Source organism: Paenibacillus sp. J45TS6 (assembly GCF_018403285.1).
Taxonomy (GTDB): Bacteria; Bacillota; Bacilli; order Paenibacillales; family Paenibacillaceae; genus Paenibacillus.
On the sequence record NZ_BOSJ01000027.1, the window covers coordinates 1 to 48,985 of the forward strand.

The 48,985-nt window shown below is 44.0% G+C and carries 43 protein-coding genes, 9 tRNA genes, 1 rRNA gene and 1 other RNA gene; 50 read left to right on the forward strand and 4 right to left on the reverse strand.

What is annotated here, in order from left to right:
* The 33 genes from KJS58_RS23145 to KJS58_RS23305 all read left to right on the forward strand — a co-directional run.
* Positions 1-127, forward strand: a 23S ribosomal RNA gene (locus KJS58_RS23145); the annotation flags it as partial.
* A 71-nt stretch (positions 128-198) separates the two neighbouring features.
* A tRNA-Ser gene (locus tag KJS58_RS23150) sits at positions 199-290 on the forward strand.
* Positions 291-358: 68 nt separating this feature from the next.
* A tRNA-Met gene (locus tag KJS58_RS23155) sits at positions 359-435 on the forward strand.
* A 9-nt stretch (positions 436-444) separates the two neighbouring features.
* A tRNA-Val gene (locus KJS58_RS23160) sits at positions 445-520 on the forward strand.
* A gap of 5 nt (positions 521-525) precedes the next feature.
* Positions 526-601: transfer RNA gene (locus tag KJS58_RS23165), tRNA-Thr, on the forward strand.
* Between the two features lie 19 nt (positions 602-620).
* Positions 621-697, forward strand: a tRNA-Asp gene (locus KJS58_RS23170).
* Between the two features lie 88 nt (positions 698-785).
* Positions 786-858, forward strand: a tRNA-Phe gene (locus KJS58_RS23175).
* 11 nt (positions 859-869) lie between these two features.
* A tRNA-Tyr gene (locus KJS58_RS23180) sits at positions 870-955 on the forward strand.
* A gap of 7 nt (positions 956-962) precedes the next feature.
* Positions 963-1,035: transfer RNA gene (locus KJS58_RS23185), tRNA-Lys, on the forward strand.
* A 261-nt stretch (positions 1,036-1,296) separates the two neighbouring features.
* Positions 1,297-2,415 (forward strand): PucR family transcriptional regulator, encoded by a 1,119-nt coding sequence (locus tag KJS58_RS23190; protein WP_213535855.1) that lies wholly within the window; start codon positions 1,297-1,299, stop codon positions 2,413-2,415.
* A gap of 144 nt (positions 2,416-2,559) precedes the next feature.
* Positions 2,560-3,684 (forward strand): ABC transporter ATP-binding protein, encoded by a 1,125-nt coding sequence (locus KJS58_RS23195; RefSeq protein WP_191804797.1) that lies wholly within the window; start codon positions 2,560-2,562, stop codon positions 3,682-3,684.
* Positions 3,685-3,926: 242 nt separating this feature from the next.
* On the forward strand, positions 3,927-4,865 hold the full coding sequence (gene hprK / locus KJS58_RS23200) for an HPr(Ser) kinase/phosphatase (protein ID WP_191804799.1): 939 nt from the start codon (positions 3,927-3,929) through the stop codon (positions 4,863-4,865).
* 103 nt (positions 4,866-4,968) lie between these two features.
* The gene (gene lgt, locus KJS58_RS23205) at positions 4,969-5,991 is read left to right on the forward strand and encodes a prolipoprotein diacylglyceryl transferase (protein WP_213535857.1); all 1,023 of its coding nucleotides are present in this window, start codon (positions 4,969-4,971) and stop codon (positions 5,989-5,991) included.
* 18 nt (positions 5,992-6,009) lie between these two features.
* Entirely contained in the window at positions 6,010-6,651 is a 642-nt protein-coding gene (ppaX, locus tag KJS58_RS23210; RefSeq protein WP_213535860.1) for a pyrophosphatase PpaX, read from the forward strand.
* A gap of 8 nt (positions 6,652-6,659) precedes the next feature.
* Positions 6,660-7,169, forward strand: coding sequence for an acyltransferase (locus KJS58_RS23215; RefSeq protein ID WP_191804804.1), 510 nt, complete (start codon positions 6,660-6,662; stop codon positions 7,167-7,169).
* A gap of 270 nt (positions 7,170-7,439) precedes the next feature.
* Entirely contained in the window at positions 7,440-8,660 is a 1,221-nt protein-coding gene (locus tag KJS58_RS23220; RefSeq protein WP_213535862.1) for an ATP phosphoribosyltransferase regulatory subunit, read from the forward strand.
* A 35-nt stretch (positions 8,661-8,695) separates the two neighbouring features.
* Positions 8,696-9,331 carry an ATP phosphoribosyltransferase gene (gene hisG, locus KJS58_RS23225; RefSeq protein ID WP_213535878.1) on the forward strand — a complete coding sequence of 212 codons (636 nt, stop codon included), beginning with the start codon at positions 8,696-8,698 and terminating at the stop codon, positions 9,329-9,331.
* Positions 9,332-9,531: 200 nt separating this feature from the next.
* Positions 9,532-10,830: a histidinol dehydrogenase gene (gene hisD, locus KJS58_RS23230; RefSeq protein WP_213535880.1), complete on the forward strand. Its 1,299-nt coding sequence runs from the start codon at positions 9,532-9,534 to the stop codon at positions 10,828-10,830.
* 101 nt (positions 10,831-10,931) lie between these two features.
* Positions 10,932-11,549 (forward strand): imidazoleglycerol-phosphate dehydratase HisB, encoded by a 618-nt coding sequence (gene hisB / locus KJS58_RS23235; protein ID WP_213535882.1) that lies wholly within the window; start codon positions 10,932-10,934, stop codon positions 11,547-11,549.
* 3 nt (positions 11,550-11,552) lie between these two features.
* Positions 11,553-12,176: an imidazole glycerol phosphate synthase subunit HisH gene (gene hisH / locus KJS58_RS23240; protein ID WP_213535884.1), complete on the forward strand. Its 624-nt coding sequence runs from the start codon at positions 11,553-11,555 to the stop codon at positions 12,174-12,176.
* Positions 12,177-12,205: 29 nt separating this feature from the next.
* On the forward strand, positions 12,206-12,961 hold the full coding sequence (hisA, locus tag KJS58_RS23245) for a 1-(5-phosphoribosyl)-5-[(5-phosphoribosylamino)methylideneamino]imidazole-4-carboxamide isomerase (protein ID WP_213535885.1): 756 nt from the start codon (positions 12,206-12,208) through the stop codon (positions 12,959-12,961).
* Between the two features lie 68 nt (positions 12,962-13,029).
* Entirely contained in the window at positions 13,030-13,788 is a 759-nt protein-coding gene (hisF, locus tag KJS58_RS23250; protein WP_213535887.1) for an imidazole glycerol phosphate synthase subunit HisF, read from the forward strand.
* Complete coding sequence (gene hisIE / locus KJS58_RS23255; protein WP_213535889.1) at positions 13,785-14,483, forward strand: bifunctional phosphoribosyl-AMP cyclohydrolase/phosphoribosyl-ATP diphosphatase HisIE; 699 nt, start codon at positions 13,785-13,787, stop codon at positions 14,481-14,483. Before hisF ends, hisIE begins: the two co-directional genes overlap by 4 nt.
* Before the next feature lie 18 nt (positions 14,484-14,501).
* Positions 14,502-15,320, forward strand: coding sequence for a histidinol-phosphatase HisJ (hisJ, locus tag KJS58_RS23260; protein ID WP_213535891.1), 819 nt, complete (start codon positions 14,502-14,504; stop codon positions 15,318-15,320).
* Between the two features lie 128 nt (positions 15,321-15,448).
* The gene (locus KJS58_RS23265) at positions 15,449-16,396 is read left to right on the forward strand and encodes a ribose-phosphate diphosphokinase (protein WP_213535892.1); all 948 of its coding nucleotides are present in this window, start codon (positions 15,449-15,451) and stop codon (positions 16,394-16,396) included.
* A gap of 275 nt (positions 16,397-16,671) precedes the next feature.
* A complete protein-coding gene (locus KJS58_RS23270; RefSeq protein WP_213535945.1) occupies positions 16,672-18,462 on the forward strand; it encodes a tetratricopeptide repeat protein in 1,791 nt (596 codons plus the stop codon).
* A gap of 37 nt (positions 18,463-18,499) precedes the next feature.
* Positions 18,500-19,465, forward strand: a complete 966-nt coding sequence (gene trxB, locus KJS58_RS23275; RefSeq protein WP_213535894.1) for a thioredoxin-disulfide reductase — start codon at positions 18,500-18,502, stop codon at positions 19,463-19,465.
* Between the two features lie 171 nt (positions 19,466-19,636).
* Positions 19,637-20,587 (forward strand): ROK family glucokinase, encoded by a 951-nt coding sequence (locus KJS58_RS23280; protein ID WP_213535896.1) that lies wholly within the window; start codon positions 19,637-19,639, stop codon positions 20,585-20,587.
* Between the two features lie 74 nt (positions 20,588-20,661).
* The gene (gene rapZ, locus KJS58_RS23285; RefSeq protein WP_213535898.1) at positions 20,662-21,567 is read left to right on the forward strand and encodes an RNase adapter RapZ; all 906 of its coding nucleotides are present in this window, start codon (positions 20,662-20,664) and stop codon (positions 21,565-21,567) included.
* A gap of 200 nt (positions 21,568-21,767) precedes the next feature.
* Positions 21,768-22,733: a gluconeogenesis factor YvcK family protein gene (locus tag KJS58_RS23290; protein ID WP_160036740.1), complete on the forward strand. Its 966-nt coding sequence runs from the start codon at positions 21,768-21,770 to the stop codon at positions 22,731-22,733.
* A 6-nt stretch (positions 22,734-22,739) separates the two neighbouring features.
* Positions 22,740-23,684, forward strand: a complete 945-nt coding sequence (gene whiA, locus KJS58_RS23295) for a DNA-binding protein WhiA (RefSeq protein WP_160036721.1) — start codon at positions 22,740-22,742, stop codon at positions 23,682-23,684.
* A gap of 117 nt (positions 23,685-23,801) precedes the next feature.
* Entirely contained in the window at positions 23,802-24,071 is a 270-nt protein-coding gene (locus tag KJS58_RS23300; RefSeq protein WP_160036722.1) for an HPr family phosphocarrier protein, read from the forward strand.
* 170 nt (positions 24,072-24,241) lie between these two features.
* On the forward strand, positions 24,242-25,015 hold the full coding sequence (locus tag KJS58_RS23305) for an SIMPL domain-containing protein (RefSeq protein ID WP_213535900.1): 774 nt from the start codon (positions 24,242-24,244) through the stop codon (positions 25,013-25,015).
* A gap of 83 nt (positions 25,016-25,098) precedes the next feature.
* Here KJS58_RS23305 and clpP read toward each other — a convergent pair whose 3' ends face one another.
* The gene (gene clpP, locus KJS58_RS23310; protein ID WP_213535902.1) at positions 25,099-25,695 is read right to left on the reverse strand and encodes an ATP-dependent Clp endopeptidase proteolytic subunit ClpP; all 597 of its coding nucleotides are present in this window, start codon (positions 25,693-25,695) and stop codon (positions 25,099-25,101) included.
* Between the two features lie 196 nt (positions 25,696-25,891).
* Positions 25,892-25,966: transfer RNA gene (locus KJS58_RS23315), tRNA-Arg, on the reverse strand.
* 300 nt (positions 25,967-26,266) lie between these two features.
* On the opposite strand from KJS58_RS23315, the gene KJS58_RS23320 reads away from it, so the two are divergent.
* The 9 genes from KJS58_RS23320 to rnr all read left to right on the forward strand — a co-directional run bounded on the left by KJS58_RS23320 (position 26,267) and on the right by rnr (position 37,132).
* Positions 26,267-27,289, forward strand: coding sequence for a sugar-binding transcriptional regulator (locus KJS58_RS23320; RefSeq protein ID WP_213535947.1), 1,023 nt, complete (start codon positions 26,267-26,269; stop codon positions 27,287-27,289).
* Positions 27,290-27,387: 98 nt separating this feature from the next.
* Positions 27,388-28,392 (forward strand): type I glyceraldehyde-3-phosphate dehydrogenase, encoded by a 1,005-nt coding sequence (gap, locus tag KJS58_RS23325; protein WP_160036724.1) that lies wholly within the window; start codon positions 27,388-27,390, stop codon positions 28,390-28,392.
* Between the two features lie 247 nt (positions 28,393-28,639).
* Positions 28,640-29,821: a phosphoglycerate kinase gene (locus tag KJS58_RS23330; RefSeq protein ID WP_213535904.1), complete on the forward strand. Its 1,182-nt coding sequence runs from the start codon at positions 28,640-28,642 to the stop codon at positions 29,819-29,821.
* A gap of 35 nt (positions 29,822-29,856) precedes the next feature.
* Positions 29,857-30,612, forward strand: a complete 756-nt coding sequence (tpiA, locus tag KJS58_RS23335) for a triose-phosphate isomerase (RefSeq protein ID WP_213535906.1) — start codon at positions 29,857-29,859, stop codon at positions 30,610-30,612.
* Position 30,613: 1 nt separating this feature from the next.
* Positions 30,614-32,158, forward strand: a complete 1,545-nt coding sequence (gene gpmI / locus KJS58_RS23340; RefSeq protein WP_213535908.1) for a 2,3-bisphosphoglycerate-independent phosphoglycerate mutase — start codon at positions 30,614-30,616, stop codon at positions 32,156-32,158.
* Between the two features lie 113 nt (positions 32,159-32,271).
* On the forward strand, positions 32,272-33,558 hold the full coding sequence (eno, locus tag KJS58_RS23345) for a phosphopyruvate hydratase (RefSeq protein WP_213535910.1): 1,287 nt from the start codon (positions 32,272-32,274) through the stop codon (positions 33,556-33,558).
* A 104-nt stretch (positions 33,559-33,662) separates the two neighbouring features.
* Positions 33,663-33,848, forward strand: a complete 186-nt coding sequence (locus KJS58_RS23350; protein WP_213535912.1) for a YjfB family protein — start codon at positions 33,663-33,665, stop codon at positions 33,846-33,848.
* A gap of 92 nt (positions 33,849-33,940) precedes the next feature.
* Complete coding sequence (secG, locus tag KJS58_RS23355; protein ID WP_213535914.1) at positions 33,941-34,171, forward strand: preprotein translocase subunit SecG; 231 nt, start codon at positions 33,941-33,943, stop codon at positions 34,169-34,171.
* Between the two features lie 282 nt (positions 34,172-34,453).
* A complete protein-coding gene (gene rnr, locus KJS58_RS23360) occupies positions 34,454-37,132 on the forward strand; it encodes a ribonuclease R (protein WP_213535922.1) in 2,679 nt (892 codons plus the stop codon).
* Between the two features lie 152 nt (positions 37,133-37,284).
* Here the strand turns inward: rnr and KJS58_RS23365 are convergent, their stop codons facing one another.
* Both KJS58_RS23365 and KJS58_RS23370 read right to left on the reverse strand, forming a co-directional pair.
* Positions 37,285-38,352 (reverse strand): response regulator transcription factor, encoded by a 1,068-nt coding sequence (locus tag KJS58_RS23365; protein WP_213535930.1) that lies wholly within the window; start codon positions 38,350-38,352, stop codon positions 37,285-37,287.
* Between the two features lie 83 nt (positions 38,353-38,435).
* Complete coding sequence (locus tag KJS58_RS23370) at positions 38,436-40,238, reverse strand: histidine kinase (protein WP_213535932.1); 1,803 nt, start codon at positions 40,236-40,238, stop codon at positions 38,436-38,438.
* Positions 40,239-40,373: 135 nt separating this feature from the next.
* Between KJS58_RS23370 and KJS58_RS23375 the strand changes: the two genes are divergently transcribed.
* From KJS58_RS23375 to ssrA, 8 genes are all read left to right on the forward strand, one after another.
* Positions 40,374-41,750 (forward strand): ABC transporter substrate-binding protein, encoded by a 1,377-nt coding sequence (locus tag KJS58_RS23375; protein ID WP_213535934.1) that lies wholly within the window; start codon positions 40,374-40,376, stop codon positions 41,748-41,750.
* Positions 41,751-41,774: 24 nt separating this feature from the next.
* Positions 41,775-42,737 carry a carbohydrate ABC transporter permease gene (locus tag KJS58_RS23380; RefSeq protein WP_213535936.1) on the forward strand — a complete coding sequence of 321 codons (963 nt, stop codon included), beginning with the start codon at positions 41,775-41,777 and terminating at the stop codon, positions 42,735-42,737.
* Between the two features lie 44 nt (positions 42,738-42,781).
* The gene (locus KJS58_RS23385; RefSeq protein WP_213535938.1) at positions 42,782-43,606 is read left to right on the forward strand and encodes a carbohydrate ABC transporter permease; all 825 of its coding nucleotides are present in this window, start codon (positions 42,782-42,784) and stop codon (positions 43,604-43,606) included.
* Positions 43,607-43,710: 104 nt separating this feature from the next.
* Positions 43,711-44,622, forward strand: a complete 912-nt coding sequence (locus KJS58_RS23390) for a sugar phosphate isomerase/epimerase family protein (protein WP_249717838.1) — start codon at positions 43,711-43,713, stop codon at positions 44,620-44,622.
* Positions 44,623-44,720: 98 nt separating this feature from the next.
* Entirely contained in the window at positions 44,721-45,782 is a 1,062-nt protein-coding gene (locus KJS58_RS23395; protein WP_213535940.1) for a Gfo/Idh/MocA family protein, read from the forward strand.
* 66 nt (positions 45,783-45,848) lie between these two features.
* The gene (locus KJS58_RS23400) at positions 45,849-46,877 is read left to right on the forward strand and encodes a Gfo/Idh/MocA family protein (protein ID WP_213535942.1); all 1,029 of its coding nucleotides are present in this window, start codon (positions 45,849-45,851) and stop codon (positions 46,875-46,877) included.
* Between the two features lie 287 nt (positions 46,878-47,164).
* Positions 47,165-47,644: an SsrA-binding protein SmpB gene (gene smpB, locus KJS58_RS23405; RefSeq protein ID WP_213535943.1), complete on the forward strand. Its 480-nt coding sequence runs from the start codon at positions 47,165-47,167 to the stop codon at positions 47,642-47,644.
* Positions 47,645-47,915: 271 nt separating this feature from the next.
* Positions 47,916-48,279: a transfer-messenger RNA gene (gene ssrA, locus KJS58_RS23410) on the forward strand.
* Positions 48,280-48,985 lie beyond the last annotated feature (706 nt).

Consider the following 48,985-nt stretch of genomic DNA (forward strand, 5'->3'; position numbering starts at 1 on the left):
AGCCCACCTCAAGATGAGATTTCCCAATTAGTAAGACCCCTTGAAGACGACGAGGTAGATAGGCTGGAGGTGGAAGTGCAGCAATGCATGGAGCTGACCAGTACTAATCGGTCGAGGGCTTATCCTACAATTAAATTGCAAAGATTGTTTCGTATCTAGTTTTCAGGGAGCAATTCCTTGATATTACACATCTTTTTTGGAGAGATACCCAAGTGGCTATAAGGGGACCCTCTGCTAAGGGGTTAGACTGCGTAAGCGGTGCGAGGGTTCGAATCCCTCTCTCTCCGCCACTAAATTTCTTCTTGATTTTCTGAATCAAGTATGATAATATAGTACAAGTTGTGTGATAAATAATTATGGCGGCGTAGCTCAGCTGGCTAGAGCGTACGGTTCATACCCGTGAGGTCGGGGGTTCGATCCCCTCCGCCGCTACCATAATTCCCTGGAGATTTAGCTCAGCTGGGAGAGCATCTGCCTTACAAGCAGAGGGTCGGGGGTTCGATCCCCTCAATCTCCACCATATACGCCGGTGTAGCTCAACTGGTAGAGCAACTGACTTGTAATCAGTAGGTTGGGGGTTCAAGTCCTCTCGCCGGCACCATCTTTACTTAAATAGTTGTGGAACTGTGGTGTAGAGGCCTAACATGCCTGCCTGTCACGCAGGAGATCGCGGGTTCGAATCCCGTCAGTTCCGCCATTTAACTATTTAATATGAAGATGAGTGATTTTATAAGAAGTGAGAATCAGATTTGTTTTTCACTTTATTATTATGTAACTCAATGTATGGCTCGGTAGCTCAGTCGGTAGAGCAGAGGACTGAAAATCCTCGTGTCGGCGGTTCGATTCCGTCCCGAGCCACTTTTTATTTCGGAGGATTAGCGAAGCGGCCAAACGCATCAGACTGTAAATCTGCTCCCTTACGGGTTCGGTGGTTCGAATCCATCATCCTCCACCAGTTTTACGAGCCATTAGCTCAGTTGGTAGAGCACCTGACTTTTAATCAGGGTGTCGAAGGTTCGAGCCCTTCATGGCTCATACGAAAGTCACCAGTTCATACTGGTGACTTTTTTTGTTGTATATATTTTCTGAATACTCTATAAGAACAAGAAGATAAACTTATGAATGGCATCCTTAGTTCATTTAAATAACCTTTATAGTAGATGAATTTTATCAGTAGATACATAAAGATTTGGTAGAGGTATACTTCCTGTATTATACTATTTTTGTTGGGTTGGTATGAGTGTAAGAAATAGAAGGCATTAGAGTAGACAATAAAGTCGTAAAGTGGTGGTCATCGTGGCGAATTATGAAGTACTGTTGCAAAAACTACAGGATATTCTTAACGTACCATTTCGAATAATTGAGGTTCCCATTAATAAACATACATTTATAAGAAATGATGAACCCTGTCATTCTTTTGAAGAAGGGGATTCATTATATTTTTACCTAGAAGCAGGCAAAGAAGATGGAATTCAGATGCTATTATCTGCACCGTCCCAGCATGTCGAAGCATCTGAAAGAGCACTCATTGAATGGATTATTTCATCACTGCATCAAAATTCAGGTACTACTAAAATTGCGAAAAATAAAGAGGTAAACTCACTAGAACAGCTGGGAAGCTGGATTCAGGAGAGTGTCGATAAGGATAAATCCATTCCTTTCCCTGAAGATCTTAGTGTGTATGAGAAACAGTTTACCAAAGGAATGATTCCTTTTTACCTGACGTATGAGAGAGCCCATGAATCTGGAATCTCTCTTAAAGCTTTAAATAAACTACTTCAATCCTATTTTGATGGAAAGGTGCTCTTAGTACCATTAGAAGAAGATAGATGGTCTATATTAGCTGAATTAGGTTTAGTGTTGGATAATACCGATGATGATATGGACCAAGTGGTTCTGCAGCAAAAAATGCAGCTTTCCATTGAAGAAGAGCTTGCTGCCTTTACGGATGGTCTTCATGAGGTGATTGCAAATGAGTGGGTTGGAGTCTTTCATCTATCCGTAGCTAAACCTCTGTTCAATATTGTCTCCTTACCTCCTACGATCTCGTTTCTTAGAGAAATAACCGAACTCGGTAAAAAATTTAAAGTTGGCGAGCATGTTTATTTTCCATGGCAATTCCATTTCGAACGTTTGATCTATAGTATACCTGAGGAAGAGAGAGCGAATTACCTAAAAGGAATGAGTAACTCTTCGATCCTATTTGAGGATGAGACGATATCTACCTTAGAGACCTTCTTTCAAATGGACTGTAATGTTAGTGAAACGGCAAAACGTCTTTACATTCACCGTAATACTCTAATTTATCGCTTAGATAAGATAAAGCAAGAGACAGGTCTTGATGTACGGACCTTTAAAGATGCAGTTTTGGTTAAGTTGACTCTCTTCATGTACAAAGTGACGAAAACCTCTTAATTTTTTTGTGTGAATTGTGCATAGTCACCACTAGGCTTTCCAGGTTATTATAAGAACAGGAAATGAATTCGATTACATTGTGTTATTATATGTTTGTATTCGCTTTCATTATTAAATCGAAATGATGCTGAGGAGGCAATAATCATGGCTGGTGTACGCTTAGAACATATTTACAAACAATATCCGGGTGCAGATAAAGCGACAGTTGTTGATATTAACTTAGATATTAAAGATAAAGAATTTCTCGTTCTGGTAGGTCCGTCCGGTTGTGGTAAATCTACAACACTTCGGATGATCGCTGGCCTTGAGGAAATCTCCGATGGCAAACTATATATTGGAGATCGCGTTGTAAATGACGTAGCTCCTAAAGATCGTGATATCGCGATGGTATTCCAATCTTACGCTCTTTATCCACATATGAACGTTTATCAAAATATGGCGTTTGGTTTGAAACTTCGTAAAGTGAAAAAAGAAGAAATCGATAAGAGTGTTCGTGAAGCAGCTAGAATTCTTGATATCGAACATTTGCTGGATCGTAAACCAAAAGCTCTTTCCGGTGGTCAACGTCAGCGTGTAGCTTTGGGACGTGCTATCGTTCGTAACCCACAAGTTTTCTTGATGGATGAGCCGCTCTCTAACTTGGATGCGAAACTTCGTGGACAAATGCGTGCGGAAATTACTAAGCTCGCTAAACGTCTTGAAACGACTGTTATCTATGTAACGCATGACCAAATCGAAGCTATGACGATGGGTGACCGTATCGTAGTAATGAAAGACGGATATATTCAACAAGCAGCTTCACCGGAAGAACTATACAATCATCCTACAAACTTGTTTGTAGCTGGTTTCATTGGATCACCTACAATGAACTTTATCACTGGTAAATTGACGCAACAAGGTGAAAGCCTTCGCTTTGCGGCAGCTGGTCTAGATGTAGAAATTCCACAAGGTAAAGCACAAATTCTTAAAAACAAAGGTTATGCTGGCAAAGAAGTGATTTTGGGTGTACGTCCAGAAGATATTCATGAAGAGCCGGTATTCTTGGAAGCTTCTCCACACACTGCTTTCACAGCTAAAGTAGATGTTAGTGAGAACCTTGGTCACGAATTGCTCTTGTACCTGAGCGGTGTAGGTAATGATGTAACGATCGCACGTGTTGATGGACGTTCGAATACTCGCGATGGAAACACCGTTAAAATGGCAATCGATATGAACAAAGTTCATATCTTTGATAAAGAAACAGAAGCAAACGTACTTGTTCTAGATTAATACGAGTATAATGCACCAATAAAAGGGGTTGTCAGGCTTTTCTAAAGCCAGGCAGCCCCTTTTCAACTTCATAGGTACTACCTGTAAGGTAGACCTTACCGAACATTGCAATCGACTTCATTTTCCGATACGATGAGTACAATGACAATCAGGTTAATATAGATAGAGAACTGTACATAATAGTGGCAACACTTTCTCTTAGAATCCGCGTTATATTTGCCGTACCGAAAGGAAGATACAATATGGCTAAAAAAGTAAAAGTATCCCAACTTGTTAATGAATTTCAAATGGAAGTTGTCTCTGGTGAAAATGGTTTGAAAAGACCAATCACTGTAGATGATTTGAACAGACCTGGCCTGGAGATGGCAGGATATTTTGAATATTACCCATCAGAACGGGTACAGTTGCTAGGAAGAACTGAACTCGCTTTTGTTAAGATGTTGCCCGAGAAAGAACGTCGGGAACGCATGGAAGGTTTGTGTCACGAAGAAACACCTTGTATTGTTGTCACTCGTGGACTCGATGTTCCTCAAGAATTAATTGATATCAGTAACGAGAGAGATCTCCCTGTACTGCGTAGTACGATGGCGACGACAATTCTATCAAGCCGTATTACTGGGTTCCTCGAAGGGAAATTGGCTCCAACAACTACGATTCATGGCGTTCTTTGCGACGTATATGGTATCGGTCTATTAATTACGGGAAGCAGTGGAATTGGTAAAAGTGAGGCTGCTTTGGAGCTTGTTAAGCGTGGCCACCGTCTTGTTGCCGATGATGCGGTAGAGATTAGTCAAACATCAGACAATCAATTACACGGGACAGCACCAGAACTCATTCGTCATCTGCTCGAAATCCGAGGTGTCGGAATTATTAATGTTATGACCCTATTTGGAGTAGGTGCCATCCGTAATCATAAAAGAATTACACTCGTTGTCCGCCTAGAAGCTTGGCAACAGGATAAGCAATATGACCGTCTTGGTCTTGATGAAGAGACGACTCGAATTATTGATACAGATGTTCCACTCGTTACCATTCCGGTACGTCCAGGTCGTAACCTTGGGGTTATCATTGAAGTGGCAGCGATGAATTTCCGTCTGAAGCGGATGGGTGTGAATGCTGCGCTGCAATTTACGAATAAGCTGACGGCTACTATTGCTGAAGATAACGATGATATGGACTAAAGCTTTAAGTTAAACTGAGGAACGTAAACAGAGTCTAATCTTTTAATAGAGGATGTAACAAACTAGCTTTGGTTATATTATCAACGAAACAGGGAGTGGGTAGATGGGTACCTTATTACTTGATCCGATTGCATTTTCTATCGGTTCGCTCAGTGTCCATTGGTATGGACTAATCTTGGGGTCTGCAGCCATCGTCGGTCTGCTGCTCGCAATACAGGAGGGGAAACGTTTTGGAATCCCCTCTGATTTTTTCATGGATTTATTGCTTCTCGGTGTTCCTTCTGCTATTATCGGAGCACGAATTTACTATGTAGCATTCACGTGGGATGACTATAAGGATAACTTCTGGGATGTATTTAAAATCTGGAATGGTGGTATTGCCATTTACGGAGCACTAATTGGTGCTATTATCTGTGCTTTTTTCTATTTTAGGCATAAAGGTTATAATTTCTGGCGTATTGTGGATATTTGTGCGCCCTCTCTTATTATTGGACAGGCGATTGGTCGCTGGGGGAACTTCGTCAATCAGGAAGCATACGGCGGACCTGTAGAAGAGTCTTTCCTTAGAAATACACTGCATCTACCCGACTTTATTGTGAACCAAATGAATGTTCAGGGTACTTTTCATCACCCAACATTTTTATATGAATCTCTCTGGAATATCGTAGGACTTATTTTACTTCTCGTTTTACGTCGTCAAAAATTCATGCGTGCAGGGGAGTTATTCCTGTCCTATTTCATATGGTATTCCATCGGTCGCTTTTTTATCGAAGCACTGCGTACAGATAGTCTCGGATTCCAAGGGCCAGAGTGGCTTGCGTCCATCGTAAATACTTTATGGTCCCCTATGACAGCTATGGGCTTTGAACTGGGGTATTTAGACCCTGCTTATGGAAATCTCCGTATATCACAAGTTTTATCAATCTTAATTATTATAGTCGCTATCATCCTCATTGTAGTAAGGCGCATAACAGGCGCTTCAAAAGAACGTTATATGGACCCGATTGTATCCAGTAAGACTCCTACAGATGGTGGTAGTGACAACGTTTCAGAACTAGAACGAAAAAAAGATCGCAGAGATGAGTCATCTTCTATCGGTTCTGGTACTGATCAGAAAAAGGAGTAATAAAGGAGCAATAGTTAAATGATTAAAACGGTTTTATTTGATTTAGATGGCACGATTATCGACACGAATGAGCTGATTATCAGTTCTTTTATCCATGTTTTAAATGAGCTCGGTCCGGGCGCACTCTCTAGAGAAGAAATTATTCCTCATATGGGAGGCACACTTGAGCAGCAAATGCAGGCATTTACCGGCAAACCTGATGTAGCAGAATATGTTACAGGATACCGTGCCTACAACTCCGTTCATCATGATGATATGGTAAAGCCTTTTCCGGGTGTGATGGATGTAGTGAAGAAACTTCACGAGCAAGGGATTCGTATGGGTGTAGTTACGACAAAAATACGACCAAGCACACTTCGAGTATTGGAACAGTTCGACCTTCTGAAATATATGGAGACCATCGTAACTGTATCGGATGTAACTCATCCAAAGCCGCATCCAGAACCGGTTCTTACTGCGGTAGAGCAGCTTCAGGTGAATCCATCGGAGACGCTAATGGTAGGAGATAGTCCAGTGGACATTCAGTCCGCCAAAGCAGCCGGCGTTAAGGCAGCAGGTGTAGCCTGGTCTCTAAAAGGGGAAGCAAAGCTTAGAGAGTATGACCCTGATTATATTTTACATGATATGCATGACATTCTTACTCTGACCAAGAAGGAGTAGTAAATACTGTGAGGAAGCTGGAACGTTATCCCGTTGAAGAGCAGAATGCACTATGGCATATATATCGAACGGTCAGTCCTTTTAAAGGGGTTCGTAACTTCGTTTGGGTGCAGCTAGCAAGATATTGTCCCATCTTACCTTTGAAAAACTGGATTTACAAAAGCCGTCTTCGCATGGAAGTAGGAGATCATACGGCATTTGCACTGATGGTGATGGTTGATGTGTTTTTCCCAGAACGAATCCATGTTGGAACGAATTCGGTTATAGGGTATAATACAACGATTCTGGCGCATGAGTATCTCATTCATGAGTATCGACTGGGTGATGTATGGATTGGCGATAACGTCCTAATTGGTGCGAACACGACGATTTTGCCTGGAATAACCATTGGGGACGGAGCAGTTGTAGCCGCAGGTTCTGTTGTTCATAAAAATGTGGCTGCAGGGGCTTTTGTCGGGGGTAATCCTTTGAGAGAACTCGGTTCTCAACGAGAAAGTGGAAGCAATACATTACACTAAGAGTTCTTCTTTACATCCAAAAAGAATAGAAATCATGGAAGACCGCTAATAGAGCGGTCTTTTTTTGTTATATAACCCTTTTATTCAAATCAATGGGTGTAAATACAGGAGTTTAGAAGAAGACAAAGAATTGACGATAAAAGGGAAAGCATGGTAAGATACCGAATAATACTTTAATTTGTTAGATTGGTAGCACTTTAATGCAATAAAGATTGTGGATGCTAAATCCGGTGTGAAAGTTAGGAACTATAGATGCAGAGGTGAACAGAAATGACCAAACCAAAAGGTTTTGAAAAGCCAGCCGGTGTACGTGATTACCTTCCTCATGTCGTAGATAAGCTGAGACGGATTGAACATAAAGTACTGGAATGTATGAGTAGCTGGGGATATCGTCAAATTATTACCCCTTCAATGGAATATTACGATACCGTAGGCGTAGCCAGCTCAACGTCTGATCGGAAACTGTTTAAGTTGTTAAACAACCGGGGAACGACACTTGTACTCCGTTCGGATATGACAGCACCGATTGCGAGAGTAGTCTCTTCTATGCTAAAGGACGAGAAGTTGCCTTTACGGCTTTCATACCATGCGAATGTATTTCGTGCCATTGAAGAAGAAGCAGGACGTGAAGCAGAGTTCTTTCAAACAGGTGTCGAACTGGTCGGTGATGATTCTCCAGAAGCAGACGCTGAGGTTGTAGCTCTAGCTATCAGTTCGCTTCAGGCAGCCGGAGTTGCGTCTTTTAAAATAGCGATGGGTCATGTTGGTTTCTTGAACGGATTACTCGGTGAGATTATTCCAGAAGAAGTAGATTTACAAGAAGAATTAAAAGCCGTACTACTTAAGCGTGACTATGTAGGTTACCGTGAGAAAATAGAAGGTTTGTCCTTGTCGTCAGAGCAAAAAGAACGACTTGAGTCTATTTTACGTCTGCGGGGCGGAAAAGAAATAGGTGAGCGTGCTGAATCATTGATCTCAAGTGAAGAAGCACGAAATTCAGTGCAACATCTATGCGCGGTGTGGGAAGTACTCGAAGCTTATGGAGTATCAGAACATGTACTGATCGATTTAACGATGCTTGGCGATTTTTCATACTACACAGGAATGACGTTTGAGGGTTATGCATCAGAACTTGGATTCCCGGTATGCAGCGGAGGCAGGTATGACAAGTTGCTGAAACAGTTCGGTAAAGACATCCCCGCGACGGGTTTTGCAATAAAGACAAACCGCATCATTGATGGAGTGCAAGGAATTCGAGCAGAGCAGCCGCTTCCTGTACTTATTGAATATACGAAGGAACACCGAGTAGAAGCTTTGTCTCAAGCATTGCAGCTTCGAACGGAAGGTCGGACCGTAGTAACCAGACTCATGCAAAGAGTAGAGGATCGTTATCACCAGGGCGTGGATACAAATGAGCAGGGGAATAACTGCGCAGTGTCTACCCTCCAAGGAAAGTATGAAAAAGTGTACACATACAGCAGTCCAATATAGGTTATGTAACATCAAATAAGAAAGGAGCAAGGCATATGAGTGAGATTTTGAAAGTAGCGATGCCCAAAGGGCGAATCTATAAAAAAGCGTCTCAATTATTCCGCGCAGCAGGCATATACATTCCCGAGGACATTGATGATACAAGAAAGCTCGTCATTCCTATTCCAGAAGCGTCCTTAGAGTTCATTATGGCGAAGCCGGTTGATGTTCCTACGTACGTAGAATACGGAGCAGCTGATATCGGGATTGTGGGTAAAGATGTGCTTCTGGAAGAAAATCGCGACGTATACGAACTGCTCGATCTTGGTATCGCCAGATGCCGTATGTCTGTCATCGGGTTACCTGATTGGGAGCCGGGCATCAGGCAGAGAGTAGCGACGAAATATCCGAATGTGGCTTCGCAATATTTTCGTGAGCAGGGGCAACAAGTAGAAGTTATAAAACTAAATGGATCGATTGAACTTGCACCGCTAATTGGCCTAGCCGATCGAATTGTGGATATGGTAGAGACAGGGCAGACGTTAAAAGAGAACGGTCTTATTGAACTTGATAGCATGTTTGATATTACAAGTCGTTTGATTGCGAACCGAGTTAGTTATCGTATGAAAAACGATCAAATTCAAGGGATTTGTGATTCGTTGCAACAAGTCATTAATGTAGCAGCTAGGTAACGATACTCATTTGCCGAGGGCAGGAATGCAGGTCCATAGAGGCTAAAGCTAATAATGAAGATGATGGATAAACAGAATGATTAGAATCGAATTATTTTAGATAAAGGCCATGATAACGGAATGTAATGGGGTTTTTAGCACCTATGAAGGTGCATTTCTGCTCGTTGAAGACATTATTCAAAGATAGGGAGTGGAGTGAGATGAAAATTGTAGCAGCTCAGGATTTTCGTCTGGATCGGAATGTGGATTATGGAACAAACGAACAGAATGAATCGGTCCGTCAAATCGTTTCCACTGTTCGTAACGAAGGGGATTCCGCAGTACTCAGGTATACCGCAGAGCATGACCGCGTAGTCCTTACTCCAGAAAAGCTCAGAGTAACGAGGGAAGAAATGATGGCAGCCTATGATAAGGTAGATCACGCTTTTGTATCTCATATTCGCGAAGCTGCTAACAATATCCGTAGATTTCACGAAAAACAAAAACGGAATTCATGGATGGATTTTGAACCCGATGGAAGCCTGCTCGGACAAATCATTAGACCGCTTGATCGGGTCGGGGTCTATGTACCTGGTGGGAAAGCAGCCTATCCCTCCTCAGTACTCATGAATGTTATTCCAGCACAGGTAGCGGGTGTGGAAGAGATTGTTATGGTTACACCGCCGGCTACAAGCGGCGGTGAAGGGATTAATCCGTACATTCTCGTGGCTGCTGCGGAGGCAGGCGTGAGCGAGATGTACCGGGTTGGCGGCGCTCAAGCTATAGCGGCGCTGGCTTACGGCACAGAAAGTATTCGCAAGGTCGACAAGATATGTGGACCGGGGAATATCTATGTGGCGCTCGCGAAGCGAGAGGTATTCGGTGCCGTCGATATCGATAGTATCGCGGGACCAAGTGAGATCGTCGTGCTGGCTGATGAAACGGCAAGAGCCGAATATGTAGCAGCCGACTTATTGTCTCAAGCCGAACATGATGAGATGGCTTCTGCTATTCTTGTCACAACTTCCAAGCTGCTGGCGGAGGAAGTACAAACAGAGGTAGAAAAGCAGCTAAAGCAGCTGCCAAGGGAGAAGATAGCTCGTACTTCGATCGATCATCACGGGAGTATTATCGTTGTTAATTCCGTGCTTGAAGGAATTGAAGTGGTCAACAAGCTCGCACCGGAACACCTTGAAGTGATGGTTCAAGAGCCGATGTCCTATGTATCTTATATCCGGCATGCCGGGGCTATTTTCCTTGGGCCATACAGCTCCGAGCCTGTCGGGGATTATTTTGCAGGTCCTAACCATATCATTCCGACGAACGGAACGGCGAGATACGCATCGCCCGTGGATGTTGATGATTTCACTAAGAAATCGAGCTTGATTTACTATAGCAAGGAAGCATTTCTAGCAAATGGAGAAGCAATTATTGGGCTTGCTCGTCATGAGGGATTAGAAGGGCATGCTCGGGCAATTGAAGTCCGATTAAACCAAGAAAAACAAGGTGAGAGCATCTAAAAATGCGATATCTAATAGAGTCATTAGCTCAGTAAGTCAAACAGTAAGGCAATTAATAAGACGAACCAATATAGAAGAGTAATCGAAGGGTGGAGAACCAGATGGGAAATGGTGAACAGCAATTTCTTGGTGACGGACGCGGGGCAGAAGTTAGCCGGAGAACCAATGAAACGGATATTCAGCTTAGTTTTGGTGTAGATGGAAGCGGTCGTTCTGAGCTCAAGACAGACGTTCCTTTTCTAAATCACATGCTTGATCTGTTTACGAAACATGGACAATTCGATCTTCAGGTAAAGGCGAAAGGTGACATAGAAATTGATGATCATCACACGGTTGAGGATATCGGAATCTGTCTTGGTCAGACACTTCGTGAAGCTTTGGGCGACAAAAAAGGGATCAAACGTTATGCAAGTGTATTTGTTCCTATGGATGAAGCATTGGCACAAGTAGTCATTGATATCAGCAACCGGCCTCACTTTGAATATCGGGCTGATTATCCGTCCCAGCAGGTAGGAAGCTTCTCGACGGAACTTGTTCAAGAGTTCTTGTGGAAATTCGCACTGGAAGCGCGTGTTACGCTGCACGTGATTGTTCACTACGGACAAAACACACACCATATGATCGAGGCTATTTTTAAGGCGCTTGGCAGAGCACTTGATGAAGCAACACTCGTTGACCCACGTGTTACGGGAGTTCCATCTACGAAGGGAGTGCTGTAGTCTATGACCATTGCCATTGTCGACTATGGGATGGGAAATCTTCATAGTGTAAGCAAGGCGATCGAACGGCTTGGCTATGAGGCACAAGTAACGAGTAACAAAGAAGAAATTATGGGAGCGTCGGGTGTGGTGTTACCGGGGGTAGGAGCTTATGGGGATGCTATGCAGCACCTTAGGGAAACTGGGCTTGATAAAGTGATGCGAGAGGTTCAGGAGAAAGAAATTCCGCTCCTTGGCATATGTCTTGGCATGCAGCTGCTTTTTAGCAGCAGTGAGGAACATGGCCAGCATGAAGGGCTGAATATTATACCTGGACGGGTGGTTAGGTTTGAAGACCGTTCCTCATACAAAGTGCCGCATATGGGTTGGAATGAGCTTCAGTTCATACAGCGAGAGAATCCACTGTTTCAGGATCTGATGGAAGGTCACGTCTATTTTGTGCATTCATATCATGTCGAACCTGAGAATGATGAGGACCTGCTTGCGGTAACGGATTATGGCTTTCCTGTTACAGCGATTGCCGGTAGAGGTTCAGTTTATGGAATGCAATTTCATCCAGAGAAGAGCGGAGAGCTCGGTATGCAGCTTCTGAAGAACTTTTTGAAACTAGCGGAGTCTAGTAGTTAATCTGGAACATTTATAAGGGGGCCTATGTGATGACAGCATTCATGATTTACCCGGCAATTGATATTAGAGGCGGAAAATGTGTACGCCTTGTTCAGGGAGATTACAACCAGGAAACGGTGTATCATGACAGTCCTGTAGAGGCAGCAAAAGCTTGGGAAGATCAAGGGGGATCGTTCATCCATTTAGTGGATCTCGACGGAGCCAAAGCAGGGTCGCCGGTTAACATCGAAGTCATCGGACAGATTGCATCAACGGTTCAAGTGCCTGTTCAGGTAGGCGGGGGAATTCGCAGGATAGAGGATGTTAAGAAACTGCTCGATCTGGGCGTTGCAAGACTCATTCTAGGTACAGCAGCTATTGAGGATCGGCAGTTTACGGAGCAAGTGCTTGGTACATATGGTGATAAAGTAGCCATTGGTATCGATGCGAGAAATGGTTATGTGGCAACGCGTGGCTGGCTCGAAACATCAGAAGTGAAAGCAGAGATCCTTGCAAAAGAACTTGCCCTTTATGGAGCACAGACTTTTATTTTCACGGATATTTCGAGAGACGGCATGATGCAAGGTCCTAATGTGGAGGCTATTGTTGCTCTAGCGGCGGCTAGCGGACAAAAGGTCATTGCTTCTGGCGGTGTAAGCACGATGGAGGATCTTGTAAAACTGCACAGACACCGGGAAGACGGTGTAAGCGGAGCAATTATCGGTAAAGCATTATACACAGGAGCGATTGACCTAAGACAGGCGGTTGAAACGGTAGAGAATAGTGGCGTTACTGATTTGAAATAAATTCAAGTCGCGGCTAAATAAAGTCTTTGCTAGAAAGTAAAGAAAATAAGCTGAGAAGAGGTCGGATGATGCTAGCTAAACGAATTATTCCTTGCCTGGATGTAAAGGACGGCAGAGTGGTCAAAGGTGTGAATTTCGTAAATCTGCGCGATGCGGGAGATCCCGTAGAGCTGGCTGCCTTGTATGATCGTGAAGGTGCAGACGAGATCGTGTTTCTTGATATATCAGCATCTGTAGAAGGACGACAGACAATGGTAGAAGTTGTACGTCAGACGGCTGGTGAGATTGCAATCCCTTTTACGGTAGGCGGGGGCATTAAGCATGTTGATGATATGAAGACAATCCTTCGTGCAGGTGCCGATAAAATCGGAATCAATACCGCGGCTGTTCTGAATCCATCTTTAATTAAGGAAGGTGCGCTCAGGTTTGGCTCGCAATGCATCGTGCTTGCTGTAGATGCCAAATGGAATGATGAATTTGGTGAATGGGAAGTGTACACACACGGCGGCCGTAAGCCTACCGGAATTAGGACACTTGAGTGGGTGAAGCAGGCAGAGAAGCTGGGAGCAGGTGAACTGCTGCTTACAAGTATGGATGCCGATGGAACCAAGAATGGTTTTGATATTCGTCTTACGTCCGCTGTTAGTGATGCAGTAGGCATTCCCGTGATCGCTTCGGGAGGAGCAGGGAAAGAAGAAGATTTTGAGGAAGTGTTTACAGCAGGAAAAGCGGATGCAGGACTTGCTGCAACGATTTTTCACTATAAGGAAATTGCGATTCCTCATCTAAAACAACATTTGAAAGCCAAAGGAGTGGAGATTCGATGAGCAATCAATTAAAAGATCAGTTATCACTCGGACAGGTAACCGAATATATTAGGTGGAATGAGCAGGGACTTGTCCCTGCTGTGATCCAGGATGCTGATTCAAGAACGGTACTGATGCTAGCATATATGAATCAGGAATCATTAAAAAAATCATTAACCACAGGGGAGACATGGTTCTGGTCACGTTCAAGAAATGAATTGTGGCACAAAGGAGCTACCTCTGGTAACGTACAAACGATTGTCTCTGTAAAATACGACTGTGATGGGGATACCCTATTGTTTTTGGTGAAACCGAAGGGTCCAGCTTGTCATACAGGAGAAACCACTTGTTTCTATCGGGAAATCCGCGGTGTTCATACAGAGGAAGCAGAGAGTGAATCTTCTGCATATACAAGTAATCGCTTTGATGTGCTCGCAGAGCTTGAGTCGGTGATTGCAGAACGTGAAAGAGATCGCCCTGAAGGTGCATATACCACGTACCTGTTCAACAAAGGGGTAGACAAGATTCTGAAAAAAATCGGTGAGGAAGCATCCGAAACGATTATTGCAGCAAAGAATAAGGATAATGAAGAACTGAAGCTTGAGGTTAGTGACTTAATCTATCATTTATTAGTTTTGCTGCAAGAGCGTAAACTTCCTCTGGACCAAGTATTAAAAGAACTCAGTCTGCGTCACGAGCGTCCACGTCGCGACTAGTGTAAGGGAGGAATACTCATGTTAATCGATTATCATACCCATCATGCCAGATGCGGACATGCGGTAGGAGACCTGGAGTCTTATGTAAAACAGGCCATCAAGCTCGGATACAGCCAGATTGGCTTGTCTGATCATATGCCTCTGCTCCACGTTAATCCGGCTGAGTATTACTCAGAGGTGGCGATGCCTATGGAAGAGCTGCCAAGATACATCGAGGAATGTCTTTATCTAAAGGACAAGTATAAGGATGATATTGAGGTACGTGTTGGTCTCGAAGGGGACTATGTTGAAGGCTTCGAAAAAGAGATCGAACAAATTATTTCGGCCTATCCTTTTGACTATGTGATTGGATCTGTTCATTTTCTGAAAGAGTGGGATATTACGGATTACAGGCAAGTCTATCACTGGGAAAACAAAGATGTGCTTGAAGTATATCGAACCTATTACGATGCTGTTCAAAAAGCCGCAAAGAGCGGTTTTTATGATTTTCTCGGACACATTGATGCAATTAAACGATTTACATATGAGCCTAAGCAGGCAGAGCGGGATGCTTGGTATGCGCTAGAACGCGAAACCCTAGAGGTGATTGCTGACTGCGGGATTCCAATTGAGCTGAATGCCTCAGGCTTATCTAAGCCGTGTGCGGAAATGTTCCCTAGTGAGCGAATTTTGAAGCAAGCCTATCAGCTGGGGATTCCGGTGACGGTCGGTTCGGATGCCCATGATCCGTTGAAAGTAGGAGAGAATGTAGATACTGCTAGAACGCTTTTAAAAGAGATTGGGTATACCGAACTTGCTACCTTTAAAGAGAGAAAGCGCTTTATGGTTTCGTTGTAATCTGTAACAAGCGTAGTATAATAAAGGAAAAACATCCTGTTTTTATATATACTACACTCTATGATTCGTTGTGAGCCGAGTACTTTCGGGAATGCTAGTGTTAAAAATAAGTTCTTCAGGAGGCATGTATGCAGCACTCTCTCCGTATTTTTTCGGGATCATCCAATCCTCAGCTGGTACAAAATATATGCCAGAAGTTAGGGGTAGAGCAGGGTAAAATCAAAATATCCCGCTTCAAGAGCGGGGAGATTTACGTGCACTATGAGGAAACGATTCGTAATTGTGATGTTTTTCTTGTGCAATCTCTATCAAGACCGATCAATGAGTTACTAGTTGAACTGCTTGTCATGATTGATGCAGCTAAACGTGCGTCTGCCCGAACAGTCAATATCATCCTGCCTTATTACGGTTATGCGAGACAGGAGAGAAAGTCTGCTCCAAGGGAGCCGATTTCAGCAAAACTGCTGGCTGATGTACTCACCACAGCAGGGGCAAACCGGATTGTAACCATTGATCTTCATGCGGCAGCAATTCAGGGTTTCTTTAATATTCCGGTTGACCATCTTACTGCGCTGGACTTAATTAGTGATTATCTTAAAAGCAAAAACATCGATAAACCTGTCATTGTATCGCCTGATGCGGGAAGAGCATCGATGGCAGAGAAATTGGCAAGCAGGCTCGATTCTCCATTTGCTATCATGATTAAGAAACGTCCAGCTCATAATGAGTCTGTCATTACTCACGTGATCGGGGATGTCGATGGCAGAACCCCTATTATTATTGAAGATTTAATTGATACAGGAACGACGATTGTTAACGTAGTTGAAGGGCTCAAAGAGAGAAATGCATATCCAGCAATTGTTTGCGCGACACATGGGCTTTTTTCAGGATCGGCATTGGAAAAACTCTCTCATCCTCATATTGAGGAAGTGATTGTTACGGATTCTATTGAGCTGCCTCCGTCGGGTCCACCTTGTTTTACCGTCTTATCGGTTGCTCCTATGCTGGCAAGGGCAATCCGGATTATCCTGGATGGTGGTTCTATTGCTACATTATTCAAGGATGCAGGTATTTAAGGACGACGAATAGATCACTCAGCAAGGTTCTTCAGCGAAGAGCCTTGTTTGCGTTTGGCTCGGCAGGGTTAGTAGGCTGACCGTAAAGGGTAATGAATAAGTAGGAGACACCAAGTATCACGAGAGTTTCTCATAAAATGTGTACATCTCTTTTATAGAATGGTGAAGTAAATTTTTCATCTGTTGTATAGTTCTGCAACACGAGAAGAGTCCTTCAGATTATGTTATACTGGAGAGTATGAAATCGTATGATATAAGGAGGTGCCTTGGCACGTATGAAGGGCAAACCGCAGCGGACTGATCGCTCTCTTGTCAATGTTGTACCGATTCAACTGGACGCTTCTTTTTTCTTTGAAAGAGCTGTCCGCTCGCTGGATCGCAATCATTATGACAAGGCATTAAAATATTTTAGTAAAGCAGCTGAATATGAACCGGAGAATCCGGTCAATCATTGTAATGTGGCAGGCATCCTGTCTGAGATGGGGGATTATGCCCGCTCTAATGAAATTTTGAACCATGTGCTCACTGAAGTTGATCCCTCCATGATGGAGTGTTATTTCTATATGGCGAATAACTACGCGAACATGGAACAGTTTGAAGCCGCAGAAGAAGCGATTGTTACTTATTTGGAAGAGGATGAACAAGGACAGTTTCTGGATGAGGCGGAAGAGATGTTAGATCTTCTGTTCTTTGAACTGGGCCGGAAGGCTCCTGTGAGACGAATTAAAGCTAGAGAAGGTATCGCAGAGCATGATTATGCTCGCAGCTTGCTGGAGGAAGGAAAGTTTGCTCAGGCAGCAGAAATGCTGGAGAGTATTACAAAAGATCAGCCTGATTTCACAGCTGCACGCAATAATCTCGCCTTAGCCTATTACTATATGGGAAGATTCGCAAAAGCGAAGGATACCATCTTTGATTTGTTAGCAATGGAGCCGGGCAATCTGCACGGTCTATGCAATCTTGCTATTTTCTATCAGAATGAAGGAAATAAAGAACAGGTAGAGGCACTTATCAAACAGCTGCAGACTCTAGTTCCTTTCGAGCAAGAGCATGTCTTTAAACTAGGAACGACGATGGGTATTCTGGGAGAACATGAAGCAGCTTATGCTCACTTCCGCAGATTACTTAAGAATAAAGAAACGGCAAGCGATCCTTCGCTTGTTCATTATGCTGCAGTGGCAGCATGTAATACGAAGAGATATAGAGAAGCCGAGCGGCTATGGGAAATGGTGCAGGCACTCGATCCTGAATCAGAGGTCCCTAAGTTTTATATTTCTAGGCTGTCAGCACGGAAGGAAGATCAAGATTTTGGAACGGTAAGTTACCATTATCATTTGCCGTTTGAAGAACAATTCCGACTGTGGGAGAAATACGGAGCGAGTATTCCGGAAGATATCAAAAATGATCCGCTCATTCGTTCTTCTTTCTTCTGGGCGCTTCATCATGGTGATGATACGAGTAAAGCCCAAGTGATCAGTGCACTGCGTCATATTGGTGACTATGAAGTATATCAGGCCCTTACTGACTTCCTGGAACAACCAGGTGAAACTACGGAGCTCAAAGAGCTCGCTCTTTCCGTACTGCGTGAGATTGGGGAACCGGAGATGCTTTTGAAGGAGAAGAGTCAGAATAGTACTTTGCGTTCTGCGGATTCTAGTTCAGTAGGTGAAGAGTTATCCATACTGAATAAGCAAGATAATGAAGATCCAGAATCATCCCGCTACGAGCAGCTGGATGATAAACAACAAGCGGTTTTGAACAAAGTTTTGGAGAAGATGGATCAGCAACCTGATATTTTGCGCAAGGGAGTTCAGTATTTATGGGCAGACTATTTGAAGCAAGTTGCTCCTGAATTGCCATCGATCTCACTCATTGAAGGATGGTCCGCTGCACTCGAATATCTCACTGTCAAATCAGCAGGCAAGGAAGTTACCTATAAGGAAGTAGCTGGTCATTACGGCATTTCAGCTTCCACGGTGAGCAGGTACGCTAAGCAAATTGATCTAGTATGTAATTCTACACATTTGTTACAGCCCGTATTCGGGTCTTTATCGGAGAAGCTGTAGTATCAAACTTTATTTTGTAAAAGGGAGGTAACGATGTATGACTCACTATAAATCCGTTATTATCGGCACAGGTCCTGCGGGACTTACTTCTGCTATTTATCTGGCACGGGCTAACATGAATCCACTCGTTATTGAAGGTATGGAGCCAGGAGGCCAGCTTACAACAACAACAGAGGTTGAAAACTTCCCTGGATTTCCTGAAGGAATTCTAGGTCCAGAGCTCATGGACAATATGCGTAAACAAGCTGAGCGTTTTGGAGCCCAGTTCAAAAATGGCTGGGTAGACAGCATTGATCTCGCTGAGCGTCCTTTCCGCATTAAAGTAGAAGGCCAAGAGGAACTCACCGCAGATTCCGTTATTATTTCTACCGGAGCTTCTGCAAAATATTTAGGAATCCCAGGCGAAAAAGAAAATGTGGGGCGCGGTGTGAGCACATGCGCAACCTGTGACGGTTTCTTTTTCCGTAACAAAAAGATTGTTGTTGTTGGTGGCGGCGACTCCGCTATGGAGGAGGCAAACTTCTTGACCAGGTTTGCTTCTAGCGTAACCATTGTACATCGCCGCGAGCAATTGCGGGCCTCCAAAATTATGCAGGACCGTGCGAAAGAAAACGAAAAAATAAAATGGGCTTTAAATCGTTCTCCTCTCGAAGTCGTTGCTGACGATCAGGGAGTAAAGGGCCTTAAAGTTCATAATAATGAAACAGGGCAGGATGAGCTGGTGGAAGCAGACGGCGTATTTATAGCGATTGGGCATACACCAAATACAGCCTTCTTGCAAAATCAAATCACGCTGGATGCAGGTGGGTATATTGCTTGTAATCCAGGAACTACAGAGACGAATATCCCTGGTGTTTTTGCTTGTGGTGATGTGCAGGATACCAAATATCGCCAAGCTATAACAGCAGCAGGATCGGGTTGTATGGCTGCTATGGATTGTGAGAAGTACCTTGAGGGCAGCATGGCTCATGACTGGAGCGAAACATTGAACAACGAACAATAATATGAAAAGCTGGCCGGGCATAAAAGGGTGTCCGGACGGCTTTTTTGCTTACTTTGATTGGTTAAGACTTGTGAGAAATGGAAGGGTATTCGTCTTGACCGGCCCCCTTCCTTCAATTATAGTGATAACGTATGAATAAATATTACAGATGATAAAGGTGGCTTGCTAGCAATGTCTGAAAATGTCTACGTTGGTGTGGATTTAGGCGGTACGGCAATCAAAGTTGGGATCTGCAATGAGCAAGGAGCACTTCTGCATACATATGAAGGCCCGACAGAAGTGAGTAAGGGCGTTGATACTGTCATTTCAAACATCGAGAAATATGTCCGTCATATTGTGGAAGAATCACCATACAGTTGGGAGCAACTTGCAGGAGTCGGAGCAGGTGTAGCCGGATTCACTAATGTGCGAGAGGGAGTAATTGTACTCGCGCCTAACGTAGGTTTTAAAGATGTACCGATCCGTTCGATACTCGAAGATAGGCTAGGAAAGCTCGTTAAGATAGATAATGATGCGAATGTTGCGGCTCTTGGAGAAGCGTGGGCTGGTTCAGGTAACGGAGTTGAAAACTGCGTATGCTATACTCTAGGTACCGGTGTTGGCGGCGGAATTATTATTGATGGTAAGATTTATCAAGGTTTCTCAGGAATGGCTGGTGAGATTGGACACACGAATGTAGTACCGGATCTAGAAGCGATTCAATGCGGATGCGGGAAAATGGGGTGTCTGGAAACGGTTTCTTCAGCTACAGGGATTATACGTATGGCGAATGATGCGGTAGAGCGTGGAGATCATACTTCACTTCAATCCGTAGACACCATTATGGCGAAAGATGTATTTGATGCAGCGAAAGCAGGAGATGAGGTAGCACTTCGTATTGTTCATCGTGCAGCTTATTATCTTGGAAAATCACTGGCATCGGTTGCTGCCGTATTAAATCCTGAGATGTTTATCATTGGCGGAGGGGTTTCTAAAGCTGGTGATATTCTGTTTGATGAAGTGCGCAGTGTGTTTGCAAGTCTTGCGCCCGAGCCTCTTCAAAAAGGGGTAACCATTGTACCGGCAACCCTGGGAAATGATGCTGGTATTGTAGGCGCAGCTGGATTATTGATTCGTTCCTAAGATCGTACGCAACTTAAAATAACAATAATAGTAAGTCAATAGATAGACGAACTGAAATTGATAGGGGGAAAAACATGTTTGAAGGTGAAAAATCACCAGCAGGTGGAGCAACCCTTATTATCATTACAGGGATGTCAGGTGCAGGAAAGACCATTGCGGTTCAGAGTCTGGAAGATCTAGGGTTTTTCTGTGTTGATAATTTGCCTCCCGTTCTTATTCCTAAGTTTGCAGAACTTATTGTCCAATCTAATGGTAAAATTGGTAAGGTAGCACTTGTCATAGATTTACGCGGGCGAGAGTTTTTCACTGCTCTGTCTGAATCTTTGAATTATATTAAGGATCAATTTACGATTCACTGTGAAATTATGTTCCTTGATGCTCAAGACAGTGTTCTTGTGCAGCGATATAAAGAAAGCCGGCGGAGACATCCGCTTGCGCCAGAGGGAATGCCGCTTGATGGTATAAGACTGGAACGCAAAATGTTAGAAGAACTTAAGAACTCAGCTACACAGGTGCTCGATACCAGCAACATGAAGCCTGCGCAGCTAAAAGAAAAAATTATTTCAAGGTTCTCTCATTTAGAGAGCCATATGTTGTCCGTAAATGTTACTTCATTTGGTTTTAAATATGGTATTCCCATTGATGCTGATTTGGTGTTTGATGTTCGTTTTCTGCCAAATCCACATTACATTGAGCATCTACGGCCGAATACAGGGCAGAATAGTGATGTATATGAATATGTAATGAAGTGGCCGGAAACACAGGCGTTTTTAACAAAACTGCTGGATATGCTTCATTTCCTTATTCCTCAGTATCGGAAAGAAGGCAAAAGCCAGGTCATTATCGGCATTGGATGTACAGGCGGTAAGCACCGGTCCGTTGCAATTGCTGAGTATTTAGGTAAAATGCTTGGGGCAAGTGAGACTGAATCGGTTGTAGTCAGCCATAGAGATGCAGATCGTGATCGCGGAAATCACTAAATAAAGTGGAATGGATAAAGATATCGACATGAATTGAATGGATTTATCGATTTAGGGATGACACCTGCATAGGATACAACATACAATGTATGGATCGCTCATACCGCATTCGTTAGTCATCATTTTCAAAAGAGTAACGGATTGCTAACCTTGAGCAACCTCTTATAGAAGGTGAAGTGATAGAAGTGGCTGTAGAACAAATGAAACGTCCGCATCTTGTCGTTATGGGTGGCGGAACAGGGCTATCTGTCATGTTGCGGGGGTTAAAAAATAAGCCGCTTGATATCACGGCAATAGTTACGGTTGCTGACGATGGAGGAAGCTCAGGCATGCTGCGGGATGAACTGCAGATGCCTCCTCCAGGTGACATCCGTAATGTGCTCACAGCGCTTGCTGATGTAGAGCCGTTGATGTCAGAATTGCTTAATTATCGTTTTAGTGGAAATGGTGGATTATCTGGTCATAGTCTTGGAAACTTGATTCTGGCTGGAATGACAGATATAACAGGTGATTTTGTAACAGCGGTGAGAGAGATTAGCCGTGTTTTTGCTGTACGCGGGCAAGTATTGCCAGCTGCGGCGGAAGCCGTTGTGCTCCGCGCCGAGATGGAAGATGGTACGATCGTTACCGGCGAGTCCCAGATCCCAGCCTATGGCGGACGGATTAAGAGAGTTTATCTTGAACCGGACCACGTGGAGCCGTTGCCAGAGGCTATCCAGGCAATTGAACAGGCAGACGCGATTATTATTGGTCCCGGCAGCTTGTATACCAGCATTTTACCCAATCTTCTTGTTCCTAAATTGGCAGAAGCTGTTGTTTCCTCGAAGGCAGCCAAGATCTTTATTGGTAATGTGATGACACAGCCTGGTGAAACCGATGGTTATTCTGTTGGTGATCATTTGAAAGCCATTGATGCCCATATAGGACATCGAATATTTGATTACGTCATTGTCAACAATGGCGATATTCCTGAACCCGTTCAGGAAATGTATGCAGAAAAGGGTGCAAAACCAGTACAGCTTGATCTTGAAGAGATTCTGAAGTACTCGAATGAATGCATCGCAGATCGACTTGTCATGTACCGGACTTACTTACGGCATGATGCGAATAAATTAAGTCATCATATCTACACGCTAGTGCAAAACTGGATGATTCGAAAGAGGTGAGATCCTTTGTCGTTTGCGGCACAGACCAAAAAAGAATTAACTCTGATCGAAAGCGAGCCTTGTTGTGAGAAAGCAGAGTTGTCTGCACTCATTCGTATGCTTGGCTCGGTCCAGCTATCGAACAAGAAGGTTATTTTAGACGTCTCTACGGAGAATGCCGCGATTGCAAGGCGAATCTATTCTTTGCTCAAAAAGCACTTTCAGGTGCATACCGAGTTATTGGTTCGTAAAAAGATGCGGCTTAAAAAGAATAATGTATACATCGTAAGAGTTCCGGTTCGAGTGCAAGAAATTTTGAATGAATTGGAGATTGTATCAGAAGGATTTATCTTTACGCCAGGAATCAATCCGAATGCCATTCATAAGAACTGCTGTAAACGGGCGTATTTACGAGGTGCGTTTATGGCGGGAGGCTCTGTTAATAACCCGGAAGGCTCCTCTTATCACTTAGAAATTGCCTCGATGTATGAAGAGCATTGTCAGGCTCTCGTTGATCTTGCCAATGAATTTAATCTGAATGCACGCTGTATCGAGCGGAAGAAAGGGTTTATTTTCTATATTAAAGAGGGCGAAAAAATCATTGAGATGCTTAGCATTATCGGTGCACATCAGGCTTTGTTTAAATTCGAAGATGTTCGAATTATGCGTGATATGCGGAATTCGGTGAATCGAATCGTTAACTGTGAGACGGCCAATTTGAATAAAACGATTGGTGCAGCTGTGCGTCAAATTGAGAACATAAAGCTCCTTGATAAGGAAGTAGGGCTCGAAACCCTTCCTGATAAACTGCGTGAAGTAGCAGAAGTAAGACTTGCGAATCCAGATATTAATTTGAAGGAAGTTGGGGAATTACTAAAAGGAACCGTCAGTAAATCAGGCGTGAACCATAGGCTTCGCAAAATTGATGAAATGGCAGAAAAAATTAGAGTAGAAAAAGGACAACTCATATAGTGTGAGATTTATCATAAAGAAGTCTTTTTTTCTTCTAGTTTCATTCATGCTATAATGGTATAATGTTAATAATTATGTAGTATGATGTAGAGATTTTTATAGAGGGGGTAAGTTTTCATGACAAAACACCCGGTAGTAGTCCGTTTGAAGACGGGTCTTCATGCCAGACCAGCTGCTCTATTCGTTCAAGAAGCGAATAAGTATTCATCCGAAATTTTTGTGGAAAAAGACGACAAAAAAGTGAATGCTAAAAGTATCATGGGAATTATGAGCCTTGCAATTAGCACGGGTACTGAAATTCACATTAGTGCTGAAGGCGCAGACGCTGAACAGGCAGTAAATGCATTGATCAGTCTTGTAAGCAAGGAAGAATTGGAAAACCAATAAATTTCATGTTTTCATATGTGTATACCGGAAAGCCCCTTATGGGGCTTTTTTTCGTTGTATTTAATACATAAATTAAATAGCATAAATGGAACTTTATACAAAATAATCTCGTCTAATAGTTTGTAGTGCCTGAGTTAGAAGATTTTTGAATAGAGAGGGAGGATCGTGTAATGAAAAAGAAATGGGTTTGGTTAAAGCCTGCAGCAGCTACATTAATCGCAGGAACTCTATTCATTGGTGGGGGTGGAGGAGGGGCTATCTCCTTTGCGGGAAAAGCACAAGCGCAAGAAGCCGCGGCGGTTCAGAATGTGGTATCCGTCGTAGGGAAAGGTGAAATTTCGGTAAAGCCGGACATTGCCTACCTTTATATTGGTATTCATACAGAAGGAAAAACAGCTGTTGAAGCTCAAAAAGCAAATGCTAAAAAGATGCAAAACTTAACCAACTTACTTAAAAAGACGTGGAAGCTGGAAAGCAAAGACATACAAACGAATCAGTTTTATGTACAGCCTGATTACACATATAGCGAAAAAGAAGGACGGAAACTAAAAGGGTATACAGCATCACATTCACTAAAAATTAGCTATCGTAATCTCGATAAGATTGGAGAACTGCTGGATTCAGCTGCTAAAATGGGTGTGAACCAGATCGACAATATTCAGTTCTCGATTGAGAATAGAGATGCTTTCGAAACGGCCGTAATTGAAAAAGCAATGTCTAATGCGAATTTGAAGGCAGGAGCCATCGCTAAAGTTTCAGGACGCAGTTTGGGAGTTGTTCTGAGTGTGAGTCAAGGGAATGTGGCAGAACCCGTTCGTTACTACGAGCAGATGTATGATATGAAAGTGGAAACAGCAAACAGTACTGCTGATAAATCATCGTCGGTTGAAACGGGAGAAATTAAATTGACTACAGAACTTACGGTGCACTATCAACTTAACTAGTACTTTACTTGAGAAAAGCAGTTTAGAAGCATGAAAAAAGCCGCAGTCCTCTAGGACTGCGGCTTTTTTCATTTATTTCTATATTAGATCCCTTGCGGTGGAGTTGAAGAAATAACTTTATCAACAAGTCCGTAAGCTTGAGCTTCTTCTGCACTCATGAAGTTATCGCGATCTGTGTCTTTCTCGATACGTTCAATCGGTTGACCTGTACGTTCAGCCAAGATTTTGTTGAGTTTGTCACGCATTTTGAGAATGCGGCGAGCACGAATTTCAATATCTGTCGCTTGACCTTGTGCACCACCCAAAGGTTGGTGAATCATGATCTCGCTGTTTGGAAGCGCAAAACGTTTGCCTTTTGCACCAGCATTGAGCAAGAATGCACCCATAGAAGCTGCCATACCCATGCAAATTGTCGATACATCTGGTTTGATGAATTGCATAGTGTCATATATCGCCATACCCGCAGTAATGGAACCGCCTGGGCTGTTAATGTATAGGTGAATGTCTTTCTCCGGATCTTCCGCAGTGAGGAACAACATTTGAGCGATGATAGAGTTGGCTACTACATCGTTAACGTCGCTTCCCAGAAAAATAATCCGATCTTTCAGTAGTCTGGAATAAATGTCATAAGCGCGTTCACCGCGATTGGTTTGTTCTACGACCATAGGAATGTAACTCACGTGAAAAACCTCCTTAGGAATTTAGGTTTAGAGTTTATATTTAGACGTTTAACAGCATCTACATCTACTGTTTCCGTATTAACCACATCATAAACAAATCAAAACAAAAAGTCAAAGAAAGTCAAACTATTTTGATAAAAAAAGAAACCTATTCGGTTTCATCGGTTAAGAGTATAACAAGCTGTTAGTAATTATATGGCGCGCCCGCGAGGAATCGAACCTCGATCTCAGGCTCCGGAGGCCTACGTCATATCCGTTGGACCACGGGCGCACAAGTGTGACAGCAAAATTTATTATATCTGATTGCCATTAAAAATGCAAGAAAGTTTAGTGGAGGTGTTTGATGTTCTATAAGAATGTGCAGACTACATTAATAGTGCGTTCTAAGCAATATTTTATTTATAAGTAAGCAAAGTGCATAAATAGACGCTCACTTGCGAAATATACTTCTGACCACTTGCATACCAGGGTAGATTTAGGTAAAATAAACGTGGGACTTAAAAAGTTAACCCCGGGACAATTTTAGTCCATATTAGAGGCCGGAATGAAGGAGTTTGCGGAAGTGGAAAGTATGCGAACGATTTTAGAAGTGCAGAAGCAACTTCTACCTGATCTCATGGACGTAATGAAGAAGAGATATACCATTTTGCGCCAAATCATGATTTCGGATGTAATCGGACGAAGAACGCTTGCCCACTCTCTGGATATGACGGAGCGTGTACTCAGATCGGAGACAGACTTGCTTAAATCACAAGGACTGATTGAGATCGAGAGTATGGGCATGAGAATAAGTGAGTCCGGCGAGCAGCTGCTTGCAATGTTAGAACCTATGGCTAATGAATTATTTGGACTGTCGGAGATGGAAGAATTAATCGAGAAAACGTATGGACTCCAAAAGGTTATCGTTGTTCCCGGTGATTCAGAAAACTCTGAATATGCCAAACGTTCACTTGGACGTGCAGGAGCTAGAGCCCTGCTGAGTGTCATGAATGATGGAGATGTTGTTGCAGTTACAGGCGGATCGACTACAGCTTCGGTCGCTGAACACTTAACTCCGTCGTCTGCTATGCGTGGAGTATGGTTTGTACCCGCAAGAGGCGGACTTGGTGAAAGTGTAGAATTTCAAGCGAATACGATCGCGTCGACCATGGCTAAGAAGCTTGGGGCTGAATACAGGTTGCTTCATGTGCCTGATCTGTTAAGTAACCATGCCTACGAATCACTAGTTCAAGACTCTAACATTCAAGAAATTTTGGGTATGATTCGAAAAGCTCGCATCGTAATTCATGGAATCGGCGGAGCAATGGAGATGGCTAAAAGACGTAAGCTTGCGCCTCAGACGATCGAAGAGATTAGAGATGAAGGTGCTGTCGCTGAATCCTTTGGTTATTACTTCAATAATAAAGGAAAAGTAGTTCATACTATGCTCACGCTTGGTATGCGTCTTGAGGATATTACTCGGACGGATGTCGTCATCGCCATTGCAGGCGGTAAATACAAGGCAGATTCTATAAAAGCCGTGCTTCGTTTTGGGCAGGAAGATATACTTGTCATTGATGAGGCGGCAGCTACGGAAATTGTTAAGGATTTATAATGAAGTAAGAAAGATTTGAAACTTGTTGTCTTGATGAATCTATTTTAGATTTGTCTTGAATATATAAAAATTTAGCAAAACTTGGGAGGAACTTACTCATGGTTAAAGTAGGTATTAACGGTTTTGGACGTATTGGACGTAACGTATTCCGCGCAGCACTAAACAACAGCGATGTGGAAATCGTAGCAATCAACGATTTGACTGACGTAAGCACTTTGGCTCACTTGCTTAAATACGACACAACTCATGGTCGTCTGGATGCAACTGTTGAACATAAAGAAGGCGCTCTTATCGTTAACGGCAAAGAAGTAAAAGTATTTGCTGAGCGTAACCCAGAAAACTTGCCTTGGGGACAACACGGCGTTGAAATCGTTGTTGAATCCACTGGTATCTTCACAGCGAAAGAAAAAGCAGAAGCTCACCTTAAAGGCGGAGCTAAAAAAGTTATCATCTCTGCACCAGCTACAAACGAAGATATTACAATCGTTATGGGTGTTAACGAAGAGCAATATGACCCAGCTAACCACACTGTAATTTCTAACGCTTCTTGTACTACAAACTGCTTGGCACCTTTCGCTAAAGTTCTTGACGAGTCCTTCGGTATCGTTAAAGGTATGATGACAACTGTTCACTCTTACACTAACGACCAACAAGTACTTGACCTGCCGCACAAAGACCTTCGTCGTGCTCGTGCAGCTGCTGAGAACATCATTCCTTCTACAACTGGTGCAGCAAAAGCAGTTAGCCTTGTATTGCCACAACTGAAAGGTAAACTGAACGGTATGGCTATGCGTGTTCCTACTAAGAACGTATCCGTTACAGACCTAGTAGTTGAACTTGGTAAAAACGTAACTGTTGATGAAGTAAACGCAGCTTTGAAAGAAGCAGCTAACGGTCCACTTAAAGGAATCATGAACTTCTCTGAAGAGCCGCTTGTATCCAGCGACTACAACAGCGATCCAGCTTCTTCCACAATCGACAGCCTATCCACTATGGTAGTTGGCGATAACATGGTTAAAGTTGTATCTTGGTACGACAACGAGTGGGGTTACTCCAACCGTGTAGTTGACCTTGCTGCTTTCATCGCTAAAAAAGGTCTGTAAGAATAACACAAGGGCTTTAACAGCCTGATGTGAATCCAGGTGAAGAGGAGAACATTTATGTCTCTCCTCTTCATCATGGTTTTTATCTTTAATGCCAGAGAACCGGAGAAACCGGTCTATATAAATAGAGAGATATAAAGGCACTATATTGCTGTTTGAATGAATGGACTATTGGGTTTCGCCTAATGGTTACTACACATAAGATATCAGCTATCTTTTTTAGATAGCACTTAGGAGGAACGTGGAGATGAACAAAAAAAGTGTACGTGATGTAGAAGTAACAGGAAAACGTGTGTTTGTTCGTGTCGATTTTAATGTACCGCTCGAAGATGGAAAGATTACTGACGATACTCGTATCCGTGAAACACTTCCAACTATTAAATACTTGGTAGAAAAAGGTGCGAAAGTAATTCTTGCAAGTCACATGGGTCGTCCTAAAGGTGAATTTGTTGATTCCCTTCGCTTGACACCTGCGGCTAACCGTCTATCTGAGCTGCTTGGCAAACCGGTTGCTAAAGCAGACGAAGCTATTGGAGATGCAGTAAAAGCAGAGATCGAAAAAATGAACAACGGCGATGTTCTTGTACTTGAAAACGTCCGTTTCTACCCTGGAGAAGAGAAAAATGATCCAGAACTAGCAAAACAATTTGCTGATCTGGCTGACCTTTTCGTAAATGATGCATTTGGTGCTGCTCACCGTGCTCATGCATCGACAGAAGGTATTGCTCATCATCTTCCAGCCGTTTCGGGTCTTTTGATGGAGAAAGAACTTGATGTTCTCGGTAAAGCATTAACTACACCAGAACGTCCTTTCACTGCAATCATTGGTGGATCTAAAGTAAAAGACAAAATCGATGTTATTGATAACTTGCTTAACATTGCTGACAATGTACTCATCGGTGGAGGTCTCACTTATACGTTCTTCAAAGCACAAGGTCACGAAATCGGTAAGTCTTTGCTGGATGATTCCAAACTGGATGTAGCTCTTGGATTTATCGAAAAAGCGAAGAAACTAGGTAAGAACTTCCTTCTTCCTGAAGATATCGTAATCACGAAGGAATTTAGCGCGGATGCAGAAACGAGAATAGTTGATATTGATCAAATTCCAGCAGACTGGGAAGGTATTGATATTGGACCGAAAACTCGTGCGAAATATGCAGAAGTTATTAAAAATTCCAAACTGGTTGTATGGAACGGACCAATGGGTGTTTTTGAAATCGAGCCATTCTCTCACGGTACTCGTGAAGTAGCAGAAGCTTGTGCATCAACAGAAGGATACACAATCATTGGTGGAGGAGATTCTGCAGCAGCAGCTGAGAAATTCCATCTTGCTAAAAAAATGAACCACATCTCAACTGGTGGCGGTGCTTCCCTCGAATTTATGGAAGGTAAAGAGCTTCCTGGTGTTGTGGCATTGAACGATAAATAAAAAATAATTTGGATATAAGAGGAGGAGCGTACGATATGAGTAGAACTCCGATCATCGCAGGTAACTGGAAGATGTTCAAAACCGTACCTGAATCCACTTCGTTTATTGAAGCGGTAAAAGGGCAAGCTGAAGTAGAGGGTGTAGAAAGCGTGATTTGCGCTCCATTCACCAATCTTCCAGCTTTGGTTGAAGCAGTAAAAGGAACAAACATTAAAATTGGTGCTCAAAACCTTCATTTCGAAGACAATGGTGCATTCACTGGTGAAATCAGCGGCGTTATGCTGAAAGATCTGGGTGTAGATTACGTTGTAATTGGACACTCTGAGCGTCGTCAGTACTTTAACGAAACTGATGAAACAGTAAACAAAAAAGTTCACGCTGCATTCCGTCATGGTCTTACTCCAATTGTATGTGTGGGTGAGAAACTGGAAGAGCGTGAAGCGGACCAAACAAAAGATGTATGTAAAGTGCAAACAGAAGCTGCATTTGCTGGACTAGCTGCTGATCAAGCAGCAAAAGTAGTAGTAGCTTACGAGCCAATCTGGGCAATTGGAACAGGTAAATCTTCCACATCCCAAGATGCAAACGAAGTTATTGCATACATTCGCGGCGTGATTAAAGATCTATACAATGAAGAGGTTGCTAACGCAGTTCGTATTCAATACGGCGGCAGTGTGAAACCTGAGAACGTAGCCGAGTATCTCGGTCAAAGCGATATCGATGGGGCACTTGTTGGCGGAGCAAGCCTTCAACCTGAATCCTACATCGCGCTCGTTCAGGGGGCGAAGTAAGATGACTGCACCAAAACCAGTAGCACTGATCATTATGGACGGTTTCGGACTTCGAAACACCGTTGTTGGTAACGCGGTAGCTCAAGCCAAAAAGCCAAACTACGATCGCTATATGGCAAAATATCCGCATACTACACTTACTGCAAGTGGAGAAGCGGTTGGATTGCCTGAAGGACAAATGGGGAACTCCGAAGTAGGACACTTGAATATCGGTGCAGGTCGTATCGTATATCAAGATCTTACTCGGATTTCTAAATCCATTCGTGATGGTGAGTTCTTTGACAATGAAACGCTTGTAAATGCTGTGCGTTCTGCGAAGCAAACAGGCAAAAAACTTCACTTGTACGGCCTTTTGTCTGATGGTGGAGTACACAGTCACATTAAGCATATGTTTGCCATGCTGGACCTGGCTAAGAAAGAAGAAATGGACGAAGTGTATATCCATGCTTTCCTCGATGGTCGTGACGTTTCCCCGAATAGCGGTATTAAATTCCTTGAGGAGTTAAATGCTAAAATCGAGGAAGTGGGTATTGGTAAAATTGCGACTGTTCAAGGTCGTTACTATGCAATGGACCGTGACAAACGCTGGGAACGTGTTGAGAAATCTTATCGTGCAATCGTGTACGGAGATGGACCTAAATACACAGATCCGATGCTTGCAGTTAAGGAATCTTACGAAAAATCAGTTTATGATGAGTTCGTAGAACCAACAGTAATTGTAAAAGAGGATGGATCTCCGGTTGGGCTTGTTGAAAGCGGCGACTCGGTAGTCTTCTTAAACTTCCGTCCTGACCGTGCTATTCAATTGTCTCAAGTATTCACAAACCAAGACTTCCGCGGTTTCGATCGTGGTGATAAATGGCCTCAAGGGCTGCATTTCGTATGTTTGACACTGTTCAGCGAAACAGTAGATGGATACGTTGCTTACACACCGAAGAACCTTGATAATACGCTCGGTGAAGTACTGGTTCAGAACAACAAGAAACAATTGCGTATTGCTGAAACCGAGAAGTATCCGCATGTAACGTTCTTCTTCAGCGGCGGACGTGATGTAGAACTTCCAGGTGAAACTCGTATTCTGATCAATTCTCCTAAGGTTGCAACATATGACCTCAAACCAGAAATGAGCGCATATGAAGTAGCTGACGCTTGCGTTAAAGAGATTGAAGCAGATAAACACGATGCGATCATTTTGAACTTTGCAAACCCTGATATGGTAGGTCACTCCGGCTTGCTGGAACCAACCATTCGTGCGGTAGAAGCTACAGATGAGTGCATGGGACGTGTTGTTGAAGCTGTACTTGCAAAAGGCGGCGTGGTTCTGATCACTGCTGACCATGGTAATGCGGATATGGTATTTGACGAGAACGGAAATCCGTTTACGGCACATACAACAAACCCAGTACCTTTCATCGTTACTTCTGAAAATGTGGAGCTTCGTGATGGCGGTATTCTTGCAGACATCGCTCCTACCATTCTTGACTTGATGGAACTTCCGCAACCAGCGGAAATGACCGGAAAATCCATCATCTCAAGACGCAAATAGGTTGTTAACCGAACTTATTTGCAATTGACTGCCTGACTTTGTTTTAATAAGAGATATAAGGCCTAGCTAGCCAAACAATAGATTCGATTCCAAACAAAAGGAGATTATTACTCATGACTATTATTTCTGACGTATATGCTCGCGAAGTCCTAGACTCCCGCGGTAACCCAACAGTTGAAGTTGAGGTTTATCTTGAATCCGGCGCAATCGGCCGCGCAATCGTTCCATCCGGTGCTTCCACTGGTGCTCACGAAGCAGTTGAACTTCGTGATGGCGACAAAGACCGTTACCTTGGTAAAGGTGTTCTGAACGCTGTTAAAAATGTTAACGAAAAAATTGCTCCAGAAGTTATCGGTATGGACGCTCTTGATCAGCTCGGTATCGACAAACTGATGATTTCTTTGGATGGTACTCCAAACAAAGGTAAATTCGGTGCAAACGCAATTCTTGCAGTATCTATGGCGGTAGCTCGTGCAGCTGCTGACGCTCTTGACCTGCCACTGTATGTTTACCTTGGCGGATTCAATGCGAAACAACTTCCAGTTCCTATGATGAACATCGTTAACGGTGGCGAACATGCCGACAACAACGTTGACGTACAAGAATTCATGATCTTGCCTGTAGGTGCTCCTTCTTTCAAAGAAGCTCTTCGTACAGGTGCTGAAATCTTCCACAGCTTGAAATCCGTTCTGAAAGCGAAAGGACTGAACACAGCTGTAGGTGACGAAGGTGGTTTCGCTCCTAACTTTACTTCCAACGAAGACGCTCTTGGCGCAATCATGGAAGCTATCGAAAAAGCAGGATACAAACCAGGTGAAGACGTTCTTCTTGGTATGGACGTTGCTTCTACTGAGTTCTACAAAGATGGTAAATACACACTTGCTGGCGAAGGTAAATCCTTCACTTCTGCTGAGTTCGTAGACCTTCTTGCTTCTTGGGTTGAAAAATATCCAATCGTTACAATTGAAGATGGTTGCTCCGAGGATGACTGGGAAGGTTGGAGACTCCTTACTGAGAAATTGGGAGACAAAATCCAACTCGTTGGTGACGACTTGTTCGTTACAAACACTGAGCGCCTGAAAAAAGGTATCGATGAAAAAATCGGTAACTCCATCCTTATCAAAGTTAACCAAATCGGTACGCTTACTGAAACTTTCGATGCAATCGAAATGGCTAAACGTGCAGGTTACACAGCTGTTATCTCCCACCGTTCCGGTGAGTCCGAAGACAGCACAATTGCGGACATCGCAGTGGCAACAAATGCAGGCCAAATCAAAACGGGTGCACCTTCCCGTACAGACCGTATCGCAAAATACAACCAATTGCTTCGTATCGAAGACCAACTGGGTGAACTTGCTCAATACAACGGCCTGAACTCTTTCTACAACTTGAAAAAATAATAAGCTTATTGCTTATTTCTAGAAGAGTCGATCCAAATGGATCGGCTCTTTTTTTTTATTTCGGTAACCGATATATAGATAAGAAGGAAAGGAGGGAAATTATAATGGATATTGCAGCATTATCAATGGCTATGTCCCAAGCATCTGTTCAGCAGGCGGCTTCTCTGCAAGTGATGGGTATGGCGAAGAATCAAACGGAAATGAATGGTCAGCAGATGGTGCACATGTTAAATTCGGCTGCACCTGCTCCTCATCCTACATCAGGAAGTATAATTGATATCAAGGTTTAAGGATTGCTAATTCCATCTCCTGTATGATACAATAGGAATACTGTTTATCAGCGTGTGATGTATACGCACAATTTTTTTAGGAGGTGGAAGTTATGGAACTCGTTTTGAAATTGCTTCTCGTTATTTTTGCCATCGGTGTTATTGTCGTTGTTCTTCTTCAACAAGGGAAAAGCGCAGGTCTTTCCGGTGCCATCTCCGGCGGTGCGGAACATCTTTTTGGCAAGTCCAAAGCACGCGGTATGGAACTCGTTCTTGAGCGGATTACGATCGGCTTTGCAGCCGGATTTATGATTCTGGCTATTTTAGTAGCTGTATTCCAGTAAGTTTTTTAAGATAACTAACTCAGACCTTCGTTCCGTGAGGAACGGAGGTCTTTTAATACTCAGATTTAGTTGTGATTGCCCTTACGGGGGCTTGTTTTACGGTAATGAGAAAGTTTAGATTAATTTGGTGTATACTAGGGTAAGATTTTACTAATGCTTAGTGATGGCAGGTACCCTGGATAGTGAACAAATGAAGCCATCTTGACCTGCCTTGTCATTTCCGATTTTGAATTCAATTTTATACATAAAGACCTACTTTTATGTTTCCTAGAGGTGAACCTAATGATAACAGAACAGCAATTGCTCGATTTCATGCATGAAACGGCCTACAAGCCGATGACTTATCAGGAACTGGAACAGCATTTTCACATTGAAAATGCTGCTGAGTTCAAAGAATTCCTTAAAATGCTCAATCATCTCGAAGATGAAGGGAAGATTGTACTTACCAGTGCAAATCGCTATGGTGTACCTGGACGGATGCAAATGGTTCGTGGACGACTGCAAGCGCATGCCAAGGGATTTGCCTTCCTTATTCCCGAAGATCGCGAGCATCCGGATGTTTATATCCATGCCAATGATTTAAAAAGTTCCATGAACGGAGATACCGTTCTTGTTCGTGTAACATCAAAAGGGCCAGAGGGCGGCCGACTTGAAGGAGAAGTCGTTCGCATTGTGAAACGTGCCATTACCCAAGTAGTGGGTGTATTCCAAAACCATGAAGTATACGGCTTTGTTATCCCAGATGACAAGCGGATCAATCGGGATATCTTTATTCCTCGCGGAAGTTTTCTAGGCGCAGTAGATGGCCAGAAAGTGGTCGTGAAGATTGTGAATTATCCGGAAGGCCGTGCAGCGGCAGAGGGCGAAATCATTGAAGTCCTCGGTCACAAGGACGATCCAGGTATTGATATTTTATCTGTTATCCGTAAGCATCAACTTCCAGAGGGATTCCCTGATGAAGTGATGGCGGAAGCAGAGCAAGTGCCCGAATCCATCACAGAAGAGGAAATTGCTCGTCAGGGACGCCGTGACCTGCGTGGTCTGAACATTGTTACCATTGATGGTGAGGATGCAAAAGACCTGGATGATGCAGTAAATGTAGAGCGTCTTCCGAACGGTCATTATAGACTCGGCGTTCATATTGCAGACGTAGGGTATTATGTACCTGAAAATTCGAAGCTTGATCAGGAAGCTTATAATCGCGGATGCAGTGTGTACTTGGTTGACCGTGTTATTCCGATGCTTCCTAAACGCTTGTCGAACGGGATCTGTAGTTTGAATCCGCAGGTAGATCGTCTCACCATGTCTTGTGTAATGGAGTTTAACGAGCAGATGAAGGTCGTTAACCATGATATATTCACAAGTGTTATCAAGACCAAAGAGCGGATGACCTACAAGAATGTATATAAAATTCTGGAGGAAGAAGATCCAGAGCTAATTGAACGTTATAGCGACTTGGTAGATGACTTCAAACTGATGAAAGAAATCGCCATGAAGCTTCGTAATATGCGGATGCGCCGCGGTGCTGTTGATTTTGACTTTGAAGAAAGCAAAATTATCGTTGACGAAGAAGGTAAGCCGGTAGATATCGTGAAGAGAGAGCGGACAGTAGCTGAACAGATCATCGAAGAATTCATGCTCGCTGCCAATGAGACGGTTGCAGAACATTTCCACTGGCTAAAAGTGCCATTCATCTATCGTGTCCATGAAGATCCAGATCAAGAGAAATTGCAAAATTTCCTTGCATTTGCTTCGAATTTTGGATATCAAGTGAAGGGGCGCGGCAATGCAATTCATCCGAGAGCATTGCAATCGCTTCTTGAAGATATTCAAGGAACCAAAGAGCAGACGGTGATCAGCACAATGATGCTGCGGTCTATGAAACAAGCGAAGTACGATTCCGAGATGTCTGGACACTTTGGCCTTGCGGCTGAATTCTATAGCCACTTTACATCACCAATTCGTCGTTATCCGGATCTAGTCATTCACCGTGTAATGCGTGAAGTGTTCGAGAACAACGGCGCGCTTAGTGAGCAGCGTCAAGAATACTTGGCCAGCCGTATGCAGGATATTGCTCAGCAGTCTTCCGAACGGGAACGTGTTGCGGTAGAGGCAGAGCGTGACACAGAGAAAATGAAGAAAGCGGAGTTCATGCTTGATAAAGTCGGCGAAGTATTCGAAGGTATGATCAGCAGTGTAACCAGCTTCGGGATGTTTATTGAACTGGAGAATACAGTAGAAGGTCTGATCAGACTGAGCATGCTCACGGATGATTATTATCATTTTGATGACCAGCATATGGCTCTCATCGGAGAGCGCACGTCGAAGGTATTCCGTATCGGTGATGAGCTCGAGATTCGTGTGGCTCGCGTAAATATGGATGATTACACGATCGACTTTGAGATGCTAGACATGAAACCACGTCAAGGACGTCCAAGTGGCAGTCAAGGCGGTCCACGCGGCGGCCGTGGAGGTCAGCGTAATGATGGACGCAGCGGAGGCCGAAGCGGCAACCGGGAAGGTCAGCGTGGACGGAATACAGAGTCAGGAAGCAAGGGTGAGAAACGAGGCGCCAAAAAAACGGATGGAAATGCAGGCGGTAATGCAAATCGCGGTAAAGACAGTGGACGCAGTGGGCGTGACAATAATACGAACCCTCGTTCATCGGATCGTCCAAGCTTTGGATTTGGATCTGGCAAAGGTGGATACAGCTCGGCTGGATCGTCCTCTGGTTCAAGTTCATCTCTCTCTGAAAGCCGGGGCGGTTATAAGCAAGGTAAAGGCCGCAAAAAGAAAACAACCCAAAGCGGAATTTTTATCGGCAATCCGAATTCCAGTGATCAAACGGTGAATCCACCTGCAGCAGAAGGTGAAACAGCAGCAGGCAAGCGGAAACGAAATAAAAACAAAGGCGGCAACAAGAACGGGATGGCCGCATTTGTACGCAAGAAGAAAAAATAGTCCTTCTTCTTAACAACAGAGCAGCTTACAATAAGCACATGACTCTATAAGAATGGGTTAAACAAAGAAGCTGGCACAGAGGTCCTTAATACAGGATCTTCGTGTCAGCTTTTTTTATGTGAATAAGCCATGTAATTGGACTGTGAAATAAACTAAATACTTCGATGCAGCTTACTATAATCAGCCGGGGCAATGCCATAGATTTTCTTAAATGTTTTACTGAAATGAGGGTAGTCTGCGTAACCTACTCGTTCACATATTTCGGAGGCGCTGTGGAGCTGCTCATCAAGCAGTATCTTTGCTTTTTCCATACGCAGCCGAGTAAGGTACTGCACATAACTAGTCCCGGTCTCTTCTTTAAATAAACGACTGAAATAGGTGACCGACATACCTGCAATATCAGCTGCGGCCTGAACAGATAAAGTGCTGTCGGATAGGTTATCTTTTGTATACGTGATCGCTTTGGAAATATGAGTCCGTGAGCCGAAGTTTCGTGATGACTTCACCGCATGCAGTAGGATTTGAGTATAAGCTCTGCACTGAATCAGAACAGAGGAAGTGGCATTGATTTTCTCATCTGCATCCGCAGTTAACTCTCTATAGATTGGATGATCTTGAAAAGAAAGCCCGCGATTCGCGAGTTCATTCATTATTTTCTCTTGCAATATGTTATTTAAAGTGGGAAAAGGAATTTCATCGGCGGCCTCTTTTTCGTAATGGTGAACGAGTTTGTGAAGCAGTTCGTCTACAGCTTTCTCATCCAAACGCCAAATCGCATCGGATAATTGTAGCAGCAGCTCTTCGTGACCTAGGAACCACTGTCTATAATCCATCACTCTCCGTTTTTGTTTCTCCAATCGGTGATAGATGGCTGTAAGCGTCTGCTGAAACTTCTCAGGGCTTACGGGCTTGAGCAAGAAGTCTTCTACTCCTAATCGCAGTGCACGCTGTGCATACTCAAATTCACCATACCCAGAGATGACAAGAAAAAGAACATCGGACCTTACTTGTTTTGCTTTTTCAATAAAAGCAAGACCGTCCAGACCCGGCATACAGATGTCAGTAATGATGAGGTCTGGTTTCTCTTTCAGCAGTAAAAGTGCTTCCGCTCCATCTTCGGCTTCGCCTACGACACGGAAAGGATGTTCCGAGGACTCTACCAGCTTCGCCAAACTGCGATGAATCATGTATTCATCATCTGCAATGATTACTTTATACATGAAAACTCCTCCTAAGTGTAAAGGTGGGTTAGGCAGTGACCGTCTGGGGGTTCATTTTAATGAATAAACATAAAGAGTTATTTTCAATTCATTCGGCGTGGAAGTCTAACTTCGATATGCGTACCCTCATGGTTAGATGAGGCGATATACAGCCCGTAAGCATCTCCAAAAGACAGACGAATTCGCTCATGTACACTTGCGAGACCGATACCATTTGATGCAATAGCCTGAGAAGCGGGTGCTTGTTGAAAATAGGCATTTAACTGCTCTCGCTTTTCTTCACTCATTCCATGTCCTTTGTCTTTCATGTGGAGAACATACCGATCTTCCTCTGTGCTCAGGGTAAGTCCTATATAGGCAGGCGGAAGGCGATGATTCTGATATCCATGAATAAAAGCATTTTCGGCCAGCGGCTGCAGCGTCAGTCGAATCAGATATACGTGACAGAGCATTGATTCATCGAGTGCATCAAGGTTTATATCGATCCTCAGTTTGCGGTACCTGGCCGCCTGAATATCCAAATACGCTCTAAGATGACCAATCTCCTCTCGGAGGGTAACGATTTGATGTGCATTTTTTAAATTGTAACGGAAAAGATCCGCAAGAGAAGTGGTCATTTTGCTGATGACCTCATTGTTCTCGATGATCGCATGACTATTAATAACCTCTAGTGTGTTGTATAGAAAATGGGGGTTAATCTGTGATTGCATGGCCTGCAAAGCAGATTCTTTCTGAGCCAGTTCATGTTCCCGTTCCTTCAGCTTGGCAGACTGTACCTCTTTCACAAGTCGTTTTAACTCCCCGACCATATGGGCATGACTTCGAAAAAGCTTTCCAATCTCATCGCGCCGCTCCGTCATTGTGGTAATTGGCAGCGAGAAGTCCCCCGTCTGCACCCGCTTCATTAACCTCTCTAGCAGCGATAAAGCACGGCTAATTTGGAGTGAGAATCCTCCTAGAATAAAGACAGTAACGATCATAATACATGCAAAAAAGTAAATTGCCGTAGCACGAAGGTCCAGTAGTTCGCCAATCACGGCATCCTTAGGTTGCTCTAGAGCAACAACCCAGTCGGTTTGAGAAGAGTGCTCATACAACAAAATATTTTGAAGATCCGTTTCATATTCATGTAATAAACCTGTCTTGCTGGATGTAAGTTCATGAACAAGGGAGGGGGGAAGTGAAGTGCCGATTCTCGTTTGCTCTGGATGGTAAATGACCTGTCCACTGTGTGCATCAGTAATCCATATTTCAAGTTCATGGTGAGAGACATTTTTGCATATACCCGCAATCTGGCTGAGATGGAGATCGACAATAAGCAAACCTTCAAACAGATAGCTTTGATTGCTTGAAATCTTTCGGGTCACCGTAAGGACAGGCTCAGAACCTACATAACGAATCCCCTCAATATGAAAATCATCCATTTGATCCATTTTCCCCAGTAAAAGCCGATTCCGGTGCGTAATTTGATCCATATTCAGAAGTTCTGGAGCGCGGGTATAGTCACTGACAACAAAACCATTCTTCGCTACAAGGGACATGCCCACTACATCATCTCGGCCGTATAGCATTTGGGCAAAGATCCCCTTTTCAATGGATTCAGATAATTTCAAATAGGCGTAAGGAGACAGGCTGCGGCTATTAATGAGATTCTGAATGCTTGCTCCCGAAAGAGAAGGATAGGTGGAGGTTTCAAGACCGGCAATGTACAAGTTTAGGTACTCTGTGGTCTGGGTCACGATCCGCTGGTTCGAAGCAATGGTTGATTCTTCAATGGTTTCCGTGGAGGCATTGTACCAATAGGTGCCGAGGAGAAGAACAGGCAGACAGACGAACAACAGGCTAATGGCAATGAGTTTTTTGTTAATGGTTAGATTCTTCAGCATAGACTGCTTGATCACTCCCTTGCCAAACTTCAGTGTAGGAAAAGACAACCGGAATACGAAAAACCATTCCACTTGGGCTTACAATATTTACAATATAAGGTGTGAGATGGATCTAATATAACGGGGGGCGGTTTCATGGTCAAGCGTAAAGGCATGTCTGTACTCGTATGTATGCTGCTTGTGCTGACAGTATTCGCAGCAGGTTGCAGCAAGGGCGGGAGTGGTACTGCAGATTCACCGGGGGGAGTAACAGAACCTAAGCCAGGCACAGATACACCAGCGCAGGAGCAAACCGAGATTACCCTTGGTTATTATTCAGATGGGAAAAGCGACGCCAAGATGAAAGAACTCATCACTACATTTACGGATAAGCATCCTAACATTACTGTAAAAACGCAAAGTGCACCGTATGGCCAGTTCTATCAAAAACTCGATACCCAGATTGCGGCGGGTAAAGCCCCGGATGTGTGGTTATCCGATGGAGCACTTGTCATGAAGTATGCCGAACGCGGTACGCTGAAAGATGTGACGGAGTGGATCAACAAGGATCTCAATAAAGATGATTATTATGGCTTAGAGTTCAATAAAGATGCCGAAGGCCACTACTGGGGAATTCCCCAAGGAATTCAGATTGGTGTGCTGTATTACAACAAAGATCTTTTTGATAAAGCAGGGGTAAGTTACCCAGAGGATAGCTGGACCTGGGAAGATTTGAAGCTTGCCGCGGAAAAACTGACGGTGGATGCAAGTGGAAAGACAGCTGTCGATGCAAGTTTTGATGCAAATAGCGTAAGCCAGTTTGGTCTAACCTTTTTTAGCATTACCGAAGGTTGGTTCTCCGTACTGAAATCGTATGGTGGAGGCATTCTGGATGAGACAAATACAAAATCCATCGTAGATTCCCCGGAAAATAAGCAGGCAATGGACTGGATCGTAGACGGTATGAATAGAGGAATCTTTACGGATCCGGTTGATCTGAAAAGTTTCCAAAGCTCGATGGCTGTATTCCCAAGCGGCTCTGCTGCGATGCGGATCGGGATTTATGCACGTGTTCAGGCAGCTAATGAAGCAGGACTTAATTATGATGTAGCGCTACTTCCAACAGGTCCAGATGGCAAGCGTTTTGCTCCCGTTATTGCGAACTCTTGGGTAATTAGCGCGAAGGCAGATGATGCTAAGGCACAGGCTGCATGGGAATGGATGAAATTCTGGGCAACAGAAGATGAAGTACAAAAAGAGTGGGCAGCACTTGGCGAAGCCGTTCCGGTAAAAAAGTCGGTAGCGAATTCTGACGTATTCCTTACCTCAGGAGCAAACCCTGCGAATCGCCAGGCTTTCCTCGATAGCTTTGAGTTTGCCGGGACTCTCGATACGAATGCCGTATGGGAAGAGTGGGTATCGAAGTTTAATGAAAATGCAGAGCGTGCCTTCCTTGGTGATACACCTGTAGAAGAGACACTGAAAAAAGCGAATGAAGATATACAGAAAGTGCTGGATGGTTTCTATCAGTAAAAAACAGACAAAGGAGAGCCGCCCATGATTCCAAGTGAAACTCCTCAAGAAGTACAGAAGAAAAAGCGGAGGTTTCAGGCGGCGGGACGAAGCAGGTTATTGCGATCAGAAGGCAGGTGGGGACTCCTCATGGTGTCCCCCTATCTGATACATTTTCTCGTCTTCGTGGCAGGACCGCTGGCTGTCTCCCTCTATTTCAGCTTCACAAAGTATGACATGTTAACTCCACCACAGTGGATTGGACTAGGAAATTATGAGCAGTTATTTCAGGAACCTTTATTCTGGAAGTCTCTATGGAACACCCTTTACTTTGCTATCCTTTTCGTGCCGATCCAGACGGTGCTTGCGCTCATTCTTGCTGTGATGCTGAATCAGAAGCTGAAGGGACTAAAATTGTTCCGGATGGCTCACTTTATTCCGGTGATTTCTTCCTGGACGGTTATTCTTTATGTGGCTGATTCGATCTTTAATCCCCGTTTTGGGATTGCGAACTCGCTTCTCATCAAATGGGGCCTTGATCCACAGCAGTGGTTGAACAGTGAAAAATGGGTTATTCCCTTGCTCGTTATCATTGCCGTATGGAAAGGAATCGGGTACATCATGATTCTATTTCTGGCAGGGCTCCAAAGTGTTCCTGGCGAGCTGTACCAAGCGGCAGAAATGGATGGAGCCGGTGCTTTTCGTAAATTCCGTGCCATTACGGTACCACTTATATCGCCTACCACGTTTCTTGTCATCATCCTAAGTACGATTTCTACGTTTCAGGCATTCGAACAAGTCTACGTCATGACAGGGGCCGGGGATATCTCTTCCGCAGGCGGACCTCGAAATGCGAGTCTTGTGCTCATGCTGTATTTGTATAGAGAAGGATTCTCCTTCATGCATATGGGTTATGCCTCGGCGATTGCTTGGGTCCTGTTTATGATCTTGTTCAGCCTCACGCTCGTACAGATGAAAATGCAGAACCGGTGGGTGCACTACAATTGAATGCGGCTATACCTGTTTTTCTGTAAGAAAGGAAGTGGATACGGATGCCCGGTAAAAACCTGCGTAAAGCAGCTGCATATCTGGCTATTATTATCAGTTCACTCGTTATGCTTGTCCCATTTGCCAAGGCTGTACTCAATTCTCTAAAGACCTATAAGGAATATACAGCCGTACCGCCTACCTGGTTCCCGGACATCTTCCAGTGGTCAAACTATGCTGAGGTGCTGAAGCTGGGGGATTTCGGAACCCAAACGATGAACAGCTTTATCGTATCTATACTCTCGGTCATTGGGACGCTGTTATCCTGCTCATTAGTCGGTTATGCGTTCGCGAGACTTCGGTTTCCAATGAAAAATATACTCTTTCTCATTGTACTCGGTACGATGATGATTCCGCCTGTGGTTATTATTATCCCGCACTTTATGATCTTCAACTCCATGAACATGCTGGATACACTAACCCCGCTTTGGGTCATTGAATGGCTTGCTCAGCCTTTTGGCATCTTTTTAATGCGGCAGGCGTTTCTCGGGATTCCGGGAGAGTATGAGGAAGCGGCCAAAATGGAAGGCTGCAACCCGCTGCGGATTTACTGGCGGATCTACATGCCAATGAGCTTACCTTCGCTTGCTACCCTCGCGATCTTTACGTTTATGAGCAAGTGGAATGAGATCCTCGCTCCTTCCATTTACCTGAGTTCCAGTGAGAAGTTTACCCTTCCGATCGGGATCTTGGGGCTGAAAGGACAATGGGTGGGGAATGAGCAGCTGATGGTTGCTGCAGCACTGATGAGTTTGCTTCCGATCCTACTGGTCTTCTTGTTTGCTGAGAAATATTTTGTGCAAAATCATTCGGCATCAGGGATTAAGTAAGGGCATGGATTATACCTAGTTAGTCAGATTAAGTAGATGGATTGAAATCATATATCGCGTCATATGTCGCTTCCTACTTAGGAAGAAGAGGAGTGAGCATGCTGATGAGTAATGAGCTTAAATATACAAGAAGGATACCCCTCGCCGCTTTTAGCGGATCGTTAATAGATTATCCCCTGCGAGAAGCAATGGAAATTACAGCAGGGCTTGGATTTGATGGGATTGAAATTGCCTGCCGCTCTCCTCACCTTGGACTGGATACACCCCTGGAAGAGGTGAGAGAGTTAGGCGATTATGCAGCGGGGCTTGGACTTTGCATCCCGGCACTAGCAGGATACACGGGTCACTTCTCCACTCTAAATGATGAAGAATGTGAAGATGCGCTGGAGGAATTTCAAAAGTTGCTTCGGATTGCCGAGGTGTTGTCTGTTCCTTGTATTCGGGTTTTTCCGGGAGGACCTAATGCGTTCTTGGCAGAGGATCAGCACTATGAGAGAGCGGCTCACTATTTAAGGAAATGTATCGCAGAGGCGGAAGAGTCCGGAATTCAGCTGCTGATTGAGATTCACAATCAGACCTTAGTGGAAGATGCAGATAGTGCGCTGCGTCTCTTAGAGTTAACAGGTGGATCAGGGCTTGGTTTTATCCATGACGCAGGCAATATGTATATTTCAGGTGTGGACTTTGGGGAAGCGTCCGTGCGAAAGCTTGGAAGCCATCTGAGCCATATCCATATAAAAGATGAGAAACGGATTGCAATAGAAGGTGCAGAAGGGTCTTTTAGCAATCGAACTCGGCATGGCATAGAGGCATTTATGCAGTGCAGGCTAGGGGAAGGTTATGTAGATCACCGGCCCATGCTGGCTGCTGCTTTGGAGAGCGGGTATGCCGGCTGGATCACACTGGAGTGTGCAGCCCCTTTTCCACCGAAAGAGCGACTTGCTTATGATCTGGCTGAGATCGAAAGACAGCTTGAAGCTGTGAGAGAGGGCAAGAGAAGCAGTTCACTTGAATAGCTGAAATTAGATCATGGTGGATCCATGCAGATGCAGGTAGAAGAATCAGAGGATGGTGGGCCCGTGTAGATACAGGTAGAGAAGGAGGGAATTGTCCCATGACGTTAGGTAGCAAAAGAACAGAAACAGATGGGAAGGGTGATCATGGTGCCTTTGCTATAGCCGGCTGTCAGCATCCCCATATTTCTATCTTTATAGAGGAAATGCAGGCACTCGGGCATCCCTGTGCTGGGATATATGATGAAGGCGATCAAACGCTGGCAAGGCAGATAGCGGAGCAGTACCAGCTTCCTTTTGCGGATCGTATGGAAGAACTGCTGGCGAATGAAGATGTAAAGTATGTCGGTAGTTCTGCTATCAATAACGAGAAGATTCAAATTGTTGCTGCCTGTGAGCGGTATGGAAAACATCTGATGCTTGATAAGCCTGCTGTGGTAGACCAGGCAGGGCTGAATCAGCTGGAACAGATCATAGGCAGGGGAAAGATTCAGATTGGCATGCTGTTAACTGAGCGATACCGGCCGGCTGTATATACACTGTATGACCTCATTCGTAAAGATGAGCTTGGACAAGTGATGAGTATTACGATGCGAAAACCACATCGATTACGGCCAGATACGAGGCCCGATTGGCATTTTAGCAAGGAGCAGTCTGGCGGAATTGTTATTGACCTGCTCATACATGATTTTGATCTCCTCAGATGGCTGACAGGACAGGAAGTAAGAGAAGTGAGCGGCAGAATGGGGAAACAGATCTTGCCGGAGTACCCCGAGTTCTATGATACGGCAGCTGTACAAGTAGAAATGGATCAAGGAACCGTGGCGCAGCTGTATGCTGACTGGCATGCACCGGAGAAATGCTGGACGTGGGGTGATGGCCGTATTTTTGTAACGGGAACAAAAGGAAGTGCGGAGATTCGGCTTGCCGGTGACCCTGTCGTTTCGACTGACGAAGAATTGCTGCTTATGATGACGCATGAACAAGCGCTTGTGGAAGTTCCACTAAGAGCACCCGTAGCATCGGTGACGGAGGATTTTTTGAGACGTGTCCGAGGAGAAGCACATGATTTCACCCACCAAGATTTGCTTGAAGCGACGAAAGCAACTTTGCTTGCTGATGAGCAGGCCAAACGAGTGAAGTTCTTAAGATCAATCTCTTAGTCATAATCTTAACCCGGATTTAGCTAAAGGTTAGATGACAATGAATGGGACAGGGGGAAAATAAAGATGGTATCTAAGGTGAAACCGCTAAGGTATGGAATTGTTGGCTGCGGGATTATTGCAGAAGTTCATGCAGCCGAGATGGTCAAAATACCAGAAGCGGAGCTAATCGCCGTGTGTGATAGCAAGCCCGATCATGCAGCTAGGTTCTCAGCACAATACGGGGCGGCTGCGTACAGCGATCTCGATCAGTTGCTTGCACGGACGGACATTGAAGCGGTATGTATCTGTACCCCTAGCGGACTGCATGTCGAGCAAGTGATACGGGCTGCTAAGGCAGGAAAGCATGTTCTCTGTGAGAAGCCAATGGCCATTGAAATAAATGGAATGGACCGGATGGTTGAGGCTTGCCGTGAGGCGGGTGTGAAGCTGGCTACTATTTTTCCAAGAAGGATGTCTCCTCAAGCACAATATGCGAAGCAGCTTATTGAACAGGGTGCTCTGGGCAGGCTGAGCTTATGTTCTGCTTACGTCAAAATCTATCGCAGTCAGGATTATTACGACAGTGCCGGCTGGCGGGGAACCTGGGAGATGGACGGCGGGGGTGCCATGATGAATCAGGGGATTCATACAGTCGATTTGCTGCAGTGGCTTGCTGGAAATGTCGTCTCATTACAGGGAAAAGCTCGGAATGTACTGAGGAACATCGAGGTAGAGGATACGGCTATTACAATGCTTGAGTATGAGAGTGGAGCTATGGGTGTGCTGGAAATTACTACAACTGCCTTCAAAGGCAAAGGAATGCGTATTGAAATCTATGGTGAGAAGGGTTCGCTGATCATCGAAGAAGAAGATATTGTACAGCTGGAGATCGAAGGGCAGCAGGTTCAGCTTCCTGTTTTTCCTCCATTTCAAGTAATACCTGACGGACACAGGGAACAGATCCGTGATCTCTGTTATGCGGTACGTGAGCAGAGAGAGCCGGTTATAACCGGAGAAGAGGGAAGACATTCGCTGGAGATTATTCTTGGAACGTATGCTTCTTCTCGTCAGCAGGAAGAAATTCGACTGAAAGAGTATTTCGCTGTGAGATAGGCGTGACATGAAGGAGCGGCTTGAAGAGGAAAGATGGGCCGGCAGAATGAATTCTCTGCGGGCCTTGGTTTATTTTCACGGGAATTCGCAGGGAGGAGGAATGAAGACGAATGTAGAGGTTGCATATTAGGATTTCGATGCTTCAAAAAGCTTGTTTGGGGTACAATACATATAGAGGTTTGTTACCTTGATTTTGGGTCTGTATATTTGTTACAATGAAGACCGGAATAGAGTTAGCTAGCAATACCGTCCAGTGTGAATAAATGATCCTGAGAAGAGGTGAGAACATGGCGAAGAATACGGACAGTAAAGTGCTTGCGCAGAATAAAAAAGCTTCCCATGACTACTTTATCGAGGATACGTATGAAGCAGGGATGGTGCTGACCGGTACGGAGATTAAATCTCTGCGAAATGGTCGTGCGAATATTGGAGATGCCTTTGCGACGATTCGTAATGGAGAGATTCATATTCACAACATGCACATTAGTCCATTTGAGCAAGGGAACCGCCACAATCCGGAAGACCCGACAAGAACACGTAAGCTGCTTATGCATAAAGCGCAGATCCATAAACTCCTTGGTTTATCCAAGCAGGATGGATACTCGATCGTACCACTCAAGATTTATATCAAGAATGGGTACGCGAAGCTGCTTCTTGGACTTGGTAAAGGTAAGAAGCAATATGATAAACGGGACACTGCTGCGAAGCGGGATGCACAACGTGATATTCAGCGTGCACTGCGAGAGAAGCAGAAGATTGCTCGTTAAGATGTAAGGTTAATGGTTTATGGTTGATGGTATGAAGCTTCATTTGGTAACTCTCTCCTTGTTTACCTGCAAGATGTAGTGTGCCATCTGTCGCATTATATATATTTTTGTGATATACTAAGTTTCGTACGAGAGAGGAACATATGATCTCGTGAAGACAAGTTTTTACTGCTTCTGATTATCCTTTTACCATGGAGGAAAAGGATACGGAATAGATCTACTTTTGCTCAGGATTACAATCCGATCTATCCAAAGAAGCCCTTTTTATTAAGGGGGCGTTTATGGATTCGACGGGGATAGTTCGAGCATGGGTAGCGGGTAGTGGGGACGCGTCCGCTTCATCAACGCTAAAGCCAATTAAACGGCAAACAACAAAACAACTACGCTTTCGCAGCTTAATAACCTGTGAGCGTGCTCTTACTCTGTATCGCCCATGTACCGGGATAAGGGCTCAACTTTAGTGGGATACGCTGTCTAGTCTCCGCCTGCGGCTAGCTGAAGAAGACAATCAGGCTGACCTGAAGAGAATCCGGTAACGGGGAGTCTCTAGGGTGACATTAAATCTGTTACTACACCCGTAGAAGCTTATGTGGCGTTATCTTCGGACAGGGGTTCGACTCCCCTCGCCTCCATACATAAACCCAGTCCTGATAAGGGCTGGGTTTTTTAATTGATATTGATTGTTGATCAGGGGCTCAGTTCGAAACGCATAGTTACCTCTTACCTCTGTATCCCAGTTTGCAACGATCTCTCTATTGAATACTTACGAAAAGTTTGATTTTCTGCATTCTAAATTAACCAATGTGTTAAGAGGAGAGAATTTCTTCCCAAATCCTGATATTTACGTCCATACTAATAGTTTGGGAATAACGAATTGTAAAAGTGGATCTATCCAAGAATGGAGTGTCATTGTCTGCTGACCCAAATGGGATTAGTAGAGTTTTTAATTTTTTAAAAAAAGTACTTGCATAATTTTTATCAGCATGGTATATTCTAATTCCGGCCAAGAAGTTAGCCAGTAAGCAACACACTGAATAACCAAGCAACTTAACGAAGTCGAATGAAACTTCTATAAAAAGCTTGACACTCTGAACCGGAAATGATATAATATAAACTCTTCTGACGACGAAAGTTGTTAGCGAGATTGATCTTTGAAAACTGAACAACGAGGAGTTTTACGCAAGTGAAACTCGTGAGTGAATTAATACAAATTCAATTTGTTGGTCATAACAAATTGAATAGAGAACGTTAAGTTCTCGTCAGCATTTTCTAAATGAGCTTATCGCTCTTTTCAATAACTTTATTGGAGAGTTTGATCCTGGCTCAGGACGAACGCTGGCG

Bases quoted from the DNA above. Each gene is read 5' to 3' on its own strand.
- rapZ (WP_213535898.1), top strand. From the start codon at position 20,662: ATGTTTGAAGGTGAAAAATCACCAGCAGGTGGAGCAACCCTTATTATC.
- tpiA (WP_213535906.1), top strand. From the start codon at position 29,857: ATGAGTAGAACTCCGATCATCGCAGGTAACTGGAAGATGTTCAAAACC.
- KJS58_RS23385 (WP_213535938.1), top strand. From the start codon at position 42,782: ATGCCCGGTAAAAACCTGCGTAAAGCAGCTGCATATCTGGCTATTATT.
- hisH (WP_213535884.1), top strand. From the start codon at position 11,553: ATGACCATTGCCATTGTCGACTATGGGATGGGAAATCTTCATAGTGTA.
- hisJ (WP_213535891.1), top strand. From the start codon at position 14,502: ATGTTAATCGATTATCATACCCATCATGCCAGATGCGGACATGCGGTA.
- trxB (WP_213535894.1), top strand. From the start codon at position 18,500: ATGACTCACTATAAATCCGTTATTATCGGCACAGGTCCTGCGGGACTT.
- KJS58_RS23400 (WP_213535942.1), top strand. From the start codon at position 45,849: ATGGTATCTAAGGTGAAACCGCTAAGGTATGGAATTGTTGGCTGCGGG.
- KJS58_RS23390 (WP_249717838.1), top strand. From the start codon at position 43,711: ATGAGTAATGAGCTTAAATATACAAGAAGGATACCCCTCGCCGCTTTT.
- gap (WP_160036724.1), top strand. From the start codon at position 27,388: ATGGTTAAAGTAGGTATTAACGGTTTTGGACGTATTGGACGTAACGTA.
- KJS58_RS23375 (WP_213535934.1), top strand. From the start codon at position 40,374: ATGGTCAAGCGTAAAGGCATGTCTGTACTCGTATGTATGCTGCTTGTG.
- KJS58_RS23270 (WP_213535945.1), top strand. From the start codon at position 16,672: ATGAAGGGCAAACCGCAGCGGACTGATCGCTCTCTTGTCAATGTTGTA.
- KJS58_RS23195 (WP_191804797.1), top strand. From the start codon at position 2,560: ATGGCTGGTGTACGCTTAGAACATATTTACAAACAATATCCGGGTGCA.
- KJS58_RS23305 (WP_213535900.1), top strand. From the start codon at position 24,242: ATGAAAAAGAAATGGGTTTGGTTAAAGCCTGCAGCAGCTACATTAATC.
- lgt (WP_213535857.1), top strand. From the start codon at position 4,969: ATGGGTACCTTATTACTTGATCCGATTGCATTTTCTATCGGTTCGCTC.
- KJS58_RS23370 (WP_213535932.1), bottom strand. From the start codon at position 40,238: ATGCTGAAGAATCTAACCATTAACAAAAAACTCATTGCCATTAGCCTG.
- secG (WP_213535914.1), top strand. From the start codon at position 33,941: ATGGAACTCGTTTTGAAATTGCTTCTCGTTATTTTTGCCATCGGTGTT.
- KJS58_RS23350 (WP_213535912.1), top strand. From the start codon at position 33,663: ATGGATATTGCAGCATTATCAATGGCTATGTCCCAAGCATCTGTTCAG.
- hprK (WP_191804799.1), top strand. From the start codon at position 3,927: ATGGCTAAAAAAGTAAAAGTATCCCAACTTGTTAATGAATTTCAAATG.
- KJS58_RS23265 (WP_213535892.1), top strand. From the start codon at position 15,449: ATGCAGCACTCTCTCCGTATTTTTTCGGGATCATCCAATCCTCAGCTG.
- smpB (WP_213535943.1), top strand. From the start codon at position 47,165: ATGGCGAAGAATACGGACAGTAAAGTGCTTGCGCAGAATAAAAAAGCT.
- hisIE (WP_213535889.1), top strand. From the start codon at position 13,785: ATGAGCAATCAATTAAAAGATCAGTTATCACTCGGACAGGTAACCGAA.
- hisF (WP_213535887.1), top strand. From the start codon at position 13,030: ATGCTAGCTAAACGAATTATTCCTTGCCTGGATGTAAAGGACGGCAGA.
- eno (WP_213535910.1), top strand. From the start codon at position 32,272: ATGACTATTATTTCTGACGTATATGCTCGCGAAGTCCTAGACTCCCGC.
- KJS58_RS23365 (WP_213535930.1), bottom strand. From the start codon at position 38,352: ATGTATAAAGTAATCATTGCAGATGATGAATACATGATTCATCGCAGT.
- KJS58_RS23290 (WP_160036740.1), top strand. From the start codon at position 21,768: ATGAAACGTCCGCATCTTGTCGTTATGGGTGGCGGAACAGGGCTATCT.
- KJS58_RS23395 (WP_213535940.1), top strand. From the start codon at position 44,721: ATGACGTTAGGTAGCAAAAGAACAGAAACAGATGGGAAGGGTGATCAT.
- KJS58_RS23380 (WP_213535936.1), top strand. From the start codon at position 41,775: ATGATTCCAAGTGAAACTCCTCAAGAAGTACAGAAGAAAAAGCGGAGG.
- KJS58_RS23330 (WP_213535904.1), top strand. From the start codon at position 28,640: ATGAACAAAAAAAGTGTACGTGATGTAGAAGTAACAGGAAAACGTGTG.
- ppaX (WP_213535860.1), top strand. From the start codon at position 6,010: ATGATTAAAACGGTTTTATTTGATTTAGATGGCACGATTATCGACACG.
- hisD (WP_213535880.1), top strand. From the start codon at position 9,532: ATGAAAATTGTAGCAGCTCAGGATTTTCGTCTGGATCGGAATGTGGAT.
- KJS58_RS23280 (WP_213535896.1), top strand. From the start codon at position 19,637: ATGTCTGAAAATGTCTACGTTGGTGTGGATTTAGGCGGTACGGCAATC.
- hisG (WP_213535878.1), top strand. From the start codon at position 8,696: ATGAGTGAGATTTTGAAAGTAGCGATGCCCAAAGGGCGAATCTATAAA.
- gpmI (WP_213535908.1), top strand. From the start codon at position 30,614: ATGACTGCACCAAAACCAGTAGCACTGATCATTATGGACGGTTTCGGA.
- rnr (WP_213535922.1), top strand. From the start codon at position 34,454: ATGATAACAGAACAGCAATTGCTCGATTTCATGCATGAAACGGCCTAC.
- hisB (WP_213535882.1), top strand. From the start codon at position 10,932: ATGGGAAATGGTGAACAGCAATTTCTTGGTGACGGACGCGGGGCAGAA.
- hisA (WP_213535885.1), top strand. From the start codon at position 12,206: ATGACAGCATTCATGATTTACCCGGCAATTGATATTAGAGGCGGAAAA.
- KJS58_RS23300 (WP_160036722.1), top strand. From the start codon at position 23,802: ATGACAAAACACCCGGTAGTAGTCCGTTTGAAGACGGGTCTTCATGCC.
- KJS58_RS23320 (WP_213535947.1), top strand. From the start codon at position 26,267: ATGCGAACGATTTTAGAAGTGCAGAAGCAACTTCTACCTGATCTCATG.
- KJS58_RS23220 (WP_213535862.1), top strand. From the start codon at position 7,440: ATGACCAAACCAAAAGGTTTTGAAAAGCCAGCCGGTGTACGTGATTAC.